This window comes from Staphylococcus caprae (assembly GCF_003966625.1).
Classification (GTDB): domain Bacteria; phylum Bacillota; class Bacilli; order Staphylococcales; family Staphylococcaceae; genus Staphylococcus; species Staphylococcus caprae.
Genome location: NZ_AP018587.1, coordinates 865,074 through 922,744 on the forward strand (window position 1 = coordinate 865,074; position 57,671 = coordinate 922,744).

Annotated in this window: 64 protein-coding genes and 1 riboswitch (2 of these 65 cut by a window edge); of the genes, 55 read left to right on the forward strand and 9 right to left on the reverse strand. The window is 34.1% G+C overall.

The window, feature by feature from the left end:
* The 3 genes from JMUB898_RS04035 to JMUB898_RS04045 all read left to right on the forward strand — a co-directional run.
* Positions 1 to 291 carry the 3' end of an EVE domain-containing protein gene (locus JMUB898_RS04035; RefSeq protein WP_002445618.1) on the forward strand. The gene continues 1,083 nt to the left of window position 1, outside the view, so the window shows 291 of its 1,374 coding nt (coding positions 1,084–1,374); its start codon lies off the left edge, out of view; it ends in the stop codon at positions 289 to 291.
* Positions 292 to 747: 456 nt separating this feature from the next.
* Complete coding sequence (locus JMUB898_RS04040) at positions 748 to 1,158, forward strand: thiol-disulfide oxidoreductase DCC family protein (protein ID WP_002445617.1); 411 nt, start codon at positions 748 to 750, stop codon at positions 1,156 to 1,158.
* A 247-nt stretch (positions 1,159 to 1,405) separates the two neighbouring features.
* Positions 1,406 to 1,852: a Dps family protein gene (locus JMUB898_RS04045; protein WP_002445616.1), complete on the forward strand. Its 447-nt coding sequence runs from the start codon at positions 1,406 to 1,408 to the stop codon at positions 1,850 to 1,852.
* A gap of 101 nt (positions 1,853 to 1,953) precedes the next feature.
* Here JMUB898_RS04045 and deoD read toward each other — a convergent pair whose 3' ends face one another.
* On the reverse strand, positions 1,954 to 2,664 hold the full coding sequence (deoD, locus tag JMUB898_RS04050; RefSeq protein ID WP_002445614.1) for a purine-nucleoside phosphorylase: 711 nt from the start codon (positions 2,662 to 2,664) through the stop codon (positions 1,954 to 1,956).
* A gap of 213 nt (positions 2,665 to 2,877) precedes the next feature.
* Here deoD and deoC point away from each other — a divergent pair, with 213 nt between their 5' ends.
* Genes deoC through JMUB898_RS04070 form a run of 4 tightly spaced genes read left to right on the forward strand, consistent with a single transcriptional unit; the run spans position 2,878 to position 6,418 of the window.
* Entirely contained in the window at positions 2,878 to 3,540 is a 663-nt protein-coding gene (deoC, locus tag JMUB898_RS04055; protein ID WP_037541869.1) for a deoxyribose-phosphate aldolase, read from the forward strand.
* A gap of 26 nt (positions 3,541 to 3,566) precedes the next feature.
* Complete coding sequence (locus tag JMUB898_RS04060; RefSeq protein WP_037541868.1) at positions 3,567 to 4,868, forward strand: pyrimidine-nucleoside phosphorylase; 1,302 nt, start codon at positions 3,567 to 3,569, stop codon at positions 4,866 to 4,868.
* A gap of 12 nt (positions 4,869 to 4,880) precedes the next feature.
* Positions 4,881 to 6,071, forward strand: a complete 1,191-nt coding sequence (gene deoB, locus JMUB898_RS04065; protein ID WP_002445609.1) for a phosphopentomutase — start codon at positions 4,881 to 4,883, stop codon at positions 6,069 to 6,071.
* Positions 6,068 to 6,418 (forward strand): DoxX family protein, encoded by a 351-nt coding sequence (locus tag JMUB898_RS04070; protein ID WP_002445608.1) that lies wholly within the window; start codon positions 6,068 to 6,070, stop codon positions 6,416 to 6,418. The genes deoB and JMUB898_RS04070 overlap by 4 nt, the downstream gene beginning before the upstream one ends.
* Before the next feature lie 220 nt (positions 6,419 to 6,638).
* Here the strand turns inward: JMUB898_RS04070 and JMUB898_RS04075 are convergent, their stop codons facing one another.
* The gene (locus JMUB898_RS04075) at positions 6,639 to 7,109 is read right to left on the reverse strand and encodes an S-ribosylhomocysteine lyase (RefSeq protein ID WP_037541867.1); all 471 of its coding nucleotides are present in this window, start codon (positions 7,107 to 7,109) and stop codon (positions 6,639 to 6,641) included.
* Between the two features lie 350 nt (positions 7,110 to 7,459).
* Between JMUB898_RS04075 and JMUB898_RS04080 the strand changes: the two genes are divergently transcribed.
* The 3 genes from JMUB898_RS04080 to JMUB898_RS04090 all read left to right on the forward strand — a co-directional run bounded on the left by JMUB898_RS04080 (position 7,460) and on the right by JMUB898_RS04090 (position 10,672).
* On the forward strand, positions 7,460 to 8,644 hold the full coding sequence (locus tag JMUB898_RS04080) for a M20 family metallopeptidase (protein ID WP_037541866.1): 1,185 nt from the start codon (positions 7,460 to 7,462) through the stop codon (positions 8,642 to 8,644).
* On the forward strand, positions 8,644 to 9,834 hold the full coding sequence (gene ldmS / locus JMUB898_RS04085; RefSeq protein ID WP_037541875.1) for an L-aspartate--L-methionine ligase LdmS: 1,191 nt from the start codon (positions 8,644 to 8,646) through the stop codon (positions 9,832 to 9,834). Before JMUB898_RS04080 ends, ldmS begins: the two co-directional genes overlap by 1 nt.
* 172 nt (positions 9,835 to 10,006) lie before the next feature.
* Entirely contained in the window at positions 10,007 to 10,672 is a 666-nt protein-coding gene (locus tag JMUB898_RS04090) for a DUF2750 domain-containing protein (protein ID WP_002445604.1), read from the forward strand.
* A 90-nt stretch (positions 10,673 to 10,762) separates the two neighbouring features.
* Here JMUB898_RS04090 and coaW read toward each other — a convergent pair whose 3' ends face one another.
* Positions 10,763 to 11,560: a type II pantothenate kinase gene (gene coaW, locus JMUB898_RS04095; RefSeq protein ID WP_037541865.1), complete on the reverse strand. Its 798-nt coding sequence runs from the start codon at positions 11,558 to 11,560 to the stop codon at positions 10,763 to 10,765.
* A 261-nt stretch (positions 11,561 to 11,821) separates the two neighbouring features.
* Here coaW and JMUB898_RS04100 point away from each other — a divergent pair, with 261 nt between their 5' ends.
* The 3 genes from JMUB898_RS04100 (at position 11,822) to JMUB898_RS04110 (ending at position 15,393) form a co-directional block, all read left to right on the forward strand.
* Entirely contained in the window at positions 11,822 to 12,682 is an 861-nt protein-coding gene (locus JMUB898_RS04100) for a GNAT family N-acetyltransferase (RefSeq protein WP_002445602.1), read from the forward strand.
* Between the two features lie 110 nt (positions 12,683 to 12,792).
* Positions 12,793 to 13,329, forward strand: a complete 537-nt coding sequence (rpoE, locus tag JMUB898_RS04105; RefSeq protein ID WP_037541864.1) for a DNA-directed RNA polymerase subunit delta — start codon at positions 12,793 to 12,795, stop codon at positions 13,327 to 13,329.
* A 456-nt stretch (positions 13,330 to 13,785) separates the two neighbouring features.
* On the forward strand, positions 13,786 to 15,393 hold the full coding sequence (locus tag JMUB898_RS04110) for a CTP synthase (protein WP_037541863.1): 1,608 nt from the start codon (positions 13,786 to 13,788) through the stop codon (positions 15,391 to 15,393).
* Positions 15,394 to 15,548: 155 nt separating this feature from the next.
* On the opposite strand, the gene JMUB898_RS04115 is transcribed toward JMUB898_RS04110, so the two are convergent.
* Positions 15,549 to 15,968, reverse strand: a complete 420-nt coding sequence (locus JMUB898_RS04115; protein WP_002445599.1) for a DUF1433 domain-containing protein — start codon at positions 15,966 to 15,968, stop codon at positions 15,549 to 15,551.
* Positions 15,969 to 16,150: 182 nt separating this feature from the next.
* Entirely contained in the window at positions 16,151 to 16,672 is a 522-nt protein-coding gene (locus JMUB898_RS04120) for a DUF2529 family protein (RefSeq protein ID WP_002445598.1), read from the reverse strand.
* Between the two features lie 220 nt (positions 16,673 to 16,892).
* On the opposite strand from JMUB898_RS04120, the gene fdaB reads away from it, so the two are divergent.
* From fdaB to fabZ, 27 genes are all read left to right on the forward strand, one after another.
* Positions 16,893 to 17,753, forward strand: a complete 861-nt coding sequence (gene fdaB / locus JMUB898_RS04125; protein WP_037541862.1) for a class IIb fructose-bisphosphate aldolase FdaB — start codon at positions 16,893 to 16,895, stop codon at positions 17,751 to 17,753.
* Positions 17,754 to 18,128: 375 nt separating this feature from the next.
* Positions 18,129 to 19,388 carry a UDP-N-acetylglucosamine 1-carboxyvinyltransferase gene (locus tag JMUB898_RS04130; protein WP_002445595.1) on the forward strand — a complete coding sequence of 420 codons (1,260 nt, stop codon included), beginning with the start codon at positions 18,129 to 18,131 and terminating at the stop codon, positions 19,386 to 19,388.
* 89 nt (positions 19,389 to 19,477) lie between these two features.
* Positions 19,478 to 19,810 (forward strand): winged helix-turn-helix transcriptional regulator, encoded by a 333-nt coding sequence (locus JMUB898_RS04135; RefSeq protein ID WP_002445593.1) that lies wholly within the window; start codon positions 19,478 to 19,480, stop codon positions 19,808 to 19,810.
* 204 nt (positions 19,811 to 20,014) lie between these two features.
* Positions 20,015 to 21,442: an aldehyde dehydrogenase family protein gene (locus JMUB898_RS04140; protein ID WP_002445591.1), complete on the forward strand. Its 1,428-nt coding sequence runs from the start codon at positions 20,015 to 20,017 to the stop codon at positions 21,440 to 21,442.
* 308 nt (positions 21,443 to 21,750) lie between these two features.
* The gene (gene rho, locus JMUB898_RS04145; RefSeq protein WP_002445589.1) at positions 21,751 to 23,067 is read left to right on the forward strand and encodes a transcription termination factor Rho; all 1,317 of its coding nucleotides are present in this window, start codon (positions 21,751 to 21,753) and stop codon (positions 23,065 to 23,067) included.
* Between the two features lie 117 nt (positions 23,068 to 23,184).
* Positions 23,185 to 23,442, forward strand: a complete 258-nt coding sequence (locus tag JMUB898_RS04150) for a type B 50S ribosomal protein L31 (protein ID WP_002435494.1) — start codon at positions 23,185 to 23,187, stop codon at positions 23,440 to 23,442.
* A 228-nt stretch (positions 23,443 to 23,670) separates the two neighbouring features.
* The gene (locus JMUB898_RS04155) at positions 23,671 to 24,270 is read left to right on the forward strand and encodes a thymidine kinase (RefSeq protein WP_002445587.1); all 600 of its coding nucleotides are present in this window, start codon (positions 23,671 to 23,673) and stop codon (positions 24,268 to 24,270) included.
* The gene (gene prfA / locus JMUB898_RS04160) at positions 24,270 to 25,346 is read left to right on the forward strand and encodes a peptide chain release factor 1 (protein WP_002445586.1); all 1,077 of its coding nucleotides are present in this window, start codon (positions 24,270 to 24,272) and stop codon (positions 25,344 to 25,346) included. The genes JMUB898_RS04155 and prfA overlap by 1 nt, the downstream gene beginning before the upstream one ends.
* Positions 25,333 to 26,169 carry a peptide chain release factor N(5)-glutamine methyltransferase gene (gene prmC / locus JMUB898_RS04165; protein WP_002445585.1) on the forward strand — a complete coding sequence of 279 codons (837 nt, stop codon included), beginning with the start codon at positions 25,333 to 25,335 and terminating at the stop codon, positions 26,167 to 26,169. Before prfA ends, prmC begins: the two co-directional genes overlap by 14 nt.
* A gap of 192 nt (positions 26,170 to 26,361) precedes the next feature.
* Positions 26,362 to 27,405: an L-threonylcarbamoyladenylate synthase gene (locus JMUB898_RS04170; protein ID WP_126501912.1), complete on the forward strand. Its 1,044-nt coding sequence runs from the start codon at positions 26,362 to 26,364 to the stop codon at positions 27,403 to 27,405.
* Complete coding sequence (locus tag JMUB898_RS04175; protein WP_002445583.1) at positions 27,402 to 27,821, forward strand: low molecular weight protein arginine phosphatase; 420 nt, start codon at positions 27,402 to 27,404, stop codon at positions 27,819 to 27,821. The genes JMUB898_RS04170 and JMUB898_RS04175 overlap by 4 nt, the downstream gene beginning before the upstream one ends.
* A 103-nt stretch (positions 27,822 to 27,924) precedes the next feature.
* Entirely contained in the window at positions 27,925 to 28,449 is a 525-nt protein-coding gene (locus tag JMUB898_RS04180) for a TIGR01440 family protein (RefSeq protein ID WP_126501913.1), read from the forward strand.
* Between the two features lie 24 nt (positions 28,450 to 28,473).
* Positions 28,474 to 29,712: a serine hydroxymethyltransferase gene (gene glyA / locus JMUB898_RS04185; protein ID WP_002445580.1), complete on the forward strand. Its 1,239-nt coding sequence runs from the start codon at positions 28,474 to 28,476 to the stop codon at positions 29,710 to 29,712.
* A gap of 28 nt (positions 29,713 to 29,740) precedes the next feature.
* The gene (gene upp, locus JMUB898_RS04190) at positions 29,741 to 30,370 is read left to right on the forward strand and encodes a uracil phosphoribosyltransferase (RefSeq protein WP_037541861.1); all 630 of its coding nucleotides are present in this window, start codon (positions 29,741 to 29,743) and stop codon (positions 30,368 to 30,370) included.
* Positions 30,371 to 30,406: 36 nt separating this feature from the next.
* Positions 30,407 to 31,525 (forward strand): non-hydrolyzing UDP-N-acetylglucosamine 2-epimerase, encoded by a 1,119-nt coding sequence (gene wecB, locus JMUB898_RS04195; protein ID WP_172594858.1) that lies wholly within the window; start codon positions 30,407 to 30,409, stop codon positions 31,523 to 31,525.
* Positions 31,526 to 31,692: 167 nt separating this feature from the next.
* Positions 31,693 to 32,043: an ATP synthase subunit I gene (locus JMUB898_RS04200; RefSeq protein WP_037541860.1), complete on the forward strand. Its 351-nt coding sequence runs from the start codon at positions 31,693 to 31,695 to the stop codon at positions 32,041 to 32,043.
* A gap of 26 nt (positions 32,044 to 32,069) precedes the next feature.
* Positions 32,070 to 32,798, forward strand: a complete 729-nt coding sequence (gene atpB / locus JMUB898_RS04205) for a F0F1 ATP synthase subunit A (protein WP_002445576.1) — start codon at positions 32,070 to 32,072, stop codon at positions 32,796 to 32,798.
* Between the two features lie 44 nt (positions 32,799 to 32,842).
* The gene (gene atpE, locus JMUB898_RS04210; RefSeq protein WP_001048816.1) at positions 32,843 to 33,055 is read left to right on the forward strand and encodes a F0F1 ATP synthase subunit C; all 213 of its coding nucleotides are present in this window, start codon (positions 32,843 to 32,845) and stop codon (positions 33,053 to 33,055) included.
* A gap of 96 nt (positions 33,056 to 33,151) precedes the next feature.
* Positions 33,152 to 33,667 carry a F0F1 ATP synthase subunit B gene (locus tag JMUB898_RS04215; protein ID WP_002445575.1) on the forward strand — a complete coding sequence of 172 codons (516 nt, stop codon included), beginning with the start codon at positions 33,152 to 33,154 and terminating at the stop codon, positions 33,665 to 33,667.
* Positions 33,667 to 34,206 (forward strand): F0F1 ATP synthase subunit delta, encoded by a 540-nt coding sequence (locus JMUB898_RS04220; RefSeq protein WP_044466359.1) that lies wholly within the window; start codon positions 33,667 to 33,669, stop codon positions 34,204 to 34,206. The genes JMUB898_RS04215 and JMUB898_RS04220 overlap by 1 nt, the downstream gene beginning before the upstream one ends.
* A gap of 22 nt (positions 34,207 to 34,228) precedes the next feature.
* The gene (atpA, locus tag JMUB898_RS04225) at positions 34,229 to 35,740 is read left to right on the forward strand and encodes a F0F1 ATP synthase subunit alpha (RefSeq protein ID WP_002445571.1); all 1,512 of its coding nucleotides are present in this window, start codon (positions 34,229 to 34,231) and stop codon (positions 35,738 to 35,740) included.
* Positions 35,741 to 35,851: 111 nt separating this feature from the next.
* Positions 35,852 to 36,718 (forward strand): ATP synthase F1 subunit gamma, encoded by an 867-nt coding sequence (gene atpG, locus JMUB898_RS04230; RefSeq protein WP_002445569.1) that lies wholly within the window; start codon positions 35,852 to 35,854, stop codon positions 36,716 to 36,718.
* 21 nt (positions 36,719 to 36,739) lie between these two features.
* Positions 36,740 to 38,152 carry a F0F1 ATP synthase subunit beta gene (atpD, locus tag JMUB898_RS04235; protein WP_002445568.1) on the forward strand — a complete coding sequence of 471 codons (1,413 nt, stop codon included), beginning with the start codon at positions 36,740 to 36,742 and terminating at the stop codon, positions 38,150 to 38,152.
* 19 nt (positions 38,153 to 38,171) lie between these two features.
* On the forward strand, positions 38,172 to 38,576 hold the full coding sequence (locus tag JMUB898_RS04240; RefSeq protein ID WP_002445567.1) for a F0F1 ATP synthase subunit epsilon: 405 nt from the start codon (positions 38,172 to 38,174) through the stop codon (positions 38,574 to 38,576).
* Positions 38,577 to 38,725: 149 nt separating this feature from the next.
* On the forward strand, positions 38,726 to 38,959 hold the full coding sequence (locus JMUB898_RS04245; protein ID WP_037541859.1) for a DUF1146 family protein: 234 nt from the start codon (positions 38,726 to 38,728) through the stop codon (positions 38,957 to 38,959).
* A 109-nt stretch (positions 38,960 to 39,068) separates the two neighbouring features.
* Positions 39,069 to 40,334, forward strand: coding sequence for a UDP-N-acetylglucosamine 1-carboxyvinyltransferase (murA, locus tag JMUB898_RS04250; protein ID WP_044466358.1), 1,266 nt, complete (start codon positions 39,069 to 39,071; stop codon positions 40,332 to 40,334).
* Between the two features lie 41 nt (positions 40,335 to 40,375).
* The gene (fabZ, locus tag JMUB898_RS04255) at positions 40,376 to 40,813 is read left to right on the forward strand and encodes a 3-hydroxyacyl-ACP dehydratase FabZ (RefSeq protein WP_002445561.1); all 438 of its coding nucleotides are present in this window, start codon (positions 40,376 to 40,378) and stop codon (positions 40,811 to 40,813) included.
* 56 nt (positions 40,814 to 40,869) lie between these two features.
* Here fabZ and JMUB898_RS04260 read toward each other — a convergent pair whose 3' ends face one another.
* A complete protein-coding gene (locus JMUB898_RS04260; protein ID WP_037541858.1) occupies positions 40,870 to 41,313 on the reverse strand; it encodes a YwpF-like family protein in 444 nt (147 codons plus the stop codon).
* A gap of 192 nt (positions 41,314 to 41,505) precedes the next feature.
* Here JMUB898_RS04260 and JMUB898_RS04265 point away from each other — a divergent pair, with 192 nt between their 5' ends.
* The 7 genes from JMUB898_RS04265 to yidC all read left to right on the forward strand — a co-directional run bounded on the left by JMUB898_RS04265 (position 41,506) and on the right by yidC (position 47,201).
* Positions 41,506 to 41,901, forward strand: coding sequence for a single-stranded DNA-binding protein (locus tag JMUB898_RS04265; protein WP_126501915.1), 396 nt, complete (start codon positions 41,506 to 41,508; stop codon positions 41,899 to 41,901).
* A gap of 391 nt (positions 41,902 to 42,292) precedes the next feature.
* Entirely contained in the window at positions 42,293 to 43,015 is a 723-nt protein-coding gene (locus JMUB898_RS04270) for a transglycosylase family protein (protein WP_002445556.1), read from the forward strand.
* Positions 43,016 to 43,138: 123 nt separating this feature from the next.
* Positions 43,139 to 43,237, forward strand: a riboswitch (TPP riboswitch).
* 76 nt (positions 43,238 to 43,313) lie between these two features.
* Entirely contained in the window at positions 43,314 to 44,003 is a 690-nt protein-coding gene (tenA, locus tag JMUB898_RS04275; RefSeq protein ID WP_002445555.1) for a thiaminase II, read from the forward strand.
* Positions 43,996 to 44,817, forward strand: a complete 822-nt coding sequence (gene thiD / locus JMUB898_RS04280; protein WP_126514784.1) for a bifunctional hydroxymethylpyrimidine kinase/phosphomethylpyrimidine kinase — start codon at positions 43,996 to 43,998, stop codon at positions 44,815 to 44,817. The genes tenA and thiD overlap by 8 nt, the downstream gene beginning before the upstream one ends.
* Positions 44,810 to 45,604, forward strand: coding sequence for a hydroxyethylthiazole kinase (gene thiM / locus JMUB898_RS04285; protein WP_002445553.1), 795 nt, complete (start codon positions 44,810 to 44,812; stop codon positions 45,602 to 45,604). The genes thiD and thiM overlap by 8 nt, the downstream gene beginning before the upstream one ends.
* On the forward strand, positions 45,605 to 46,243 hold the full coding sequence (gene thiE, locus JMUB898_RS04290) for a thiamine phosphate synthase (protein WP_002445552.1): 639 nt from the start codon (positions 45,605 to 45,607) through the stop codon (positions 46,241 to 46,243).
* 88 nt (positions 46,244 to 46,331) lie between these two features.
* Positions 46,332 to 47,201: a membrane protein insertase YidC gene (gene yidC / locus JMUB898_RS04295; protein ID WP_044466357.1), complete on the forward strand. Its 870-nt coding sequence runs from the start codon at positions 46,332 to 46,334 to the stop codon at positions 47,199 to 47,201.
* Positions 47,202 to 47,267: 66 nt separating this feature from the next.
* Here yidC and JMUB898_RS04300 read toward each other — a convergent pair whose 3' ends face one another.
* Both JMUB898_RS04300 and cls read right to left on the reverse strand, forming a co-directional pair.
* Complete coding sequence (locus JMUB898_RS04300; RefSeq protein WP_044466356.1) at positions 47,268 to 47,918, reverse strand: HD domain-containing protein; 651 nt, start codon at positions 47,916 to 47,918, stop codon at positions 47,268 to 47,270.
* Between the two features lie 59 nt (positions 47,919 to 47,977).
* A complete protein-coding gene (cls, locus tag JMUB898_RS04305) occupies positions 47,978 to 49,462 on the reverse strand; it encodes a cardiolipin synthase (RefSeq protein ID WP_126501916.1) in 1,485 nt (494 codons plus the stop codon).
* 171 nt (positions 49,463 to 49,633) lie between these two features.
* On the opposite strand from cls, the gene csoR reads away from it, so the two are divergent.
* From csoR to JMUB898_RS04320, 3 genes are all read left to right on the forward strand, one after another.
* Positions 49,634 to 49,927, forward strand: a complete 294-nt coding sequence (gene csoR / locus JMUB898_RS04310) for a copper-sensing transcriptional repressor CsoR (protein WP_037541856.1) — start codon at positions 49,634 to 49,636, stop codon at positions 49,925 to 49,927.
* A gap of 13 nt (positions 49,928 to 49,940) precedes the next feature.
* Entirely contained in the window at positions 49,941 to 50,147 is a 207-nt protein-coding gene (gene csoZ / locus JMUB898_RS04315; protein ID WP_002445544.1) for a putative copper chaperone CsoZ, read from the forward strand.
* Between the two features lie 135 nt (positions 50,148 to 50,282).
* Positions 50,283 to 50,420, forward strand: coding sequence for an Lmo0850 family protein (locus JMUB898_RS04320; protein WP_002445543.1), 138 nt, complete (start codon positions 50,283 to 50,285; stop codon positions 50,418 to 50,420).
* A gap of 56 nt (positions 50,421 to 50,476) precedes the next feature.
* On the opposite strand, the gene JMUB898_RS04325 is transcribed toward JMUB898_RS04320, so the two are convergent.
* Complete coding sequence (locus JMUB898_RS04325; protein WP_126501917.1) at positions 50,477 to 51,688, reverse strand: FtsW/RodA/SpoVE family cell cycle protein; 1,212 nt, start codon at positions 51,686 to 51,688, stop codon at positions 50,477 to 50,479.
* Positions 51,689 to 52,334: 646 nt separating this feature from the next.
* Between JMUB898_RS04325 and JMUB898_RS04330 the strand changes: the two genes are divergently transcribed.
* The 5 genes from JMUB898_RS04330 to JMUB898_RS04350 form a co-directional block, all read left to right on the forward strand.
* Positions 52,335 to 53,405 carry a D-alanine--D-alanine ligase gene (locus tag JMUB898_RS04330; protein ID WP_037541855.1) on the forward strand — a complete coding sequence of 357 codons (1,071 nt, stop codon included), beginning with the start codon at positions 52,335 to 52,337 and terminating at the stop codon, positions 53,403 to 53,405.
* A 15-nt stretch (positions 53,406 to 53,420) separates the two neighbouring features.
* Positions 53,421 to 54,776: a UDP-N-acetylmuramoyl-tripeptide--D-alanyl-D-alanine ligase gene (locus JMUB898_RS04335; RefSeq protein ID WP_002445538.1), complete on the forward strand. Its 1,356-nt coding sequence runs from the start codon at positions 53,421 to 53,423 to the stop codon at positions 54,774 to 54,776.
* A 312-nt stretch (positions 54,777 to 55,088) separates the two neighbouring features.
* Positions 55,089 to 56,618: a degradosome RNA helicase CshA gene (cshA, locus tag JMUB898_RS04340; RefSeq protein WP_044466355.1), complete on the forward strand. Its 1,530-nt coding sequence runs from the start codon at positions 55,089 to 55,091 to the stop codon at positions 56,616 to 56,618.
* Positions 56,619 to 56,739: 121 nt separating this feature from the next.
* Positions 56,740 to 57,219, forward strand: a complete 480-nt coding sequence (locus tag JMUB898_RS04345) for a PH domain-containing protein (RefSeq protein ID WP_044466354.1) — start codon at positions 56,740 to 56,742, stop codon at positions 57,217 to 57,219.
* Positions 57,212 to 57,671: the 5' portion of a PH domain-containing protein gene (locus tag JMUB898_RS04350; RefSeq protein WP_044466353.1), read on the forward strand. 1,040 nt of this gene lie beyond the right edge of the window; the window shows 460 of its 1,500 coding nt (coding positions 1–460); the start codon lies at positions 57,212 to 57,214; its stop codon lies beyond the right edge, outside the window. Before JMUB898_RS04345 ends, JMUB898_RS04350 begins: the two co-directional genes overlap by 8 nt.

Sequence of the window (57,671 nt, forward strand, 5' to 3'; positions counted from 1 at the left end):
CTTATGCCAAATAAAGATAAAAATTATCTTGTGATTGATAATTTCAATCGTATAGATCCTGATATTTTCCAGACATATATTAATGTACTTGAAGGTTATGAAGTCACTTTACCAAGATATAATAAGGATGGAAGTATGATTAAGTGGTCTAAGAATAAAGATTCGTTCTATCATTTTAATCCCAATTGGCACATTATAGGTGTGACTTACGATTCTATTGATGAAATTAAGGAAAAATATTCACAACAATTCCTTAAATACACACGTATCGTCCGCGTAAAAAATGATTAGGGAGCGGGACAGAAATATAATTTAGTAAAATTATTTTCGTTGTCCCTCACCCAACTTTCATTGTTTGTAGAATTTCTTAAAAAGAAATTCTCTGTGTTGGGGCCCCGCCGGCAAGGATGGCTAGGATTGAGAGAAGCTTAATATAAGCGCACTTTCAATTCAGACATCTACTGCTAATACGTTGAATTAAACTGTAATATTAAATTTTGTGCCACTCTCTCATGCAATAGACAAAGTCTATTGTAAACCTTTAAAGAAGTACTGGTTTCTTTGAAAGCTAGTACTTCATATTTAAACCTAGAACTTCAAAATATCTATATTTACTCCCTTTAAAATTGTCATTAACAGTGATGATAATTTTAAAGGGAGTTCTTCTATTGAGACATGGGTGTTTAATTTTATTTTAAAAAAGGAAATATATTTATATATAGATGACAATAAGGAGGGTATTTAATTATGCCTATTATTTATTATGACGGTAATTGTGTATATTGTTATAATTACGCAATTTGGTTAATTCAAAACGGTCTTTCTCATAGATATGAATTTGCAACAATAAAAGGCAAATATGGAGAACACTTTTTCAAACAATACCCTGAAGCTGAAAATAGAAATAGTGTGATATTGCAAGAGGGCAATCATTTAGAGTACAAATCAAATGCAATTGCAACGCTCATCACTTCATTGCCTAATAACCATAAATGGCTCGGTATAGGTTTAAGAGTAGTGCCTAAACCATTACGTGATCTAGGTTATAACTTATTTGCGAATAATAGAGATAAAATGTGGAAAACACATTGGCATAAGCCAACAGAATATGAAAAATCTTTCTTTTTAGATGATAATGCAAAAATTAAGTTAACTTAATTGATAATAATAAGGTCTAATTGATAATATAGTATTATAAGGGAAAAAGCTGAGCTGTGATGTACAAGCTTTAGGATAAAAGCATCCAGCAGGATGAATAGTTATTCATTCCGTAGACTTCTGTCACAATCTAGATATTTATTTATAATTACTACAAATAAATGTGTGATTTTGCTTTACAGATTATAATTATTATAATATAATAGTCGTTGTAATTAAGAAGGAAACATTTAAGGAGTGTATTTAGATGAGTAATCAACAAGATGTAGTAAAAGAATTAAATCAACAAGTAGCAAACTGGACAGTAGCATATACGAAATTACACAATTTCCATTGGTACGTTAAAGGACCTAATTTCTTCTCATTACACACTAAATTTGAAGAACTTTATGATGAAGCAAGTCAATATGTAGATGATTTAGCAGAAAGAATTTTAGCAATTGGTGGTAATCCAATTGGAACGCTAACAGAAAGCTTAGATAAATCAATTGTAAAAGAAGCTGGAAAAAATTATGCAGCTGAACAAATGGTAGAAGAACTTTCTAAAGATTTCACTAATATTTCTAAACAATTAGAAAATGCAATTGAAGTCGCAGGTAATGCAGGTGACGATGTATCAGAAGATATGTTTATTGGCATGCAAACTTCAGTAGATAAACACAACTGGATGTTACAATCATATTTAGGTAAATAATTGAATAGTTAAAGCAAACACTTTGTTAAGTGTAAGTGATATAAATAAAGAGGGAACAAGTCTTCAAGTAGGCTTGCTCCCTCTTCTTATTTTGTATCTGATTATTCTGCGATTTCTAGAGCGATTTCCATCATTTGTGTAAATGAATTTTGTCTTTCTTCAGCACTTGTTGCTTCATCACGTAAAATGTGGTCACTTACTGTGAAAACGCCAAGCGCCTTTTTACCAGAATGAATCGCGTTTAAGTATAAGCCTGCGGATTCCATTTCGATACCTAAGATACCCATTTTCTTCCATGCGTCATTAAATGTTGTATCAGCGTTGTAGAAAGTATCAGAAGATAATACGTTTCCTACATGAGAGATCGCACCAATTTCATCTGCTGCTTTTTTCGCCTTAGTGACTAAATCAAAGTCGGCAATAGGTGCAAAGTGTCCAGGAATATTAAATTGATCTACGTAATTTGAGTTTGTAGAAGCGGCTTGAGCAATGATGACATCATATAAGTTGACGTCCTCCTGAAGCGCACCACATGAGCCAACTCGAATAATTGTATCTACATCAAAGAAATTGTATAACTCATATGAATAAATTCCGATACTAGGAATACCCATTCCTGACCCCATTACAGAAACTTCTTTACCTTTATATGTACCTGTATAACCGAACATATTTCGAACTTCATTGAATTGTTCCACATTCTCTAAAAAATGATCTGCAATATATTTAGCACGCAAGGGATCTCCTGGCATTAATACTGTTTTAGCAATTTTCACACCATTTGGTTGAATATGTGGTGTACCGTTTGTCATTTGTAATCTTCTCCTTATTTTAAAACGATTAATATGGTTAAAAACCTCTCTATTACAATAATAAGATAACATTTGTTTATCTTTTTTGCGAATTTTTGTACTATATAATTGTAGGCAAATATTATGTGATTATTAACTAAGTATTAATGTTATATTTAATATTTATAACTGAGGAATATATTGCATTTTATTTTGGAAAATGGAGGAATGGAAATGAATAAAGCAAAATATATAGACCACACATTATTAAAGCCAGATTCAACACGTGAGCAAATTGATACGATCATTGAAGAGGCCAAAACATATCAATTTAAGTCTGTATGTATAAACCCGAGCCATGTGGCATATGCTGCTCAAAAATTAAAAGAAACGGATGTACTTGTATGTACAGTCATCGGTTTCCCGTTAGGTGCTACTACGACAAATGCGAAAATTTTTGAAACAGAAGAAGCAATCAAGAATGGCGCTTCAGAAATTGATATGGTGATTAATATCGGCGCATTAAAAGATAAACGCTACGATGATGTACAAAAAGATATAGAAGGCGTTGTAGGCGCAGCTAATGGTAAAACAGTCAAAGTCATTATTGAAACTGTGTTATTAACGGATGAAGAAAAGGTTAAAGCTTGTGAATTAGCTGAAAAAGCTGGTGCTGATTTTGTTAAGACGTCTACAGGATTTGCAGGTGGGGGCGCCACACCTGAAGATGTTAAATTAATGAAAGATACAGTAGGTGATCGTTTAGAAGTTAAAGCCTCTGGAGGCGTTAGAAATCTTGAAGACTTTAACAAAATGATTGAAGCTGGAGCGACTAGAATTGGGGCGAGTGCAGGAGTACAAATCATTAAGGGACTTGAATCAGACTCAGATTATTAAACAATTCATTTAAGGGAATGATTTTTATGAGAATGGTCGATATTATCGAAAAGAAACGTGACGGACATACTTTAAGTAAAGAAGAAATTGAATTCTTTATTAAGGGTTATACAAAAGGTGACATACCAGATTATCAAGCTTCAAGTTTAGCTATGGCTATCTTTTTCCAAGATATGAACGAAGAAGAACGAGCGGCAATGACAATGGCGATGGTCAATTCAGGTGATCGAATCGATTTATCGCAAATTCATGGTACTAAAGTAGATAAACATTCTACGGGTGGTGTAGGAGATACAACAACGCTTGTACTTGCGCCTTTAGTTGCATCAGTAGGTGTACCTGTGGCCAAAATGAGTGGTCGTGGATTAGGTCATACAGGCGGAACAATTGATAAGTTAGAGTCAGTTAAAGGTTTTAATGTTGAAATCAGTGAAGAAGATTTTATTAAATTGGTCAATGACAATCAAGTAGCTGTCATAGGGCAATCTGGCAACTTAACACCTGCTGACAAAAAACTTTATGCATTACGTGATGTAACAGGGACAGTTAATTCAATACCACTCATTGCTTCATCTATTATGAGTAAGAAAATAGCCGCTGGGGCAGACGCTATTGTTTTAGATGTGAAGACAGGTAGCGGTGCTTTTATGAAAACATTAGAAGATGCAGAAGCATTAGCACACGCAATGGTAAGTATAGGTAATAACGTAGGTAGAAATACTATGGCAATTATTTCAGATATGAGTCAACCATTGGGACGTGCAATTGGAAATGCATTAGAGTTGCAAGAGGCAATTGATACATTAAAAGGTCAAGGGCCTGATGATTTAACAGAACTCGTATTAACGTTAGGTTCTCAAATGGTTGTCTTAGCAGGTAAAGCAAGTACGCTAGATGAGGCGAGACAGCTTCTTGAAAGTGCAATCCACACAGGACAAGCATTAGAAAAGTTTAAAACATTTATTAGTAATCAAGGCGGCGATGCGTCTATCGTCGATCACCCTGAACAATTGCCACGTGCGCGCTATCAAATTCATTTTCAAGCACAGAAAGATGGCATGATTACTGAAATGATTGCGAATGAAATTGGCGTAGCTTCAATGATGCTTGGAGCAGGTCGTCAAACCAAAGAAGATGTCATCGACCTTGGCGTAGGTATTGTTCTAAATAAAAAGGTCGGCGACCGTGTTACTAAAGGTGATAGTATTCTTACTATTCATAGTAATAAAGAAAATGTTGATGAAATATTAGACAAATTACAAGAGAGTATTACAATTGAGGAAAAAGGTGAAGTTCCAACCTTAATTCATAAAATAATAACTGAGTAGGAGATGTAAAGAATGACTACAGCGTTTAATCGAATTCATCTTATCGTTATGGATTCAGTGGGTATTGGTGAGGGTCCAGATGCAGTTGCCTTCAATGATGAAGGTTCACATACGTTAAAGCATACACTAGAAGGATTTAACCAAGATCTTCCTAATCTTCAAAGATTAGGTTTAGGGAATATCGATACTTTACCAGTAATTTCAAAGGTTGATAAACCTGGCGCATTTTATACTAAATTGAGCGAAGCTTCAGTTGGTAAAGATACGATGACTGGACATTGGGAAATTATGGGTCTAAATATTATGCAACCATTTAAAGTTTATCCTGATGGCTTTCCAGATGAATTAGTTAAAGAAATTGAAGCAATGACGGGACGTAAAGTTGTAGCAAACCGTCCGGCTTCAGGCACACAAATTATTGATGAGTGGGGCAAGCATCAAATGGAGACAGGGGATTTAATCGTCTATACAAGTGCAGACCCTGTGTTACAAATAGCTGCCCATGAAGATATCATCCCATTAGAAGAATTGTATGATATTTGCGAAAAGGTCCGCGAGTTAACGAAAGACCCTAAATATTTAATTGGTCGTATTATCGCAAGACCATATGTGGGTGAACCAGGGAATTTCACTCGTACATCTAATCGCCATGATTATGCGTTAAAACCTTTTGGAAAAACAGTCATGAATTCATTGAAAGATAATCATTACGATGTCATTGCCATTGGTAAAATTAATGACATTTATGATGGCGAAGGTGTGACAGAGGCGATTCGTACTAAAAATAATATGGATGGCATGGATCAACTTATCGAAGTGGTTAAAAAAGACTTTACTGGTATCAGTTTCTTGAATTTAGTCGATTTCGATGCGCTATATGGTCATCGTCGTGATAAAGAAGGGTACGCACAAGCGATCAAAGATTTTGATAATCGTTTACCTGAATTAATTGATCATTTACAAGAGGATGATTTAGTGATTATTACAGCGGACCACGGAAATGATCCAATCGCTGATGGCACAGACCATACACGTGAATATATTCCAGTATTAATGTTTAGTCCAAAAATTAATGAATATCACGAACTATCACAAGACACGACATTCAGTTCAATTGGTGCTACGATTGCAGATAACTTCAACGTAGAACTACCAGAATACGGTAAAAGCTATTTAAAAGAAATGGGAGTTGAACACGAATGAAATTGTTAAGATTTCTATTAGGCTTAGGATTTGGAACAGCAGGCGTTCTTCACTTTACAAATGAACGTCAATTTAGAAATATTGTTCCAGATTACTTACCATTACAAAAGACAGCTGTACTTGTGACAGGTGTTTTCGAAATCTTCTTTGGTGTGATGTTAGTGCTTAAAAGACCAGCAAACTGGTTGAAAAAAGGTATTAATTTATTCTTATTAGCAGTATTTCCAGCAAATATTTACATGGCTCGAAAAGAATTACCATTAGGTGACAAAGAGGTCCCTAAATGGGCGCTTTATTTAAGATTGCCATTACAATTTGTATTGATGGGTATTGTTAAAAAATTATAATTAAGCCATTCGATAAACATACTAAGATGAGCTATGTGGAGATCTATGACGATAGATTTCTTCATAGCTATTTTTTATTTATTAAGGGAAGTTTGATTTAAGCGTACTATAAATCCAGTTATCTTCAGCCAATATGTTTGATATTTACAAATAAAAAGCCTCTAGATTAACCTTGTAATAAAAAGTTAGTCTAGAGGTTTATTTAAGTTGATTGAACTAATTATTTTCCTTCGCCGTAAATATCATTCCATTGTTCACGTTTGTCTAAAAAGGCTTGAGCGATTTCTTTTGCACCTTCTAATGAATGACTTGCAGCCCAACCGCATTGTACTTCATTACATGCTGGCACTTCAGTCGCATTTAAGACATCGTTTAAAGTTTTTTCAACAATATTTAAAACATCTTCATAATCATCATGATTAATAAATGATACATAGAAGCCTGTTTGACATCCCATAGGACTTAAATCTACTACTTTGTCTGTATGGTTTCTAATATTTTCAGCCATTAAATGTTCTAATGAATGTAAACCAGGCATTTCCATATGTTCTTTGTTAGGTTGTTTGAAACGAATATCATATTTATGAATGACATCCCCGTTTAAACCTTCCATCGTACCAGCCAAACGAATGAATGGGGCAACGACTTTTGTATGATCCAAATTAAAACTTTCAACGTTCATTTTAGGCATTTCATAATCCTCCTTATTGCGAATACGCAACATATTGTTCAATTCAATAGTTAGATTGTAACAATCCTTTTCATGATTTACAATTTTGAAAAATATCGAGACAAAGTTGGAAATTGAATTGTAAGAAAATTGTGTAAATATAATTAAAAGTAATGACAACGCTAATTTAATCCGATAGAATAAGTAATAATTAAATTGAAGTCACAATGGCAAAGCCATAAATCTTCACAATAAGGTTTATCTAAAATGTATATCGTTTAATTATATAAGAAATCTATCAATGCTTTTCATCTTAATCAATGTGAAGCAAAAATGATGAGATGGCAATGTTTCAAAGGGAGTTAGATACAATGAGTGCTAAACAAGAGATTTTAGATTTTATTGAAAATAAAAAATATGATTATGTCGAAATCAGTCATCGTATTCATGAACGCCCTGAATTAGGAAATGAAGAAATTTTTGCTTCAAGAACATTAATCGACATTTTAAGAGCTTATGAGTTTGAAATTGAAACAGATATCGCTGGTCATGCGACAGGTTTTATCGCTTCTTATGATTCCAATAAGCCGGGGCCTACAATCGGCTTTTTAGCAGAATATGATGCTTTACCGGGTCTCGGGCATGCATGTGGTCATAATATTATAGGTACTGCAAGTGTGTTAGGCGGTACAGCTTTAAAACAAGTCATCGATGATATAGGTGGCAAAGTTGTGGTGTTAGGTTGTCCAGCGGAAGAGGGTGGCGAGAACGGTTCGGCGAAAGCCTCTTATGTGAAAGCAGGTATCATTGATGATATAGATGTTGCGCTTATGGTGCATCCTGGTAATGAAACATATCGTACAATCAATACGCTTGCTGTAGATGTATTGGATGTTAAATTTTATGGACGCAGTGCCCATGCTTCTGAAAATGCAGACGAAGCACTGAATGCTTTAGATGCTATGATTTCCTATTTTAATGGTGTGGCTCAACTCAGACAGCATATTAAAAAGAGCCAACGCGTGCATGGTGTTATTTTAGATGGTGGTAAAGCTGCAAATATTATTCCTGACTTTACACATGCTCGTTTTTACACGAGAGCTACGACGCGTAAAGAATTAGATATTTTAACTGAAAAGGTTAATCAAATTGCACGAGGTGCAGCAATTCAAACGGGTTGCGATTATGAATTTGGCCCAATTCAAAATGGGGTGAATGAGTTTATTAAGTCACCAAAGCTCGATGATTTATTTGAAAAATTTGCAATTGAAATGGGCGAAGATGTCATCGATGACGATTTTGGTTATGGTTCGACAGATACGGGTAATGTAAGTCACATCGTGCCTACGATTCATCCGCACATTAAAATAGGTTCTGGAAATTTAGTGGGCCATACGCATCGCTTTAGAGAAGCGGCAGCAAGTGTACATGGGGATCAGGCATTGATAAGAGGGGCTAAAATCTTAGCTTTAATGGGCTTAGAATTAATTGAAAATGAGCAGTTGTTCAATGAAATAGTTGAAGAACATACTCATAAAAAGGGGCATGTTAAATGATGAATGAAAAAGTGAAAGGACCTATGTTAACACTGAGTGATCTATACAATGACGATGTAGTATATACATCCAGGCCTTCATATATTTCCAATCCGTGGTTAAAACCTGATGAACATCAATCAAACTTTTTAACGGGAAGAGAATTGCTTATCGCAAATCAGTTCCCAGTTATTGTGCATGAGGCAAGTGTAACTGAGAAATTAGAACAATTATTTAAATTGGTTGGGAAACAAATACCTGAACATATATATAAATTTAAGAATAAAGAAACGTATGAAGCATTAATTAAACAACTCGCACATGAAAAAGGGAAAAAGATTTATTTTCAATATATTCATGATGAAGATATCTTAGAGAAAGAGTTTTACGCATTAGACAAGGATATCTTTGTAGCTCTAAATAATAAATCTCGAATTCCTGAATGGACTAATTATAAATATGTACCTAAAAGAGATATTGTACCTATAGAAGAATTTGAAACGCGTATCCAATCATGGTCATATCCATTTGTAATTAAACCCGGTGATGATTTACCTACAGCCGGTGGGTATGGCGTGATGATTTGTTATAACGATGAAGATTTAGAAAAGGCGAAAACACGTATTAAAGAAGCTACTGAAGCCACAGAACAATTAATTATTGAACAGAAAATTGAAGCAGTAAATAACTATTGCGTTCAATATGCTTACTCGGATGAACTAGGATTACAATATTTAGGAACAGCACAACAACTGACTAATGATTATGGCTTTTATAACGGCAACGAAAATGTGACTGATGTTCCACAACATGTGATTGACGCTGGCAGAGAAATCATGGAAATAGGCGTGAGTAAAGGTTTCTTTGGTGTTGCTGGTTTTGATTTACTTGTAGATAAAAATGACGATGTTTTTGCGATTGATTTGAATTTTAGGCAAAATGGTTCGACAAGTATGCTATTACTCGCTAATGACTTAACTGATGGATATCACAAATTTTATAGTTATTTTTCAAAAGGAGATAACACACATTTCTTTAACACGATTCTTAAATACGTAGAAAAAGGTGTATTATATCCTTTATCTTATTATGATGGCGATTGGTATGGTAAAGATGAAGTGAATTCTCGATTCGGATGTATATGGCATGGCGCGAATAGGTCAGACATTATTGACTATGAAAAAGCATTTATCAAAGAACTAGGTTTATAGAAAATAGTATGATGCTTGATTTAAAATGATTATCTTTCGATTTATTATTTTCTTAATATTCAGATATTAAATTCTTGAAATGTTTATATTTTGCATAATTGACTAACAATTCTAAGTCATTTAAGATTTTGATTGTAAACGATACGAATAACTAATGAATTGAGGGTTAAGCATGTCATATAAACATGAAGCATTTTTCAAAGATATTTTAATCAACGAATATATTTATTTTGCTTCAAAAAATAAGAAATTAGTAAGATTAAATCAAAATAATCAATCCTATATTGCGATGTGGACGGACGAATCTGTAGCAGAGTCTTATTTATCTCAAAATTCTGTTGAGTTTGACAAGATTGTCCGTGCGGATATCGACCGTTTTGTCACATATGAAATGGATGATTTGTTTGATAACGGGGATGAAATTCTAGTAAATATTACTGAAGAAGAACAAGGTCATTTAGTGGATGTTGTCAAAATGACTGACGAGTTAATGTCAGAACTCGATGAAATTAGAATGAAAGAATTTGTAAAAGATGTAGCTAAATATGATGAAGTATATGGTTTAACTAATAAAGGCGAGAAAAACTTTATTATGATTAGTGATGATGACCATCATAAACCTCATATTATGCCGGTATGGAGCATTAAAAATCGTGCACGTAAAGTGCGAGACGAAGATTTTGAAGAATGCGAAATTATCGAAATTGAAGGTAAAGTATTTGGTGAATGGTTAGATAAGTTACGTGATGATGATAAAGCAGTAGCTGTAGATTTAAAACCTGGGGTTGTAGGTACTGTATTATCAGCACAGAAACTTTCTAATGAAATTACTTTTTAAAATATGATAAGTATAAAAAATAGGAGCAAGGTAGAAATCTAATTTTTAGTAAGATGATTTCTATACCTTGCTCTTTTTTATGAATATGAGTTAGAGGTAGATTGCACCTAATGCGCCTGAAAACGCGCCATGTTCAATATAATAAGGTTTAAATCCTCTTAAAACAGTGTAATCTTCAATGACTTCGCGTAATAAATGATTATTATTAAAAGATGAGCCGATGTAGACTACATTCTCAGTGTGATATTCACGAGCTAATGTAATAGCCATCGTTGTAATTACTTCACCGACGACACCAATAACAGAAGCAAGTTTATCCGCAGAAGAAAAATTCTCATCTAGATGATGTAGGACATTTCCAAAGTTAGCAGCAGTTAAATCGCCAGAAATCGGTGGTTCAGTATCTTTATAAATATGTTTGACCTTCAAATCAATCGAATCTCGACAGCCACCTTGTGCTAAATTAGTTAATTCAGTGTAATCAGTTAAGTTTGATAACAGATAACCTAGCCCTTGGATCATACCGCCTCCAGTTCCGACACCACCCACACGTTGTTGATCTTTACCATCAAAGTAATGCAGTGAAGTCCCTGTACCAACATTTGCAAATATATAATTTTCAAGATGATGTCCTTGTTCTTTCAAAAGAATACCTAGCCCTTTTGAGGAAGCGTCAAATTCCACAAAAGTTTGAGCTGGAATCGTAATATTTTCTGCAATAACACCAGCATTACCACCAGTTAAATGAAGTGAGTCGATTGTTTCATGATTTAACCAATCAATCACTTTCTCTATATTTGTAGTTAATTCTGTTCTGTATGAACGTTTATCATTTTGTTCTTGAACAATCTTTATTAAAGTGCCCCCGGCATCAATACCGACCTTCATATGATTATCACTCCACATCAAAAATACGTCACTCATAATAGTATATTAAAATTTTTGAAAAACAAGTGCAATTTAATTAAAAATCACTTTATGGTTGTTAATTTACTTTAATAGGGTATGGACATTGTAAGAATCTTTTTTGTAAAAGGGTAAAGTAAATCAATCCTTGTCAAATTAGTAAATTTCTACAATCTTAAATAGTAATCGATATTTAATTCATATATAATTAATAGTGTAACTAATGAATAGGGGATTAATCATATGTTTATCAAAAAAGAGTTTGAAGATATTATAGTTCAAGTCTTCGAGGAAAAGTATCGCGAAGCAGTACAAGAGTTTGAGTTAAGTGAAAGACAACAAATTTATTCTTCACTACCGAAAGATGTTTTAGATGACGCTTTAAATGATGACAATAGAGTAGCTAATATCGCTATGAATCAACATGGGGAAGTCGTGGGATTCTTTGTTTTGCATCAATTTTATCAACATGAAGGTTATGATACACCAGAAAATGTCGTATATGTTCGTTCATTGTCAGTGAATGAGAAATTTCAAGGTCATGGTTATGGCACAAAGATGATGATGTTTTTACCACAGTATGTGCAAGAATTGTTCCCAGATTTTAATCATTTGTATCTTGTCGTAGATGCGGAAAATAAAGGAGCATGGAATGTTTATGAGCGTGCTGGTTTCATGCATACGGCAACCAAAGAGGAAGGACCAATCGGTAAAGAGCGTCTTTACTACTTAGATTTAGATTCTAAACATGTGTCTTCACTTCGATTAGTTGAAAGTGAAACATCAGAAGAAGCAAATATTCATGTAATTAACTTACTTAAAGATAAAGAAAAAGTTGGATTTATCGCTGTAGAGCAAATCGAAAATAGAATGAGAATTTCTGCAATTGAAGTCAATAAAGAACACAGAAATGAAGGTATTGCTGAAAGTGCACTTCGCCAACTGCCAACGTATATTCGTAAAAACTTTGATAGTATTAAAGTTTTGGCAATCACTTTATATGGTGAACATAATGAATTGAAACCTTTATGTGTAAATAGTAATTTTGTAGTCATTGAAGAAGCTGAAGATTATGTACTATTTGAAAAATACATAAACTATTAGTTGTGATTGCGAAATCACATGTTGTCATTTATAATTTATTTTTGTTAATATTAGTTAATGAAAATTTGACGTTAATAAGAGAAAAATCCTTTGAAAGGAAGTATTTTTTAATGAAAATTCAAGATTACACGAAAGAAATGGTAGATGAGAAGTCATTTATCGATATGGCTTACACTTTATTAAATGATAAACAAACAACAATGAACTTATACGATATCATTGATGAATTTAAATCTTTAGGTGGATATGAATACGAAGACATTGAAACACGTGTTGTTCAATTCTACACTGACCTTAATACTGATGGACGTTTCTTAAACGTTGGAGAGAATCAATGGGGACTTCGTGACTGGTATTCAGTTGATGATATTGAAGAGAAAATCGCACCTACGATTCAAAAATTTGATATTCTTGATGACGATGATGAAGAAGATAAAAATCTTAAATTATTAGGTGAGGATGACATCGATGATGACGATGATATTCCTGCTGAAACTGACGATCAAGAAACATTAAATGATCCTGAAGATGAGGATGTAGAAGAAGAAATCAACGATTCTGACATCGTTATTGAAGAAGATGAAGACGATGACATGGCAGAAGAGGAAGAAGAAGAGTTCGAAGACGAAGAAGACTTCAACGACTAATTCACATTCTTTGATTTAATTATTAGTAAATGAGTTAGACATAAAGTGGAGTACGAACACATATGATTTATGCATGTGTCATAAGAAAGCTGGTACAAAAAGATTTATTCTTAATTTAAATACGGAGTATTGATAATCTAGCTTAATTTTAAAAGGTATCTCTACAGTCTAGATTAAAAAATGGGACTTTTATTTTTAGTTAAAAGATGATAGAATTTTATTCGGGCTCCTTTAATTAGGACACGTGTATTAAGTAGATACGCTCCCCCTTACAATTGTTGTGAGAGGGAGCGTTTTTTTGTTTTTTCAAATAACTCAATATTAAAAGTGAACAGAATTGTAGAGTAACTTTAAAACATTTATATGTTTTACATAAAAGGATGTCATGTTACTCACAGTTTTAAATATTATTTCAACTACGAGGTAGCAACCCTAAATTTTACAGGAGGTCAGACAATGACAAAATTTATTTTTGTAACAGGCGGAGTAGTCTCATCATTAGGAAAAGGAATCACAGCCGCTTCTCTCGGTAGATTGCTCAAAGATAGAGGGCTTAAAGTTACAATTCAAAAATTTGATCCATATTTAAATGTGGACCCAGGTACAATGAGTCCATATCAACATGGTGAAGTATTTGTTACAGATGATGGAGCAGAAACAGACTTAGACTTGGGTCACTATGAGCGATTTATTGATATTAATTTAAATAAATATTCAAACGTAACTGCTGGGAAAGTATATTCTCATGTATTAAAGAAAGAGCGTAGAGGCGACTATTTAGGTGGAACAGTACAAGTTATTCCACATATAACAAATGAAATTAAAGAAAGATTATTATTAGCAGGAGAAAGCACAAATGCAGATGTCGTTATTACTGAAATTGGTGGTACGACAGGTGACATAGAATCACTACCTTTCTTAGAAGCAATCCGTCAAATTAGAAGTGATTTAGGCCGTGAAAATGTCATGTACGTGCATTGTACATTATTACCTTATATTAAAGCAGCTGGAGAAATGAAGACTAAGCCTACACAACACAGTGTTAAGGAATTACGTGGTTTAGGTATTCAACCAGATTTAATTGTAGTAAGAACAGAATATGAAATGACTCAAGACTTGAAAGATAAAATTGCATTATTCTGCGATATCAATAAAGAAAGTGTTATTGAATGTCGTGACGCAGATTCTCTTTATGAGATTCCGTTACAACTTAGCAAACAAGACATGGACGATATTGTTATTCAACGTCTTCAGTTAAATGCGAAGTATGAAACACAACTAGATGAATGGGAACATCTTTTAAATACAGTGAATAATCTTGATGGTAAAATTACAATCGGTTTAGTAGGTAAATACGTAAGTTTACAAGATGCATACTTGTCAGTAGTTGAATCACTTAAACATGCGGGTTATCCACTTAAGAAAGATGTAGTGGTAAAATGGATTGATTCTAGTGAAGTTACTGATGATAATGTTGAAAGTTACTTATCAGATGTTGATGGTATCTTAGTACCTGGTGGTTTCGGTTTCCGTGCTAGTGAAGGTAAAATTTCTGCAATTAAATATGCTCGTGAGAACAATGTTCCATTCTTTGGTATCTGTTTAGGTATGCAATTAGCAACGGTAGAGTATGCACGTAACGTATTAGGTTTAGAAGGCGCACATTCAGCCGAACTAGACCCAAGCACACCTTATCCAATTATCGATTTATTACCTGAACAGAAAGATATCGAAGATTTAGGTGGTACACTTCGTCTTGGTTTATATCCATGTCATATTAAAGAAGGCACACTTGCCGAATCAATTTACTCTGAAAATGATATCGAAGAACGTCATCGTCATCGTTATGAATTTAACAATGAATTTAGAGAACAAATAGAAGAAAATGGTATGGTCTTCTCAGGTACAAGCCCAGATGGACGACTTGTAGAAATTGTTGAAATTCCTGAAAATGATTTCTTCATCGCATGTCAATTCCACCCAGAATTCTTATCAAGACCTAACCGTCCACAACCAATATTTAAATCATTTATTGAAGCTTCATTTAAATACCAACAACAATAAATATTTATAAAACATATAAAAACGGAGATCGCTATTCTGATGTCATAGCAATCTCCGTTTTCTTTGCTTTTAAAGGTCTATATCATATTCTTATTCTAAAATTACAGATTATGAATGATTATTTTCAATACAAAAATAATGTAGAGGGCGTAAGTTTAAAATTTAAATATAACTGGAGGTTTTGCCTCATAATCTGTTGATTTAAGTTTCGTTTTCCGGATGATTTCAGTAGGAAAATCTGGATTTTCTGAATCAGTTTTAAACATTTTATCAATGTTGTCAGAAATAGTAAGATCTTCTTCGAACTGAAAGTTTGTATCGCTAGTCATTGTAGCAGTGAAATTCAATCTTTTATTATGGTTGATGGTACCTTCAATGTTATAACTTCCCATTGGAGATTTATAAGTGTTTTTAATATCAATATTTTTGTAGCCTTTTAAATTATGTTTAAAAAATAATTCAATACGTGCTTTTTGAACTTTGATATAGTGCTCTCTCTTAATTTCATGAGATATGTAAATAAATAGTATGATTATTACTGAAATTAATAATATTAAAATGCTGATTTTTTTCATTTAATTCATTCCTAATAAAAAGGTTAATATATGAATAGTTCAAATGAAGGCACACATAATGCTGATTCCTCATATAAAGATGAGGACATTGATAAAGGCTCTCTATTAAAATACTAGGGGAGGAGACATACTACTATGTCTCTATAGCCCACCATCTTAGCTCTTATGTTTTAAATTGTACCTTATAATTCTAAATCTCGTGTCATTTCTATCATTTGCGTATAGATTTCATAATATACGTAATTGAATGCCATTGGATGAGGTTGAACAATTTTATCGTAATCTTCAGTATAAACAATAGGTCTAGGTGTAGATAAATTCACATAATGCATCAGATGCTCCGGAAAATCATCACGCTTAGGATTGTTACATACCAATACGAAATCAACATCTAAGTCAATTAAACGTTGAACATCTTTTTCTACTTCTTCAGTATAAAATGGCGCAAATAAGAATACCCGATCAGTCGAATCTATCTCTTCATATGAATTTAAGCGTTCAAGAGAACGACTTGTATCAAGCTTTTCCTCACTATCTAACACAAATGCTTCATAAAATTTTAAATCGCCATATCCTTTTATGTATACATAGCCTTCGCCTCCGATAGCTTGTATTAAACATTGTGCTGCCATTTGAATATCTAATGCTTGTTTTTCGAGTCTATTAAATATGCCTGTCAATTGTGTATTAAGAATTTTTGACATGATGTTCCTCCATTCTTTTCATTAAAATATTGTAAATAATACGAGTAGGTTATGCAATATGTGAGTAATTGTAATCTTGTATGCGTTTGCAATTGTTGAAAAGTTAAGGATTGTGAAAATTATTAATTTTAAATAAAGTATTCGCATGCATTCACTATGTATTTTTGATATAATGATGTTGAAAAAATACGTGCACAGATGCACTCAAGGAGGAACTTTCATGCCTTTAGTTTCAATGAAAGAAATGTTAATTGATGCGAAAGAAAATGGTTATGCAGTTGGTCAATACAACTTAAATAACCTTGAGTTTACACAAGCTATTTTAGAAGCGTCACAAGAAGAAAATGCACCAGTAATCTTAGGTGTTTCTGAAGGTGCTGCTCGTTACATGAGTGGTTTCTATACAGTAGTTAAAATGGTTGAGGGATTAATTCATGATTTAAATATTACTGTTCCAGTGGCGATTCATTTAGACCATGGTTCAAGTTTCGAAAAATGTAAAGAAGCAATTGACGCTGGATTCACTTCAGTTATGATTGATGCTTCTCATAGCCCATTCGAAGAAAATGTTGAAATCACATCTAAAGTAGTTGAATACGCACATGAAAGAGGCGTTTCTGTAGAAGCTGAATTAGGTACAGTTGGGGGACAAGAAGATGACGTTGTTGCTGACGGCGTAATCTATGCAGATCCTAAAGAATGTCAAGAATTAGTTGAAAAAACTGGTATCGATACTTTAGCACCTGCATTAGGTTCAGTTCATGGACCATACAAAGGTGAACCTAAATTAGGCTTCAAAGAAATGGAAGAAATTGGTGCTTCTACTGGATTACCATTAGTATTACACGGTGGTACAGGTATCCCAACTAAAGACATTCAAAAAGCAATTCCTTACGGTACTGCGAAAATTAATGTAAACACTGAAAACCAAATTGCTTCAGCTAAGGCTGTTCGTGATGTATTAAATAACGATAAAGATGTTTACGACCCACGTAAATATTTAGGACCAGCACGTGAAGCAATTAAAGAAACTGTAAAAGGTAAAATTAAAGAATTCGGTACATCTAACCGCGCTAAATAATTTTATATCATATCGCTCTAAGACCATTGAAACGATGCTTTCAATGGTCTTTTTTATGCTATACTAAAATCAGAAATTCAATTATAAATATACACTTCACACGTTTAAACAGATATTAATTAAAATGAAACAATATTTATTTCATACATATACACAATTTTAACGATTAAATTATTGTAGAAGAGGTAATAATTTAATATCGATGTAAACTTGAATTAAGTAGAACACGAATTAATGACGTTAAGTATAATAATTTTTCAAATAAATCATTTTCTGTAGCTAAGAATTGAAGTATTTTACAAACAAAGTAAAATTATTTTATAATGCTAATAATGTGAAATTTTAAAAAAGAAGGAAACAAAGGAGACAAATCGTATGGTTCAAGAGGTAATAAAAATAAGAGGTGGACAAACACTAAAAGGAGAAGTAGAAATTAGTGGTGCGAAAAATAGCGCTGTTGCTATTATCCCCGCAACTTTATTAGCTCAAGGACATGTAAAGTTGGATGGTCTTCCTCAAATCTCTGATGTCAAAACTTTAGTGAGTTTGTTAGAAGATTTGAATATTAAAACGAAATTAAATGGTAAAGAATTAGAAGTAGATACTACTGAAATAGAAAATGCGCCTTTACCTAACAATAAAGTTGAGTCGCTTCGTGCTTCATACTATATGATGGGCGCAATGCTTGGACGCTTCAAAAAGTGTGTAATTGGTTTACCAGGAGGATGTCCATTAGGACCACGTCCAATAGACCAACATATTAAAGGGTTTAAAGCATTAGGCGCAGAAATAGATGAATCGAGTGACACATCTATGAAGATAGAAGCTAAAGAATTAAAGGGAGCTAATATTTTCTTAGATATGGTCAGTGTAGGTGCTACGATTAATATTATGCTTGCAGCAGTTCATGCTAAAGGGCAAACTGTCATTGAAAATGCCGCTAAAGAACCTGAAGTTGTAGATGTTGCAAATTTCTTAATGAGTATGGGTGCTAATATTAAAGGTGCAGGGACTACTACAATAAAAATTACAGGCGTTGAAACATTGAATGGTACAGAATACCAAATCATCCCTGATAGAATTGAAGCGGGTTCATATATGTGTATGGCTGCTGCAATGGGTGAAGAAGTGACATTAAATAACATCGTACCTAAGCATGTAGAAGCTTTAACGGTAAAATTAAGAGAACTTGGTGTCGACATCCAAATTGAAGACGAGAAAGCAATTATTCGTAAACAAGCGCCATATAAGAATGTAGATATTAAAACTTTAGTTTATCCAGGTTTTGCTACGGATCTTCAACAACCAATTACACCTCTATTATTTATGACGAACGGTCCTTCTTTTGTAACGGATACGATTTATCCAGCAAGATTTAAACATGTGGAAGAACTCAAACATATGGGAGCTAATATTTATTCTGATGAAGGCACTGCAACTATTAAACCATCTCACTTAAAGGGTGCAGAAGTTTATGCAAGTGACCTTCGTGCAGGCGCATGCTTGATTACGGCTGGTTTAATTGCTGAAGGTGTAACTACTATTTTCAATGTAAAACATATTTATAGAGGGTATACTAATATCGTTGAACACTTGAAATCACTCGGTGCAGATATTTGGACTGAAGAAATTTAAGATTTTGTGATATACTATTTATACTAATAATTGGGAGACAAAAGATACATGCCTACAATTATGAGCATATTTAATATGAGGTGAGGCAAATGGAAATCTGTCCATATCTTGAAGAAACCTTCAAAATTGTCGGTCGCAGTTGGAATGGACTTATTATTAACTATTTATCTAGATGTGAAAGTCATTCTGCTCACTTTTCCGATATGAAAAGAGATTTAAAAACAATTACTCCTAGAGCTTTAAGTTTAAAATTAACTGACTTAGGAGAATGGAATCTTGTTGAAAAGAAAATTATTTCTTCAAGTCCTATAGAAATTGTGTATGAATTGACTGATAAAGGACATGCATTAGCAGAAGCATTGAAGCCTATGGAAGAATGGGCACAAAAATATGTTGAATTAGAAACGAATGCTTCAAAATAAATCTAAGTAAAATATTTAGTCAGAAATTGCTTACGGAGTTCAACTTTGTAGGCAATTTTTTTGTGCAATAAAGGGCATTTCGTTTATAGTTACTAAACGGAAAATAAATAACACTCAATTTATTTCCAATTATATTGATGTTTAAAGTAGGCTTTCAAAGGTTATTTAATATATATAACTATTTCGAAGGAGTGAATATTGAATATGAGAAATTTCACTAAACAATATATTAACGGCGAATGGGTTGATAGTGCGAGTGGCGAAACAATAGACGTAATCAATCCTGCAACTGAAGAAGTGATGGGTTCAGTAGCAAAAGGTAATGCAGATGACGTTAACAAAGCAGTAGAAGCTGCAGATAGCGTTTATGTACAATTCCGTCATAGCTCAGTTGAAGAGAGAAGAGATTTATTAGATAGAATTGTAAAAGAGTATGAAAATAGAAAAGAAGATATCATTGAAGCAATTACTGATGAACTTGGTTCACCATTATCCGTTTCTGAAAATGTACATTACCAAATGGGATTAGATCATTTTACAGCTGCAAGAGATGCGCTAGATAACTTTGAATTTGAAGAACAACGTGGTGATGACTTAGTAGTTAAAGAAGCAATCGGGGTAGCTGGATTAGTAACACCATGGAACTTCCCAACTAACCAAACATCATTGAAATTAGCTGCAGCATTTGCGGCAGGTAGTCCAGTCGTGTTAAAACCTTCTGAAGAAACACCATTTGCGGCAATTATCTTAGCTGAAATCTTCGACAAGGTTGGTGTGCCTAAAGGTGTATTCAACTTAGTAAATGGTGATGGTGAAGGTGTAGGTAATCCATTAAGTGAACATCCTAAAGTAAGAATGATGTCATTTACTGGTTCTGGCCCTACAGGTTCTAAAATTATGGAAAAAGCAGCAAAAGATTTCAAAAAAGTATCTCTTGAATTAGGTGGTAAATCACCTTACATCGTATTAGATGATGTTGATATTCAAGAAGCTGCTAAAGCGACGACTGGCAAGGTTGTCAACAATACTGGACAAGTTTGTACTGCAGGTACACGTGTACTAGTTCCTGAAAGCATTAAAGAAGATTTCTTAACTGCAGTGAAAGAACAATTTAGTCAAGTTAAAGTTGGTAATCCTAGAGAAGAAGGCACACAAGTTGGTCCAATTATTAGTAAAAAACAATTCGACCAAGTTCAAGATTATATTGATAAAGGTGTTAACGAAGGTGCTGAACTCTTCTACGGTGGTCCTGGCAAACCAGAAGGATTAGATCAAGGTTACTTCGCTCGTCCAACTATTTTCATCAATGTGGACAATCAAATGACTATTGCTCAAGAAGAAATCTTTGGTCCTGTAATGTCTGTAATCACTTATAATGATTTAGATGAAGCCATTGAAATTGCGAATGATACTAAATATGGTTTAGCCGGATACGTTATCGGTAAAGATCAAGACACATTACGCAAAGTAGCACGCTCAGTAGAAGCCGGTACAATTGAAATCAATGAAGCTGGCAGAAAACCAGACCTACCATTTGGTGGCTATAAACAATCAGGTTTAGGTCGCGAATGGGGCGATTACGGTATTGAAGAATTCTTAGAAGTTAAATCAATTGCTGGATATTTTAAATAATTGAATAAATAGATTAAATCTTGCAATTAAACGATGCACGGAACTATTTTAGTTCCGTGTTTTGTTTTTATTGTTATATTTTCTAAATTCATTTTGTAATTAAAATGAAAATTTGCTATAGTTATTCTAGTATTTAGAAGGTTAAGACACATATGAACGTGAAAAAGTAGTTAACTTTGCTTTGTTTTTATAAAAGTTAAAAAAGTTTTCGCAAGGTTATATTTTGAAACTTTTCATCAAAACCTACTAAAAACGTTTAATATGTCAGAGCCTCGCAACATAAAAAATAACGAAATGGGTGCAAGTCTATGCCTGAAAGAGAACGAACGTCTCCTCAGTATGAATCTTTCCACGAACTTTACAAGAACAATACTACTAAAGAGCTCACTCAAAAAGCCAAATCTTTAAAATTAACGAATTATAGTAAATTAAATAAAAAAGAATTAGTTTTAGCCATCATGGAAGCTCAAATGGAGAAAGATGGTAATTACTATATGGAAGGCATCTTGGATGATATACAACAAGATGGATATGGTTTCCTTAGAACAGTCAACTATTCTAAAGGTGAGAAAGATATTTATATTTCTGCCAGCCAAATTCGACGTTTTGAGATTAAACGTGGCGATAAAGTAACTGGTAAAGTCCGTAAGCCTAAAGATAATGAGAAATATTATGGATTACTCCAAGTTGACTTTGTTAATGATCAGAATGCAGAAGAAGTAAAAAAACGTCCTCACTTCCAAGCGTTAACACCTCTATATCCTGAAGAAAGAATCTTATTAGAAACAGCTCCAACTAATTATTCTACTCGTATTATGGATTTAGTGACGCCGATTGGTTTAGGTCAACGTGGGTTAATCGTAGCTCCGCCTAAAGCTGGTAAAACAAGTTTATTAAAAGAAATTGCAAATGCGATTGCAGCGAATAAACCAGAAGCAAAACTCTTTATTTTACTTGTAGGTGAGCGTCCAGAAGAAGTGACAGATATTGAAAGATCTGTTGAATCTGCGGAAGTTGTACATTCTACATTCGATGAGCCGCCAGAACATCACGTTAAGGTAGCTGAATTATTACTAGAACGTGCCAAGCGTTTGGTTGAAATTGGTGAAGATGTCATCATCTTAATGGATTCAATTACACGTTTAGCTCGTGCATACAACCTTGTTATTCCACCAAGTGGTCGAACGTTATCTGGTGGTTTAGATCCAGCGTCTCTTCATAAACCGAAAGCCTTTTTCGGTGCGGCGAGAAATATCGAAGCAGGGGGTAGCTTAACTATTTTAGCTACAGCACTTGTTGAAACAGGATCAAGAATGGATGATATGATTTACGAAGAATTCAAAGGTACAGGAAACATGGAACTTCATCTTGATCGTAAATTATCAGAACGTAGAATATTCCCAGCCATTGATATTGGTAGAAGTTCTACGCGTAAAGAAGAATTACTTATTTCGAAAGCCGAACTCGATTCATTATGGCAATTACGTAATTTATTTACAGACTCTACTGATTTTACAGAACGCTTCATCCGAAAATTAAAACGCTCGAAAAATAATAAAGAATTTTTCACTCAATTACAAAAATCAGCCGAAGAAAGCACGAAAACAGGTAAACCAATTATCTAACGAATATTGATAAAGGGTTGCGTTTTAAATTGATTCCTATTATAATTACACAGTATTGGGTAAAAAACTCACAAATAACTCTGTTCCAGATGGTTCAGGGCAAAGGAGCTGAAAGAAATGAAACAAGGAATTCATCCTGAATACCACAAAGTTATCTTTTTAGATACAACTACAAACTTTAAATTCTTAAGTGGTTCTACTAAAACATCTTCAGAAACTATGGAATGGGAAGATGGAAATGAATACCCAGTTATTCGTTTAGACGTATCTTCTGATTCACATCCATTCTATACTGGCCGTCAAAAATTCGCTGCTGCGGATGGTCGTGTGGAACGCTTCAACAAAAAGTTTGGTTTCAAATCAAACAACAACTAATTTTGAATTTCAACTGTCTACGTATCCATTATTATGGGATTGTAGACAGTTTTTTTATTTTGGATATTTTCGTTACAATAAATGAGGGTTGAGAGTTAAGTTCCTAAATTGTTTGTAATAAGTGAGTATCATTGCTTAATTTAGAATAATACTTTGAAAATGCATTTAACTACATAAAAAATATGATATAATTAAGCGATTATGTTTTGAAAAAAGGTGGAACTCTCAATGTATGAAACGTACCATTCCGGATGGATTGAAACTATTACTGGAAGTATGTTTAGTGGTAAATCCGAGGAGTTAATACGTCGATTAAGACGTGGGATTTATGCGAAACAGAAAGTAGTCGTGTTCAAACCGGCAATTGATGATCGTTACCATAAAGAAAAGGTCGTCTCCCATGATGGTAATGAGATTGAAGCGATAAATATTTCTACGGCTAGAGAAATTTTAAATCAAGATTTACACAATGTAGATATTATCGGTATAGATGAAGTGCAATTCTTTGATGATGAGATTGTCAATATAGCAGAACAACTTGCTGAAAATGGTCATAGAGTTGTTGTAGCAGGTCTTGATATGGATTTTAGGGGAGAACCATTTGAACCTATGCCAAAGTTATTAGCGGTAAGTGAACAGGTAACTAAACTGCAAGCGGTATGTGCCGTTTGTGGCTCACCATCAAGCCGTACGCAACGATTAATCAATGGTGAACCAGCTAAAATTGATGATCCTATTATATTAGTTGGTGCGAATGAAAGTTACGAACCACGTTGTAGAGCGCATCATATTGTGGCTCCAAGTGAAAATGAGAAGGAGGAAATGTAGTGTTTGATCAATTAGATATAGTTGAAGAGCGATATGAACAATTAAATGAAATGTTAAGTGACCCTGATGTTGTCAATGATTCAGATAAATTAAGAAAGTATTCTAAAGAACAAGCAGATTTACAGAAAACGGTAGATGTTTATCGTAGTTATAAATCGAAAAAAGAAGAATTAGAAGATATCGAAGAAATGTTAAGAGAAACTTCTGATAAAGAAGAAGTTGAGATGCTTAAAGAAGAAAGTACTGCATTAAAAAATGAATTACCAGATATGGAAGAAGAACTGAAAATTTTATTAATACCTAAAGATCCAAATGATGAAAAAGACGTTATCGTTGAGATTCGTGCTGCTGCTGGAGGAGATGAGGCAGCTATTTTTGCCGGAGATTTAATGAGAATGTACTCTAAATATGCCGAAGCAAATGGCTTTAAGACTGAAATAGTCGAAGCATCAGAAAGTGATCATGGTGGTTATAAAGAAATCAGTTTTTCAGTATCTGGTAGTGGCGCATATAGTAAACTGAAATTTGAAAATGGGGCACATCGTGTGCAACGTGTACCAGAAACAGAATCAGGCGGTCGTATTCATACATCTACTGCTACAGTAGCAGTTCTACCTGAAGTAGAGGATGTTGAAATTGAAATACGCAATGAAGACTTGAAAATTGATACGTATCGTTCAAGTGGTGCGGGTGGTCAGCACGTCAATACAACTGACTCAGCTGTCCGTATTACTCACTTGCCAACGGGTGTAGTTGCGACATCTTCTGAGAAATCTCAAATTCAAAACCGTGAAAAAGCAATGAAAGTGTTGAAAGCACGTTTATATGATATGAAATTACAAGAAGAGCAACAAAAATATGCATCTCAAAGAAAGTCGGCAGTAGGGACAGGGGACCGTTCTGAACGTATTAGAACTTATAATTACCCACAAAGTCGTGTGACTGACCACCGTATTGGTTTAACACTGCAAAAGCTCGGCCAAATCATGGAAGGACATTTAGATGAGATTATCGACGCGCTCACACTTTCTGAACAAACCGAGAAATTGAAAGAATTAAATAATGGTGAATTATAGAGAAAAGCTTGAAGAAGCTATCCAACTCACTTTAGATAAAGGATATGAACAAAGTAGAGCAAAATGGTTATTCTTAGATGTTTTTCAATGGTCTAGGACAGATTATCTTATTCATAGTCAGGAATTAATGTCACAGGCTGATATTTCGAAATTTGATTTAGCGCTACATAGAATGTTGAAGGGAGAACCGATTCAATATATTGTAGGTTTCCAATCATTTTATGGATATAAGTTTAAAGTTGATGCCAACTGTCTTATCCCACGTCCGGAAACTGAAGAAGTGATGCTTCATTTTCTTAAATTATGTCGTAATAAAGATGGTGTAGTAGATATAGGAACAGGTAGTGGAGCAATTGCAGTCACTCTGAAATTGCTTCGCCCCGATTTAGATGTTTACGCTACAGATTTATATGAAGATACTTTAAATGTGGCTAGAAACAATGCGGATACCCATCAACAGGATATTCACTTTCTTCAAGGAAATGCGTTAAAGCCATTAATTGAGAAGGGGATTAAAGTGGATGGCTTAATTTCGAATCCTCCTTATATTGATGAAGCGGAATCTAAAGACATGGATGATACGGTACTTCAATTTGAACCTCACCATGCACTTTTTGCTGAAAATAAAGGCTATGCTATTTATGAGGACATCTTAAAAGATTTACCACAAGTAATGAATGAAAATGGACATGTTGTTTTTGAAATTGGTTATAATCAAGGTGAAAAATTGAAGTCAATCGTGACAACAATGTATCCAAACAAAGAAGTAGAAGTGATACGAGACATTAATGGGCATCAGCGTATCGTATCTATTAAATGGTAATTCAACTTTCAATTGTTAAGTGTATATTTAATCGTGGTTTCAATAAATAAAAAATGTTTAACCATATGTTGTGTTACTAATATAATGATTATAAATATAAGATGGGTGGGACTTTAAATTCAACAAACGGCAAACTGAATTAAGTTCCACTCTTTTTCCGTACATGATATAAATTAGAAAGAGGTGAAGAAAATGGAAACTCACATTTGGGATGTTCGGGCCTTTAAAGATAACTTACATCAATATCCATATATAAATGATATTAAAGATACCGTGATTAAAGGTGGCTTAGTAGCGATTCCAACGGAGACGGTATATGGGTTAGGTGCAAATGCAAAAGATGAAGTAGCAGTGAAAAAGATTTATGAAGCTAAGGGTCGACCTTCTGACAATCCTTTAATTGTTCATGTGCATCATAGAAAACAACTGGATAAATTTGTTGAACATATTGATGAACGTGTTTCAAAACTAATGGAAGCATATTGGCCTGGGCCTATTTCCTTTATTTTACCGCTTAAATCAGGTTATTTATGTGAAACAGTAACGGGGGGATTGAATTCCATTGCTGTTCGTATGCCTAGTCATAAAATAGGAAGAGCGTTACTTCAAGTTATAGATGAACCCATTGCTGCACCAAGTGCTAACTTAAGTGGTCGCCCATCACCTACGACATTTGACCATGTGTTTCATGACTTAAATCATAAAATTGACGGTATTGTAAACGGTGATCAAAGTGAAGAAGGACTCGAAAGTACAGTTCTTGACTGCACGCAGTTTCCATTTCGCATTGCACGTCCAGGCTCAGTAACGAAAGAGATGATTGAGAAAGTCTTACCAGAAAGTGTGCAAGATATTCATTTTACTGAAAATGAAAAGCCTATTGCGCCAGGTATGAAATATAAACATTATTCGCCAGATACTCCTCTTACAATTATTGAAAATTTAAATCATAAAATTGATAATAATGAGAAATGGAAAGATACTGCTTTTATTTTTCCTGAAAGTATGAAATCTTTACTACCGGAAAGTGCACAGTTCATTTCTTTATGTAAGAATGCTCAAGATATTAAAACTGCTAACCACAATTTATATAGCATCTTGCATTCAATAGATCGATCTAGTGACATTCAACGTGCTTTTATTTTCGGATTTGAAAAAAAGGATCAATCTGAGGCAATTATGAATAGAATGCTCAAAGCAGCAGGTAATGAAATAATTAAAGGTGATACGCTATGAAAATCATATTTGTATGTACAGGAAATACATGTCGTAGTCCATTGGCAGAAAGTATTGCTAAAAAGTTATTGCCAAATGATGATATTCAATCACGTGGATTATTTGCGATGGATGGACAAGCTATTTCAGAAGCATCGTTACAACTTATTCATGATCATCATTTGCCTGAACCTACGAATGCCCAACAGTTAGGCATAGATGATTTAGAAGCGGATTTAATTTTAACGATGTCTAAATCTCATAAAGAATTGATTATGGCACAATATGGTCAGCATTCAAATGTTTATACACTCAATGAATACGTCAATGTTAATGGTGAAATTGCAGATCCTTATGGAGCTCCTGCCGAAGTTTATGAACAAACGTATCACAAGATTTACGATTTAGTTAAGAAAATGAAAACCACTCGGGATTAAATTATATATAATTAGTATATGTTAGGCTTTAAATAAGTTATAATTAGGGAGTATAGCAAGTTTGCTATGTTCCTTTTTATTTTATACAAAGGGGTGGGTTCAAATGCGTGATTTACAAAAACTGCTTGACGAACTAAAATATATGTCGTTCTTTAAGAAAGGCGAATTGTGTATCATTGGATGTTCAACTTCAGAAGTGATTGGTGAAAAAATTGGTTCAGTGGGATCAATGGATATTGCTAAAGAAATTTTTGAAGCATTGAAACAAATTGAAAAGGATACAGGCGTGTCGTTTGTCTTTCAAGGATGTGAACATATCAATAGGGCGATTACAATGGAAAGCACAAATTTCAACCCACTGACTATGGAAGAAGTTACTGTTGTTCCAGATGTACATGCAGGTGGAAGTTTATCCACTTATGCTTATCAACATATGAAAGATCCAATCGTAGTAGAACATATTACTGTTCCAAAAGGTATAGATATTGGTCAAACATTAATTGGTATGCATATTAAACATGTTTGTGTTCCAGTTAGAACAAGTGTTAAACAAGTTGGAGAAGCTATCGTTACCATAGCAACATCAAGACCTAAGAAAATTGGTGGCGAACGTGCTAAATATCATTAATATTAAGGAAGAAGGGGATTTTTTATGTCTTATATCGAAAAACAGGATAAAGTTATTTTTGAAGCAATTCAAAAGGAGTACAACCGTCAAAACGGAAATATTGAATTAATTGCATCTGAGAATTTTGTATCTGAAGCTGTTATGGAAGCACAAGGCTCAGTTTTAACAAATAAATATGCAGAAGGATATCCTGGTCGCCGTTACTATGGTGGTTGTGAGTATGTAGATGTAACTGAAACTGTTGCAATCGACCGTGCTAAAGCATTATTTGGTGCTGAACATGTAAATGTGCAACCTCATTCAGGTTCTCAAGCCAATATGGCTGTATACCTAGTAGCCATTGAAATGGGAGATACTGTTTTAGGAATGAACTTAAGTCATGGAGGTCATTTAACACATGGCTCACCAGTGAATTTCAGTGGTAAATTCTATAATTTCGTTGAATATGGTGTAGATAAAGAAACTGAACGTATTAATTATGACGAAGTACGTCGATTAGCTTTAGAACATAAACCAAAATTAATTGTCGCTGGAGCTTCTGCATATTCAAGAACGATTGACTTCAAAAAGTTTAAAGAGATTGCGGACGAAGTTGGCGCTAAATTAATGGTAGATATGGCACATATTGCTGGATTAGTAGCAGCTGGTTTACATCCTAACCCTGTGGAATATGCTGATTTTGTTACGACTACGACACATAAAACTTTACGTGGACCTCGTGGGGGTATGATTTTATGTAAAGAAGAGTATAAGAAAGACATAGATAAGACAATCTTCCCTGGCATTCAAGGTGGACCTTTAGAACACGTAATTGCTGCTAAAGCAGTGGCATTTGGAGAAGCATTGCATAGCGACTTTAAAGTTTATCAACAACAAGTCATTAAAAATGCTCAAGCTTTGGCTCAAACTTTAATAGATGAAGGGTTTAGAGTTGTCTCAGGTGGCACAGATAACCATTTAGTAGCTGTTGATGTCAAAGGTTCTATTAATATTACTGGTAAAGTAGCAGAAGAAACACTTGATAAAGTCGGTATTACTTGTAATAAGAATACGATTCCATTTGATCAAGAAAAGCCATTTGTTACAAGTGGTATTAGACTTGGAACACCTGCAGCAACAACACGTGGTTTCGATGAATCAGCATTTGAGGAAGTAGCAAGAATCATTAGCTTAGCTTTAAAACATACAGATGATGAAGCTAAACTCAATGAAGCTAAAGAAAGAGTACACGCCCTTACTTCAAAATATCCACTATATGAATAATAGATAAACACATTGGAGGAATATGAAAATGAGTAAAGTACATGTTTTTGATCATCCGTTAATTCAACACAAATTAAGCTATATTAGAGACGCTCATACTGGTACGAAAGAATTCAGAGAGCTTGTAGATGAAGTAGGCATGTTGATGGCTTATGAAGTAACTAGAGATTTAGAGTTACAAGATGTTGAAATTCAAACACCTGTAACCAAAATGACAGCTAAGCGCTTAGCAGGTAAAAAATTGGCTGTTGTACCTATTTTGAGAGCAGGTTTAGGAATGACTGATGGCGTATTAAGCTTAGTTCCTGCTGCAAGAGTAGGGCATATTGGCTTGTACAGAGACCCAGAAACACTTAAAGCTGTAGAGTACTTTGCCAAATTACCTCAAGATATCGATGAGAGACAAATTATTGTTGTTGATCCAATGTTAGCAACAGGCGCTTCAGCTATAGAAGCCATTTCATCATTAAAACAACGTGGTGCGAAAAGTATTCGTTTTATGTGCTTAATCGCTGCACCAGAAGGTGTTGAAAAGATGCAAGAAGCACATCCTGATGTTGACATTTATATCGCAGCACTTGATGAAAAGCTAAATGATAAAGCATACATTACACCTGGTTTAGGTGATGCTGGTGATAGATTGTTTGGTACTAAATAATAGATTCGGAGATAGATATTTTTGAAGAAAAAAATTATGACCATTTTCGGAACAAGACCTGAAGCTATTAAGATGGTACCACTTGTAAAAGCATTAGAAAAAGATCCTGAGTTGGAGCCTATAGTTGTTGTTACAGCACAACATAGAGAAATGCTTGATTCAGTTTTGAAGACGTTTAATATCGTTCCTCATTATGATTTAAATATCATGAAAACAGGGCAAACATTGTCTGGTATTACATCGAAATCGATGGTTCAACTTGAGGACATAATTAAATCTGAAGTGCCAGATATGGTTCTTGTACACGGTGATACAGTCACTACATTCTCAGGAGCACTTGCTGCATTTTATAATCAAACACCAATCGCTCATGTTGAAGCTGGTTTAAGAAGTTACGATAAGTATTCTCCATTTCCTGAGGAGATGAACAGACAAATGGTTGGGGTAATGGCAGACTTGCATTTTGCCCCAACTCTTAATGCAGCAACGAATTTAATTAATGAAGGTAAGGCTTCTGACAAAGTAGTTGTCACAGGTAATACAGCTATTGATGCAATGGATTATACAATTGATGATCAGTATACATCTCAAATTATTGATAAACATAGAAATAAAAAGTTTATTCTACTTACTGCACACAGAAGAGAAAATATTGGTCAACCAATGAAAAATGTGTTTAAAGCAGTGAAAAGGTTAATTGAAGATTACGATGATTTAGCTTTAGTATATCCAGTACACATGAATCCTAAAGTAAGAGAATTAGCTGAAACATACTTAGGCAATCATGAACGTATAGAACTCATTGAACCGTTAGATGTTGTTGATTTTCATAATTTTGCGAAACATGCATATCTTATTATGACAGATTCAGGTGGTATTCAAGAAGAAGCGCCATCATTGCATAAACCAGTCCTTGTGCTTAGAGAGACGACTGAACGACCTGAGGGGGTAGAGGCAGGCACCTTGAAAGTTGTGGGTACCGATGAGCAACAAGTTTATAACGCAACGAAACAATTATTAGATAGTGATATTGTTTATAACAAAATGAGCCATGCAATGAATCCATATGGAGACGGCAAAGCTAGTTTAAGAATTGTGGAGCATATCAAATTCTACTTTGGCTTATTAGATAAAAAACCTAATCATTTTAAATAACGAAAAAATTGCATTGATATATTTTGTGAATATTTTGTGACGAAAATGTCTTAAAATTTAACAAGACTTTGAATGGAATTGACACCGTACAATAGCCTGTATTATCATTTAGATTGTATGAGTGGAACGGTTTACATGATTGGTATAAGACACTCGGAGGCATATAAATGAGTCGTTTCTACATCATTTTCAAACAATATATCCAATATTATCTCTATCTCTTGATAATACTTGGGATATTGTATCTAATTGTACCCCACCCTTTTATTTTAGGTTTATTGATAGGTGCATGTGGTTCTTTGGTTAATACATACATCTTTGAAAGCTATTTGGCAAAGGCTAAAGAGAAAGATGCTATACATATATCAACGGGCAATATTTGGAGATATTTAGTAGCAATCATTGCGTGTTTGTTATGGTTTTTCTTTAAGGATCACATCAATATCATAGGTGTATTAATTGGTTTAATGATTTCTTATATTGTAATCATATTGCGCCCTCTACTTAAAAGGGAGTAAAAATTTAATATGAAAGAGGTGAGTTTATGGATCACAAATCCCCACTCGTCAGTTGGAACGTGTTTGGATTCGATATCGTCTTTGACATGGCCAGTGTTATGATGGTAGTTATTACAGCGATTTTGGTTTTCATCATAGCTATAATATGTACACGTAATCTTAAAAAACGACCAACTGGAAAGCAAAACTTCATTGAATGGGTATTTGATTTTGTAAGAGGTATCATTGAAAGTAACATGGCTTGGAAAAAAGGTGGCCACTTCCACTTCTTAGCAGTGACATTAATTCTGTTCATCTTTGTAGCCAATATGCTTGGTTTACCATTCGCTATTGTTACTAACGATCATTATCTGTGGTGGAAATCACCGACAGCTGATGCAACGGTAACTCTTACTTTATCTACAACTATGATTTTACTAACGCATTTTTATGGTATTAAAATGCGTGGACCTAAAGCATATGCAGCTGGATACTTTAAACCTTTCTGGCCACTTGCAATCATTAATGTATTTGAAGAATTTACATCTACATTAACGTTAGGTTTACGACTTTATGGGAATATCTTTGCTGGTGAATTACTACTAAGTTTACTAGCAGGACTATTTTTCGAACATCTATCATGGGGCTGGATTATTAGTATTCCAGGTTTAATCGTTTGGCAAGCTTTCTCAATCTTTGTTGGCACAATCCAAGCGTATATCTTCATTATGCTTTCAATGGTTTATATGTCACATAAAGTGGCAGATGGACACTAAATTAATTTAATAATTATATACAATTCTTAGGAGGAAAATTTATTATGAATTTAATCGCAGCGGCAATCGCAATTGGTTTATCAGCATTAGGTGCAGGTATCGGTAACGGTCTTATCGTATCTAGAACAGTTGAAGGTGTAGCACGTCAACCAGAAGCACGTGGTCAATTAATGGGTATCATGTTCATTGGTGTTGGTTTAGTTGAGGCTTTACCTATCATCGGTGTTGTAATTGCGTTCATGACATTTGCTGGATAAGACATATTAAGGCGAAGTCTGTTACAAGACTATCGCCGTTCGTTTTGTTTTTTTATAGCTTAGTGATTATATCGACGAAAGGAGTGTCATGAGCCCGTGACTGCAACAGCTAATACATTCGTTCTAGGTGCAGGTGTACAATGGGGAACAATGCTTGTAACTATAGCCACATTCGTAGTACTACTTGCACTATTAAAGAAATTTGCTTGGGGTCCATTAAAAGAAGTAATGGACAAACGTGAGCGTGATATCAATAAAGATATCGACGATGCTGAACAAGCTAAAGTTAACGCTCAAAAACTTGAAGAAGAAAATAGAAAGACACTTAAAGAGACTCAAGATGAAGTTCAAAAAATCTTAGACGATGCTAAGATTCAAGCTCGTAAGCAACATGAAGAAATTATTCATGAAGCAAACGTAAGAGCTAACGGCATGATTGAAACTGCTCAAAGTGAAATTAACAGTCAAAAAGAACGTGCGCTTGCTGATATCAACAATCAAGTATCTGAACTATCAGTATTAATCGCATCTAAAGTTCTTAGAAAAGAAATTTCAGAGCAAGATCAAAAAGCATTAGTTGAAAAGTATTTAAAAGAGGCAGGGGATAAATAATGGTAAAGGTAGCAAAAAAATATGCCAAAGCATTATTTGATGTCTCTAACGATACAAATCAATTAGATGTAGTATATGAAGATTTAGAAACGATTAGTCATTCATCTTTTGACTACATTAAAAGTTTAAAAGCGATTGATAGTAACCCTTCATTAACAGCAAATGAACGTAAAACGTTCGTTAATGAGGTTTATAGCGGTGCAAATGAATATGTTGTTAACACGCTAAAAGTTTTAGCAGATAACCGTCATTTATCATATATTGAAGATGTATTTAGAGCTTTTCAAAGCTTATATAATGCACACTACAATCAAGACTTTGCAATTGTAGAGTCAACTTATGAATTAAGTGAAGATGAATTATCAAGAATCGAACAATTAATTAAGAATCAAACACATTTATCTAGAGTAATTGTAAGCACTAAAATCAATCCAGATTTAATCGGTGGATTTAGAGTGAAGGTCGGTACAACTGTGATGGACGGTAGTGTTAAAAATGACCTTGTTCAATTACAAAGAAAATTTGAAAGAGCTAACTAATATTTAAAGAGGAGTGACATAGATGGCCATAAAAGCTGAAGAAATCAGTGCATTACTTCGCTCACAGATTGAAAATTATGAGTCTGAAATGTCCGTAACTGATGTCGGTACTGTACTTCAAATTGGTGATGGTATTGCATTAATTCACGGATTAAACGACGTTATGGCTGGTGAGCTAGTAGAATTCCACAACGGCGTGCTAGGTTTAGCGCAAAACCTTGAAGAGTCTAATGTTGGTGTGGTTATTTTAGGACCATACAACGAAATTAGTGAAGGTGACGAAGTTAAACGTACAGGTCGTATTATGGAAGTACCAGTAGGAGACGAATTAATCGGAAGAGTCGTTAATCCACTTGGTCAACCTATTGATGGGCAAGGTCCTATTAATTCAACTAAAACACGTCCAGTTGAGAAAAAAGCAACTGGTGTTATGGATCGTAAATCAGTTGATCAACCATTACAAACTGGTATTAAAGCAATCGATGCATTAGTACCAATTGGTCGCGGTCAACGTGAGTTAATTATCGGTGACCGTCAAACTGGTAAAACAACTGTTGCTATCGACTCAATTCTTAACCAAAAAGACCAAGATACGATTTGTATCTATGTTGCAATTGGTCAAAAAGATTCAACAGTTCGTGCAAATGTAGAAAAATTAAGACAAGCCGGAGCTTTAGATTACACAATCGTTGTATCAGCTTCAGCAGCTGATCCAGCTCCATTACTATATATTGCACCTTATGCTGGTGTAACTATGGGTGAAGAGTTCATGTTTAATGGTAAACATGTTCTTATCGTATATGATGATTTAACTAAACAAGCAGCAGCTTACCGTGAATTATCATTACTATTACGTAGACCTCCAGGTCGTGAAGCGTACCCAGGTGATGTATTCTACTTACATAGTAGATTATTAGAAAGAGCAGCTAAACTTAATGATGAGTTAGGTGGCGGTTCAATTACAGCATTACCAATTATCGAAACGCAAGCTGGTGACATTTCAGCGTATGTACCAACTAACGTTATTTCAATTACTGATGGACAAATCTTCTTACAATCAGACCTGTTCTTCTCTGGTGTAAGACCAGCTATTAACGCTGGACAATCAGTATCTCGTGTTGGTGGTTCAGCTCAAATCAAAGCTATGAAAAAAGTAGCCGGAACGTTACGTTTAGACTTAGCTTCTTACCGTGAGTTAGAATCATTCGCACAATTTGGTTCTGATTTAGATGAATTTACTGCACAAAAATTAGAACGTGGTAAACGTACTGTAGAAGTCTTAAAACAAGACCAAAACCATCCTCTACCTGTTGAATATCAAGTGTTAATTATTTATGCATTAACAAAAGGTTATTTAGACGATATTCCTGTGGAAGATATCACTCGATTTGAAGATGAATTAAACCACTGGGCAGATGCGAATGCAACTGAATTATTAAGTGAAATCAGAGAAACTGGTGCTTTACCAGATGCTGATAAATTTGATTCTGCTATTACAGAATTCAAAAAAAGTTTTAATAAATCAGAACAATAATTCTACCTAAATAGAATGTAACTGCGAAATTGAGAGTACATTTAAAACGTCACTTCATTTTGAAAGTTTAAAGTGAAGCGTTAATACTCTAAATAATAAGGTGGTGAGATAATGGGCTCTCTAAAAGAGATAGATAATCGAATAAAATCGACAAAAAAGATGAAACAAATTACTAAGGCCATGAACATGGTATCTAGTTCTAAATTACGTAGAGCTGAGAAAAATACTAAACAGTTCAGACCTTACATGGAGAAAATGCAAGATGCTATTACAGCAGTAGCAGGTGCAAATAGTTCTTCAAATCATCCTATGCTTAAACCAAGAGATGTTAAACGTAGTGGTTATTTAATTATTACGAGTGATAAAGGTTTAGCAGGAGCATATAGTACGAACGTATTAAAAAGCTTAGTGAATGATATTAAATCTAAACACAAAGATAATAGTGAATACAGTATTATTGTTTTAGGTCAACAAGGTGTAGATTTCTTTAACAATAGAGGTTATGAAATCGAAAGTTCTTTAGTAGATTTACCAGATCAACCTTCATTTAAATCAGTTCAAGCGATTGCGAAACATGCGATTGATTTATATAGTGAAGAAAATATTGACGAATTAACTATTTACTATAGTCACTATGTGAGTGTTTTAGAAAATAAACCAACAACAAAACAAGTTTTACCATTATCTCAAGAAGATTCTAGCCAAGGTCATGGTCAAATGTCATCTTATGAATTTGAACCAGATAAAGAATCTATTTTAAGCGTTATTCTACCGCAATACGTTGAAAGCTTAATCTACGGTACTATCCTAGATGCTAAAACTAGTGAGCATGCTTCTCGTATGACTGCAATGAAAAATGCTTCTGATAATGCGACTGAACTTATTGATGATCTATCATTAGAATACAATAGAGCGAGACAAGCAGCGATCACTCAACAAATTACTGAAATTGTTGGTGGTTCAGCAGCTCTTGAATAATATTAAAAGGAGGAAATCAACATGGGAATTGGCCGTGTAACTCAAGTTATGGGTCCAGTAATCGATGTTCGTTTTGAACATAATGAAGTTCCTGATATTAACAATGCCCTACACATCGAAGTTCCTAAAGAAGATGGCACGCTTCATTTAACTCTTGAAGTTGCTCTTCAATTAGGTGATGATGTTGTACGTACAATCGCTATGGACTCAACTGACGGCGTTCAAAGAGGTATGGAAGTTAAAAATACAGGTAAAGATATCAGTGTACCTGTTGGTGATGCAACTTTAGGAAGAGTATTTAACGTATTAGGAGAAACAATCGATTTAGACGAAAAAATTGATGATTCAGTACGTCGCGATCCTATTCATAGACAAGCACCTGGCTTCGATGAATTATCTACTAAAGTAGAAATCTTAGAAACTGGTATTAAAGTAGTAGACTTATTAGCACCTTACATCAAAGGTGGTAAAATTGGATTATTCGGTGGTGCCGGAGTTGGTAAAACAGTTTTAATCCAAGAATTAATCAATAACATCGCTCAAGAACACGGTGGTATTTCTGTATTCGCCGGTGTAGGTGAACGTACACGTGAAGGTAACGACCTTTATTATGAAATGAGCGACAGTGGTGTAATTAAGAAAACAGCGATGGTATTCGGTCAAATGAACGAGCCACCAGGTGCACGTATGCGTGTAGCATTATCAGGTTTAACAATGGCAGAATACTTCCGTGATGAAGAAGGTCAAGACGTGTTATTATTCATTGATAACATCTTCAGATTTACTCAAGCTGGTTCTGAGGTGTCTGCATTATTAGGACGTATGCCTTCAGCCGTTGGTTACCAACCAACACTTGCTACTGAAATGGGTCAATTACAAGAACGTATTAGTTCAACTAATAAAGGTTCTGTAACGTCTATCCAAGCAGTATTCGTACCTGCCGATGACTACACTGACCCTGCGCCAGCTACAACTTTCGCTCACTTAGATGCAACAACTAACTTAGAGCGTAAATTAACTGAGATGGGTATCTATCCAGCGGTAGATCCATTGGCTTCAACTTCAAGAGCTTTAGAACCATCAATCGTTGGTCAAGAACATTACGATGTAGCGCGTGAAGTTCAATCTACATTACAAAAATACAGAGAATTACAAGATATCATTGCTATTCTTGGTATGGATGAATTATCTGATGAAGATAAACAAACTGTAGAACGTGCACGTAGAATTCAATTCTTCTTATCACAAAACTTCCACGTAGCTGAACAATTCACTGGTCAAAAAGGTTCTTATGTACCTGTAAAAACGACAGTATCTGATTTCAGAGATATTTTAGATGGTAAATATGACCATATTCCAGAAGATGCTTTCCGTTTATTAGGTAGTATGGAAGACGTAATTGAAAAAGCCAAAGATATGGGTGTTGAAGTCTAATAATTAGGAGGTATGGATAATGAATACATTAAGCCTAAATATTGTCACTCCTAATGGTTCTGTCTACGATCGTGAAGATGTAGAACTAGCTGTATTACAAACGACAGCTGGTGAAATGGGTATCATGAGTGGACACATTCCAACAGTTGCCGCATTAAAAACTGGCTATGTTAAAGTTAACTTTCACAATGGTAATGAATATGTAGCAGTTAGTGATGGTTTTGTTGAAGTTAGACAACATAAATTATCAATTATCGTCCAAACAGCAGAAGCTGCTAACGAAATCGATGTTGAGAGAGCTAAATTAGCTAAGTCGAGAGCAGAATCACATTTAGAAAATGATGATGATAATAGTGACATTAATAGAGCCAAAAGAGCGTTAGAACGTGCTAACAACCGTTTACGTGTGGCTGAGTTTAAATAATAATCAAAAAGGTTCGATGGCGTGAGCAACGCTTTCGAACCTTTTTTAAATTCTAATACCATTCATCTTTATTTACTAATTTATTAAAGTATCTTTATCACGTTATTTCGTGTACAATGTTATACAGTAATCTTGCGAAGGAGTTTAATATGGATTATCTGAGTCAATTTGCAATTGTACATCTTTTCTTACACGTCATATGTATTTGCATAGCTTATTGGGCTTTAAACTCTATTAGATTAGACCAATTTTTCAAAAAAGGTTATGCATTACAAGTGCAAGTCTGTATGATATTCGTAGCGATTTTATTAGGAACTTCAGTAAGTAATTTTATTGTTGATTTATTACAATATTCAACTCAAGTTAAATATTTATTAAAGTAATTCTAAAACTGTTATTTATATTGAATAATGGATATAATTATAGAATGAATATTAAATAAATAATCAGGGAAATGAAGAAGTAATAGGAGTTATAAGTGGAGGATTAAAGATGGATAAAATAGTAATCAAAGGTGGAAATCGATTAACAGGTGAAGTAAAAGTTGAAGGAGCAAAAAATGCGGTATTACCAGTTTTAACAGCTTCTTTACTAGCTTCAGAGGGTGAAAGTAAACTTGTTAATGTTCCAGCTTTAAGCGATGTAGAAACGATTAATAATGTTCTATCAACACTTAACGCAGATGTTTCTTATCATAAAGAAGAAAATGCTGTGACTGTTGATGCAACTAAAAAGCTAAATGAGGAAGCGCCATATGAATACGTGAGTAAAATGAGAGCGAGTATTCTAGTAATGGGACCATTGTTAGCAAGACTTGGTCATGCAATTGTAGCACTACCAGGAGGATGCGCAATTGGAAGTAGACCGATTGAACAACATATTAAAGGGTTCGAAGCACTAGGTGCTGAGATTCACTTAGAAAATGGTAATATCTATGCAAACGCCAAAAACGGATTAAAAGGTACACAAATTCATTTAGATTTCCCAAGTGTAGGTGCTACTCAGAATATTATTATGGCAGCGTCATTAGCATCTGGAAAGTCCATTATAGAGAATGCAGCTAAAGAACCTGAAATTGTCGATTTAGCTAACTACATTAATGAAATGGGCGGTAAAATTACAGGCGCAGGAACAGATACCATTACGATTCATGGTGTTGAAAAGTTACATGGTGTCGAACATTCAATCATTCCTGACAGAATTGAAGCAGGTACACTTTTAATTGCAGGTGCCATTACAAGAGGAGACATCTTTGTACGTGGTGCGATTAAAGAACATATGGCGAGCCTAGTTTATAAATTAGAAGAAATGGGCGTCAATTTAGATTATAAAGAAGATGGCATTCGTGTTTCTGCAGAAGGTGATTTAAATCCTGTTGACGTTAAAACACTACCTCATCCAGGGTTCCCTACAGATATGCAATCACAAATGATGGCTTTATTACTAACTGCAAATGGCCATAAAGTTATTACTGAAACAGTCTTCGAAAATAGATTCATGCATGTAGCTGAATTTAGAAGAATGAATGCAAATATTAATGTTGAAGGAAGAAGTGCCAAAATTGAAGGTAAAAGTCAATTACAAGGGGCACAAGTTAAAGCAACTGATTTAAGAGCTGCAGCAGCGTTAATCTTAGCTGGCTTAGTAGCAGATGGTACGACACAAGTGACTGAACTTAAACATCTAGACAGAGGCTATGTCAATTTACATGGTAAATTAAAAGATCTTGGTGCAGATATCCAACGTGTCAATGATTAAAATGAATACAACAAAGTTTCAAGTTTCGGAGGTTTAACATAATGGAAACAATTTTTGACTATAATCAAATTAAACAAATTATCCCACATAGACAGCCATTCTTATTGATTGATAGAGTAGTTGAATACGAAGAAGGTAAGAGATGTGTAGGGTTAAAACAAGTTTCTGGTAACGAACCATTTTTCCAAGGGCATTTTCCTGATTATGCAGTAATGCCAGGAGTACTAATTACTGAAGCATTAGCTCAAACTGGTGCTGTAGCAATGTTAAATAATGAAGAGAATAAAGGTAAGATCGCACTATTCGCTGGAATAGACAAATGTCGCTTTAAGAAGCAAGTCACACCTGGTGACACATTAATGTTAGAAGTAGAAATTACTAAGATTAAAGGTCCTATTGGTAAAGGTACTGCCAAAGCTACAGTGGATGGTCAATTAGCATGTAGTTGTGAACTTACATTTGCTATTCAAGATGCATAATTAATTCAATATATAACGAAACGGGTTCCTATTATTTTGCGATAGGAACCCGTAATTTAATTTCTTTCAAATTTTTCATCTTTTAATTTTGGTTTAGATTGCATCATTCGGTTAAAGGTTTTTTTAAGTTCTTCTCCTGTTAATCCTTCGTCAACTAACTCTTCTAATAGGCTTTCTGCGTACACCTGTCTTAAAGTATAAATATGACATTCAAATACAACTGACATTGTTTTCTTAAATTTCGCAACGTTTTTGACAGTGGCATCAAAGAGTGCAGGATCATTAGCCGGTCTTGTTATAACTACTCTAATATCTAATAACTTTTGGTCTTTCATATAAGTTTGAAATGTTTCATAGTGTTCATTTGAAATAACGATTTCAAGTAGCCAGCCTGTGCCACTTCCTTCTTTATTTATAATAACGCCATCCTCGATTTCATATTCTGAAACGCCACCATTTTCATTTACAATCTGAAATCGTACTGCCTTAAATGTCTTCATTATTTCACATCCCATTTGTTTTTTAAAAATATACAATAAATTAAATTACAAGCAGTGTTGTACTTATTTAATCATTATTTTCTTTAAATATATCAAAAATATACTACAAATAGCTAACGTTTTAGGGATATTTGTCACTTTGACCAAATGATCCCTTCTCAATTAAGATGTATTACAAGAAGGAGGTGACACATGTTAAATAAAATAGTAATTGTTGGTAGGTTAACTAAAGATGCCCAAATATATGAAAAGGAGGATAGTAGAGTTGCAACGTTTTGTGTAGCAACAGAAAGAAATTACAAAGACGAAAATAATGAAGTTTCGAGCGACTATTTACTGTGTAAGGCATTTGGTAAAACAGCTACGAATATTGAAAAATATACCAGTCAAGCTACTTTAGTAGGGATAACTGGACAAATGCGTTCAAGAAAATATGAAAAAGAAGGGCAAACACATTTTGTAACCGAACTATATGTAGAAACGATTAAATTCATGTCTCCCAAAACAAAAAGTAACGAAATTATCTCTCAAAATCAATTTGACGAAGACACTTATCACTCAGACGAATTTGAAACTATCAATATATAATAATTAACTCCCCCTAAACTCCATCTTATTTTAATAAAACTTAAATTATCCTTTTCTTTCAATTATACTCAAGCGACCTACTTTAATCGGCCAATATTAAAGAATAGGTCGCTTTTATAAATCCTTATTTTTAGCCACAACATACATACAATTATCTGACAGATTTCATTTATATTACAGATACATTTTGCAATCGAAACAAATTCAAAACTGTCATGACAGTTTTGAATAGAATTTTAATTCTATTTATAATTAATTTTTAGTGTAATTCGAGTGTAAAAAAGTAACGGTTTTTTTTATTTCACTGTAACCTACACCGTATTTTCAGATGTTAGAGTGGTATTTGTAAATTAGTTAAGAAAACAAATCACTTTTAGGAGGATTTTTAATAATGAAAAAAACATTAATTGCATCATCATTAGCAGTAGGATTAGGCGTAGTAGCAGGTAACGCTGGTCATGACGCTCATGCAAGCGAAGCTACTAACGTAGATAAAGCAGAATTAGCACAAAAAGCACAATCAAATGATCAATCATTAAACGAAAGCCCTATCCAAGAAGGTGCTTATAACGTAACATTCGATTATAACGGCTTCACTTACCACTTCGAATCAGACGGTAATAACTGGAGCTGGAACTATGCACAAACTGGTCAAGCAACTCCACAACAAGATGTAAGCGAACAAGCTTCAGCTTCAAATAACCAAACTTCAGCTGAACAAGTAAGTGCACAACAACAATCTAACCAAGCTCAACCTGAGCAAACAGCTGCTCCACAAACAGAGCAAACTCAACAACCACAAGCTAAAGCAACTACTTCTTACAGTGCACCATCTAACAACACTTCAAGTAGTAAAGCATCAAGTGGTTCATCAGTAAATGTAAATTCTCATTTACAACAAATTGCTCAACGTGAATCAGGTGGCGACATTCATGCAATCAACCCATCTTCAGGCGCAGCTGGTAAATATCAATTCTTACAATCAACTTGGGATTCAGTAGCTCCAAGTCAATATAAAGGTCAATCACCAGCTAACGCTCCAGAAAGCGTACAAGATGCTGCAGCAGTTAAATTATACAACACTGCAGGCGCTAACCAATGGGTAACTGCATAATTTAAGTTTATGAGTCCAATTAACCATCTTCTCTCAATGAGAAGGTGGTTTTTTCATGTTTTACAGCCCATTTGATTGATTTACAGGTATTCGTTTGATAATGTGATAGATGAAATACATCAATATAACTACTAGGGGAGCCGTTTGGCTGAGATGAAGTGATTCAGACCCTTATAACCTGATTTGGTTAGTACCAACGTAGGAAAGTAGTCATAATCAAATAAGCATCTTTTTGCCTTGATCATGCTACTTTTCATTGTTGGAAAGTAGTTTTTTTATTATCCAAGGAGGCATACGAATGACATTTTCAAAAGAATTAAGGGAAGCAGCACAACCAATTATTGAAGATATTTATAATGATGGTTTTATTCAAGATTTACTCGCAGGAACACTATCTAAACAGGCAGTCCGTCAATACTTAAGAGCAGATGCGTCTTATTTGAAGGAATTTAGTAATCTTTACGCTTTACTTGTACCTAAAGTGCCTACAATGGAGGATGTTAAATTTTTAGTAGAGCAAATAGAATTTATGCTAGAAGGTGAAGTTGAAGCACATGAAGTATTAGCAGACTATATCAATGAACCTTACAATGAAATTGTTAAAGAAAAGGTTTGGCCACCTAGTGGAGACCATTATATAAAACACATGTACTACAATGCTTACGCACATGAAAATGCAGCATATACAATAGCAGCGATGGCGCCTTGTCCATACGTATATGCAGTGGTAGCAAAACGTGCAATCAAAGATCCAGCCCTCAATAGAGACTCAATTACAGCAAAATGGTTCGATTTCTACAGTACTGAAATGGATCCACTTGTAGAAGTATTCGACCAATTAATGGATCGTTTAACAGAAGAATGCACAAAAGCACAAAAAGAAGAAATTAAAGAAAATTTCTTACAAAGTACCATTCATGAACGTAACTTCTTTAATATGGCTTATATTGATGAAAAATGGAATTTCGGAGGAGAAAAACATGAATAAACCTAAAATTGCATTAACCATCGCAGGAACAGATCCTACAGGTGGCGCGGGTGTTATGGCTGATTTAAAATCATTTCATTCATGTGGTGTGTACGGAATGGCAGCGATTACAAGTATCGTCGCTCAAAACACACTAGGCGTCCAACATATTCACAATCTCGAAACAAGCTGGGTGAAAGAACAATTAGAAAGCGTATTTGATGATGAGTTACCTCATGCAATTAAAACAGGAATGATTGCGACCAAGGAAACAATGGAACTTATTCAAACTTATTTGGAAAGATATTCTGACATTCCATATGTTATAGACCCTGTGATGTTAGCTAAAAGTGGAGATTCGTTGATGGATGATGACACAAAATCACATTTACAATCTACGCTTTTACCTTTAGCAGATGTGGTAACACCTAATATCCCTGAAGCTGAAGAAATCACTGGTTTAAAGATTGATAATGAAGAAAGCATACGTAAAGCTGGCGACATTTTTATTAATGAAATTGGTAGTAAAGGTGTCGTGATTAAAGGTGGACACTCTGCAGACTTAAATAATGCGAAAGACTTCTTATTTACTAAAGACGATGTGTATACGTTTGAAAATAAACGTTTCGATACGAAACACACGCACGGAACAGGGTGCACATTTTCAGCAGTAATAACAGCAGAACTTGCTAAAGGTCGCTCAATTTACGAAGCAGTGAAAAAAGCTAAAGCATTTATTTCCATGAGTATTGAGCACACACCAGAAATTGGTAAAGGAAGAGGTCCTGTTAATCACTTTGCATTTTTAAAGAAAGTAGGTTTGGATGATGAATAATTTAGAGCGTTTACGTTCCGAAAATCCACTTATCGTATGTTATACGAATGATGTGGTTAAAAACTTCACGGCGAACGGATTACTTAGTTTAGGCGCAAGTCCTGCGATGAGTGAAGCACCTGAAGAGGCAGAGGAATTCTATCAAGTTGCAAGTGCACTCGTAATTAATATTGGAACGCTTACTCATGAAAATGAAGAAGATATTATGAGTATTGGTAAAATTGCTAATGATCAAGGCACACCTATTGTCTTTGACCCAGTTGCAGTAGGTGCATCTACATATCGTAAGCAATTTTGTAAGCGATTCTTGGAACAAATAGATGTCACGGTGATTAAAGGTAACGCGTCTGAAATTTTAACACTGATAGATTCGCAAACGACTATGAAAGGCACAGACAGCGATAATTCGCTTGATCCAATTGATATTGCTAAGAAGGCATCTGAGAGTTTGAATGCGGCAGTTGTCATTACTGGTAAAGAAGACGTCATCGTTCAAGATCAACAGATAGTGAAGCTTTCTAATGGCTCACCTCTATTAGCTAATATTACTGGGGCGGGCTGTCTATTAGGTGGTGTTGTCGCTAGTTTCTTATTTAGAAATACGCAACCATCTATAGAGGCTTTAATTGAAGCGGTAAGTATTTATAATATCGCAGCAGAACTTGCTGAAAATGAAAAGCATGTACGTGGACCAGGTTCATTCTTACCTGAGCTATTGGATCAATTATACAATTTAGATTATGCAACATTTGAAAAATATGTAAATAAAGAAGAGGTTCAGTCATAAATGTTTAATCCAAAACAATTACAAGTATATTTTATTTGTGGTACACAAGATATACCTGAAGGTAGAACAATTGAACAAGTGTTAGAAGAGGCATTACAAGCTGGCATCACTTTGTATCAGTTTCGAGAAAAAGGCCCTACTGCTCTAAAAGGCGAGGATAAAAAGCAACTAGCCTTAAAATTAAAATCACTTTGCCAAACATACCAAGTCCCATTTATTGTTAACGACGATGTGGCGTTAGCTAAGGAGATTGATGCCGATGGTATTCATGTGGGACAAGACGATGAAGCGGTAAAAGCATTTGCCGCAGAATTTGAAAATAAAATCATTGGATTAAGTATTGGTAACCTAGATGAGTACCAACATTCAGATCTATCTCAAGTTAATTATATTGGTGTGGGGCCTATGTATGCGACGCCTTCTAAAGATGACGCTAGCGAACCTGTAGGGCCATCAATGATTAAAAAACTGAGAGAATATCTGGATGACTTTCCTATTGTAGCTATCGGAGGCATTAATGAATCAAATGTTGCTTCGATAGCTGAAGCTGATGCAGATGGTATTTCAGTGATTTCTGCTATTTCTAGAAGTGATAATATTGACAAGACTGTTAAGCATTTTCTGAGTTACTTTAAATAATCTAGTTAAATTTCCACTTTTTGTTTTCTACTACAGTACGAGTATGATAAAATGAATCCTATGTGAATATTACAATAGAGGTGGAAAAATGAAGAAAAAAGCGTTACTACCTTTGTTTTTAGGGATAATGGTTTTTCTAGCTGGGTGTGACTACTCCAAACCTGAAAAGCAGGACGGATTCTTCTTTAATACATTCGTTCAACCAATGAAACATCTCTTACAATGGTTAGGAAATGATGTATTTAATAATGACTATGGACTAGCAATTATTATCTTAGTTCTAGTAATTCGTTTAATCTTGTTACCATTCATGTTATCAAACTATAAAAATAGTCACATGATGCGTGAAAAAATGAAAGTCGCTAAACCTGAAGTTGATGGCATTCAAGAAAAGGTTAAACGTGCACGTACACAAGAAGAAAAAATGGCCGCAAACCAAGAATTAATGGAAGTTTATAAAAAATATGATATGAACCCTATGAAGAGCATGCTAGGTTGTTTACCTATGTTGATTCAAATGCCAATCATTATGGGATTATACTTCGTATTGAAAGATAAACTTGTGAGTGGTCTTTCTGCACATCCTCATTTCTTATGGTTTAATTTAACTAAACCAGATATTTGGATTACAATTATTGCCGGTGTTCTTTACTTTATTCAAGCATATGTTTCAAGTAAAACAATGCCTCAAGAACAACGTCAAATGGGATACATGATGATGATTGTTTCTCCAATCATGATTATTTGGATTTCATTACAAGCATCATCAGCACTTGGCTTATATTGGTCAGTCAGTGCCTTATTCTTAGTAATACAAACGCACTTTGCAAACGTGTATTACTCTAAACTTGCTAAAAAAGAAGTTCAACCTTTCATTGAACAATATGAAAAAGAACATAACCCTTCTAAAAAGAAAGGTAAAAATACGCAAGTAGTCTCTAAAAATAATAAAAAATAAAGTATAAAAACCAGCAAATCGCGATAGGATTTGCTGGTTTTTTAGTTTTGAAAATGATAGTCCAAATCACTCTTTGAAATTCCATTCATTTAAAAATTGTTTTAAGAATTGAATCATAAATGTATGACGTTCTTCTGCAAGTTGCATTCCAGTAGATGTATGCATTAAATCTTTAAGTTTTAATAATTTTTCGTAAAAATGTTTAATAGCTGAAGCATCATATTTATCAATTTCATTCATTTGAATTGATTCGAAAGGCATATTCATTTCAGTCCACATAGGCTCTCCAAAATGTCCTGCAAATTGAAATGTTCGTGCAATACCAATGGCACCTAATGCGTCGAGACGATCTGCATCTCTTACAATTTTTCCATCGATAGACATCTCTATGTTATTATTCTTTCCGCCTCTATAACTCATATGTTGAATGATATGGAGGATATGTTTAATTTCTTCGTCAGTAAGCTCTATAGATTTCAAGAATGATACTAATTTCGAGTAGGCTAGCTTTTCATCAGTAATTTTGTTATCTACCGTATCATGAAGAAGTGTAGCAAGCTCGATGATAAGTGTGTTCGTATTTCCCTCATTGTGTGCAATATGTAACGCTAGCGCATATACACGTTCCACATGCGCAACATCATGACCCGTGTAATCATCTTTATGTGCGTTTTTCATATAATCACGTGCGTATTTAATTTTTAATTCATTTTCCATAAAATGGCTCCTTAATAGAATGAGAGGTTCAGGACATTCCCGAACCTCACTGTTGAAAGTTATAAAATTGGTGAAAGTAATTGAGAAATACCTTCTTTAAATTTGACCCAAGTACTACGTTGTTCGTAATTCTCTTTTGTAAGTCTATAAGAGACTTTCATGTCGTTAATAAATGCTTGTTTAAGAGAACGTGCCACGCCTTCATCATATATAAAGGCATTGACTTCGAAATTGAGTGTAAAGCTTCGATTATCCATGTTAGCGGTACCCACACTCGCAAGTTCGTCGTCAATGACTAACGTCTTAGAATGTAGGAAGCCGTTGTCATAATGATACACTTTAACACCAGCTTCTAGTAATGACGCAACATTTTTCAATGTGGCCCAATACACAAACGGGTGATCAGGTATACTAGGTATCATAATATTGACTTCTACGCCGCCTAAAGCAGCAATTTTAATGGAATCCAGAAAGGCTTGGTCTGGAATAAAATATGGCGATTGAATATAAATAGATTCTTTGGCTGAGGAAATCATTTTTAGATAACCGTATTTGATTTGTTCCCAGTCTTCATCAGGTCCGCTAGAGGCAATTTGAATACCGATTGTACCTCCAGAATCTACATCAGGGAAATAACGCTCTTCATAAGTTAAATTGTCACGCGTGGATTGAGAGTTCCAATCTAGAATAAAGCGTAATTGTAATGCGTTGACAGCATCGCCTTCAATACGTAAATGCGTATCTCTCCAGTAACCAAATTTCTTCGATTTACCTAAGTATTCATCACCAACATTGAAGCCACCGACGTAGCCAATTTTACCGTCTATAACCACAATCTTTCTATGATTTCTATTGTTCATTCTTAAATTAATAAGCGGTAATTTAGAAGGGAAGAAGGATTCGGCATGTCCGCCTTTAACACGAAAACGTTTCAAATCTTTTTTACGTAAGTCTCTTGAACCCATATCGTCAAAGAGCATTTTGACCTCAATACCTTCTTCAGCTTTCTTCTCTAGTTCGGAAAGTATCTGCTTTCCAAGACCATCACTATGAAAGATATAATACTGAATATGTATATAGTCTTGAGCATGACGTATATCTTGAATTAAATCATCAAATTTTTGTTGACCATCCGTATAAACCGTCAAATCATTATCCGTAGTTAAAAAGGCTGCGTTGTTATATAACAACATTTGAACCATTTCTTTGAATTTAACAATTTGATGGTTGCCTTTAGAGAAATCTTGTTTTTTAAGCGCCTCTAGTTGTTCATCCACAATCATTTCCAAACCGATTTTATCTTCTTTATTCAATTTGAAAATTTGGTCTCGTTGAATTTGACGACCTAATAATAAATATAAAATAAAGCCGATTAATGGGAGAAATACGAGTACAAGTAACCAAGCCCATATGGAATTTGCTGTTCGTCTCTCCATGAAAATGATAATAAATGCGAAAATTAAATTCAGCAAGAAAGCGCCAATCAATATAACATTCATAATAATGTTTGAATGGTGAAGCGCCATAGTAAAGATTTCTAACATGGGGTGCCTCCTTTGCAATTGCCATACATTATTTATTTTTTAACTATTCAATTATAGCATGAAGAATGTTGAATATCATAGTCGGTTTTTATTTTGAAAAGGAATTAAACAATTGACTTCATCAATATCGAATAATACCATGATGAAGAGTAGAGAAACGAGGTGACGCTTGTGACTGAAAATGAAAAAGCACATCATTCAGATCAAACAAAAGCAAATTTAAAATCACGTTTAAACCGAATAGAAGGGCAAGTTAGAGCAATTAATCGCATGATTGAAGACGACGTTTATTGTGATGATGTTTTAACTCAAATAAGAGCAACACGTTCAGCACTCAATAGTGTAGCAACCAAGTTACTCGATCATCATATGAAAAGTTGTATCATGAACAAAGTGAACAATGGTGCACAAGAAGAAGCAATGGAAGAATTATTAGTTACCTTTCAAAAATTAATTAAAGATTAACGAGGGATATACAGTGAAAAATGAAATCATCTATGTTTCAGGTGTCGAAACGACTGAACAAGAAAATATGCTAATGGAACGTTTACAAAACATGATTGGCGTTTATAATGTGGCAATTGATAGTAAAGTAGGAGAAATAAAAGTCGAGTTTGATACGCCTGCGAATTTAAATAGTATCGAAAAAGAGGTATATGATTCAGGTTATCGAATATTATATTAAAATGTTGTCCAACTTATTTCTGAATGATATTTTTCTTTATTTAGAAATATTTTTAAAAATTTTACAAATGATGTAGTAAAGTAGTCAGAATTAGGGTATGATAACCTTGAAGTCAATCCAAACGAGGTGATTATAGTGAAGAATCCAGATAAGATTCAAAACGTAGTCAAATTATTATCATCATTAGGTGTAAATATTAAAAAAACTAAATCTCGTTTAGATATTATTAATACCTTACCTACATCTAATAAAGTAAGTCATGAGTTAAAATAATTTGTTGATATAAAAAGCACTCACAATTCGTGAGTGCTTTTTATGTGCTCAAATGTTTATGCTGCTTTAGTTGTAACTGGTATTTCAGGCTCCTGATAGCGTTGAGGTTCATGGTAATAAATAGAGAGTACAACACCAATACCAGTCATTAAACTCCATAATGAACTACCACCGTAACTAATAAATGGTAAAGGAATACCAGTAATCGGAAGTAATTGAACAGTCATACCAATATTTTGTAATACATGGAAGACAATGAGTGACACATAGCCAATAATAAATACTTTATTATATTGACTATTAATTTTACTAGCCAGTCTAATTAAATGGAAAACTAAAAATAAGAAAATAAGAATAAGTACCACAGAACCAATGAATCCCATTTCCTCACCAACTACTGAGAATATAAAGTCAGTATGATTTTCAGGAATGTAAACTTCACCGTGATTGTAGCCTTTTCCTAATAGTTGCCCAGAACCAATTGCCTTGAGAGATTCAGTTAAATGGTAACCATCACCACTACTATATGAGTATGGATCTAACCATGAATTGATACGACCCATTTGATACATCTTAATGCCTAATATACTCTCGATTAATGTTGGTTTGAAAATGATAGCCAAAATAATACTAGCGCCACCGACAAATGCAGCAATAAATAATGGTGCAAGAATTCTCCAAGTAATACCACTGACTAACAACACACCTGCAATAATTGCACAAATCACAAGGGTAGTACCTAAGTCATTTTGTAATAAAATTAAAGCGGTAGGAAAGATAGACACACCAATAATTTTTAAGAATAACATCAAATCTGATTGGAAAGATTTGTTGAAAGTGAATTGATTATGTTTAGAAATCGTTTTGGCTAATGCTAGAATTAAAATAATTTTCATAAATTCTGAAGGTTGGATACTAATTGGACCAAAACTATACCAACTTTTTGCACCGTTAATTACTGGTGTAATGGCCGTTTCAGGTAAGATAAGTAACCCAATCAATAGGATACAGAAAATAAAATATAATAGATATGTATTGTTTTTAATCTTTTTTGGAGAAATAATCATGATTAAGAAAGCCATGATGGCTCCAAAAATGTAGTAAATAACTTGTCTAATACTGAAGTTTGCACTGTATTGTCCGCCACCCATCGCAGAACTAATCAGTGTAACGCTAATCATTGCTAACACTGTGATAATCAGTACTAATACCCAGTCGACTTTACGAAACCAATGTTTGCTTGGTTGTTGACGAGATGAATAATTCATTGCTTACTCCTTTATAATCATGTGTGTATTAATATTTTCTAAAAATGATCAATGTTGTATGTCATTCATTCGTTAGTCAAATCAGAATGTAGATTTATCGTCTAAATAAATATTCTATATTGATTTTACATGACTTTTTTTAAATTTGCTAGAATATCAAGACGTCAAGAACCAATGGTCATTTTTAAGAAGTATTGCAACTACTTGAAAAGAAATTCAGACTGTAGATGGCCTTTTTAAAGAAACGACTGATATTACAATACTTCGTATTGCTTTAGCTCCCTTGCCGCGGGCATGGCTTGAGCCTGTAGTCTCAAGACGCATGCTATTCCTGCAGGCGTGTCGCTATCAATACTCAGTTATGCAAGTGTGAATATTCGATAGAAAAGACTTTCTAACACTCTGCTTCGTTTATTTTATTTTTTGTCGATAGGATTTACTACTTGAAAAGTATTTATGATGTAAAGAAGTCATTAAAAATTAAATTTATGGGTGGATTATCAAATGCAATTAATTTTAGAAATATGATAATATTAAGTTTCAGAGATCGTTATGTACATTGAGTGATACATAAGAAATAAAAAACAACAATTATTAAACAGATAAATGGTATTCAAGCCAGGTAATTGTAATGGAGGAAAACGAAATGACAAAAGAGAATATTTGTATCGTTTTTGGAGGAAAAAGTGCTGAGCATGATGTGTCTATTTTAACTGCACAAAATGTATTAAATGCAATCAATAAAGATCAATATCAAATCGATATTATTTATATTACTAATGAAGGTGAATGGAAGAAAAAAGAAAATATCACTGAAGAAATTAAGAACACGGATGAACTCGTATTAAATGACGTAGAAGCTGGAGAAATCTCACAACTATTAAGTAAAGGCAGCACAGGTCGTTCATATGATGCAGTATTCCCATTATTACATGGTCCTAACGGTGAAGATGGTACGATTCAAGGATTATTTGAAGTATTAGACATTCCATATGTTGGAAATGGTGTATTAGCCGCTTCAAGTTCTATGGATAAATTAGTAATGAAACAGTTATTTGAACATAGAGGATTACCACAATTGCCATATATTAGTTTCCTAAGAAGTGAATATGAAAAATATGAAAATAACATCATTAAACTTGTAAATGACAAATTAACTTATCCAGTTTTTGTTAAACCAGCAAATCTAGGTTCTAGTGTCGGTATCAGCAAATGTAATAATGAAAAAGAACTAAAATCAGGTATTGAAGAAGCATTTCAATTCGACCGTAAACTTGTCATTGAACAAGGAATTGAAGCAAGAGAAATTGAAGTTGCTGTACTAGGTAACGATTATCCAGAAACAACATGGCCTGGGGAAGTCGTTAAAGATGTTGCATTCTATGACTATAAATCGAAATATAAAGATGGTAAGGTTCGATTACAAATTCCAGCAGAGTTAGATCAAGACGTTCAAATGACGCTACGCAATATGGCGCTTGAAGCATTTAAAGCTACTGATTGTTCAGGACTCGTACGTGCAGACTTCTTCGTTACAGAGGACAATCAAATCTATATTAATGAAACGAATGCAATGCCAGGATTCACATCATTTAGTATGTATCCAAGTCTTTGGGAAAATATGGGATTATCCTACCCAGACCTTATCGCAAAACTTATCGATTTAGCTAAAGAACGTCATGCAGATAAAAAGAAAAATAAATACAAAATTGATTAATAAAGGAATATTAATATGATTAATGTTACATTACAACAAATACAAAATTGGATATCTTGCGAAATTGATGAACAATATTTAAGTCGCTCAATTAAAGGTGTCACGATTGATTCTCGCGCTATTGAAAAGGATATGCTATTTATTCCATTTAAAGGTGAGAATGTAGATGGCCATCGTTTTATTGACCAAGCGCTAAAGGACGGTGCGGTTGCTTCATTTTCAGAAAAGGGAACTGAGTTAAGCGAAGATGTTGAAGGCCCAATCATATGGGTCGAAGATACACTTCAAGCGTTGCAAGACTTAGCTAAAGCATATCTTAAACATGTCAATCCTAAAGTGATAGCAGTCACAGGTTCAAACGGTAAAACGACGACGAAAGATATGATTGAAAGTGTGTTAACTACAGAATTTAAAGTTAAGAAGACACAAGGTAATTATAATAATGAAATTGGCATGCCTTTAACAATATTAGATTTGGATGAAGATACAGAAATTTCTATTCTAGAGATGGGTATGTCCGGTTTCCACGAAATTGAATTGTTATCAACGATTGCTGAACCAGATATTGCAGTCATTACGAATATTGGTGAATCACATATGCAAGATTTAGGTTCCAGAGAAGGCATTGCTAAAGCTAAATCTGAAATAACAATCGGTTTAAAAGATAATGGAACATTTATTTATGATGGCGACGAGCCATTATTAACGCCACATGTCAAACAGATTCAGCAAGCGAAGCTCATTAGCGTCGGTTTAGGAGATGCAAATTCGCTTGTATGTCATGTTGATGATGTTGAAACTGAAGGCATTGGATTTACAATTAATAATGACGAAAGTTATGTTTTACCTATTTTAGGTATACACAATATGAAGAACGCTGCAATTGCCATTGCAGTAGGGCATGAACTTGGATTACCTTACGCAACAATTAAAGAAAATATTCGTCATGTTCAATTGACAGGGATGCGTATGGAACGCCACCAAACTGATGATAATGTCACAGTGATTAATGATGCTTACAATGCCAGTCCTACAAGTATGAAGGCAGCTATTGACACACTAAGTAGTATGGAAGGTCGCAAAATACTTATTTTAGCTGACGTCTTAGAATTAGGTACAAATAGTCAACAGATGCACGAAGAGGTAGGCACTTATTTAGATGGTAAGTCTATTGATATTTTGTTCACTTATGGTACGGAAGCAGAATATATTTTCAATACAGGTCAAAGCTATGTTGAAACAGCTAAACACTTTGATGATAAATCTGAATTGATTAAAGAATTAAAAGCTATTGTGAAAGAAAATGATAAAATTTTAGTTAAAGGTTCACGAGGAATGAAACTCGAAGAAGTTGTTGAGGCACTTATTTAATTATTGAGAGTAAACTAAGCATGCACATGATTAATATAAAATCGGCTAAGTAATGTATAGAAGATTTTATCATGTGTATGCTTTTTTTCGTGAAAAAATTCATCCAGTAAAATGAAACGCTTACATCATATCATGTGCTATATTTTCCGGGTAGAATAATTTTAAAAAATTAAAGTAAAAGGTTAAAAGTAAGTTACTGCTTTATTGCTATAATATTTTTAAGGTGGTACTATATAGAAGTTGATAAAACATAAGTGAACATATATGCAAAAAAGTATATTAAGAAATAAACACTTAAAAAGGAGAATTATTTTGCAAAATTTTAAAGAATTAGGGATTTCGGATAAAACGGTTCAAACACTGGAATCTATGGGATTCAAAGAACCTACACCTATCCAAAAAGACAGCATCCCTTATGCGTTAAAAGGAGACGACATCCTTGGCCAAGCCCAAACAGGTACGGGTAAAACAGGGGCATTTGGTATTCCTTTAATTGAGAAAGTAGTCGGCCAAGAAGGCGTACAATCTCTTATCTTAGCGCCTACAAGAGAACTTGCAATGCAAGTGGCTGAACAATTAAGAGAGTTCAGTAAAGGACAACGCGTACAAGTCGTTACAGTATTTGGTGGTATGCCAATCGATCGCCAAATTAAAGCGTTAAAAAGAGGGCCACAAATTGTTGTAGGTACACCAGGCCGTGTCATTGACCATCTTAACCGTCGTACTTTAAAAACGCATGATATTCATACGTTAATTTTAGACGAAGCAGATGAAATGATGAATATGGGATTCATCGATGATATGAGATTTATTATGGATAAAATTCCTGCTGATCAACGTCAAACAATGCTATTTTCAGCAACAATGCCTAAAGCAATTCAAGAATTAGTTCAACAATTTATGAAGACGCCTAAAATCATCAAAACGATGAATAATGAAATGTCAGATCCACAAATTGAAGAGTTTTATACCATTGTTAAAGAATTAGAGAAATTTGATACATTTACTAATTTCCTAGATGTTCACCAACCAGAATTAGCAATTGTATTCGGTCGTACAAAACGTCGTGTAGATGAATTAACAAGTGCGTTATTATCTAAAGGATATAAAGCAGAAGGACTTCACGGAGATATCACACAAGCTAAACGTTTAGAAGTCTTGAAGAAATTCAAAAATGACCAAATCGATATTTTAGTAGCAACTGACGTAGCAGCGAGAGGTCTAGATATTTCTGGAGTAAGTCACGTTTATAACTTTGATATTCCACAAGATACTGAAAGCTATACACACCGTATTGGTCGTACAGGCCGTGCAGGTAAAGAAGGTATTGCAGTTACATTTGTCAATCCTATTGAAATGGATTATATTCGCCAAATCGAAGACGTGAACGGTCGCCGTATGAATGCGTTAAGACCACCACATCGTAAAGAAGTGCTTAAAGCACGTGAAGACGATATTAAAGAAAAAGTTCAAAATTGGATGTCTAAAGATAATGAAGCGCGCCTTCAACGTATTGCAAGTGAATTACTAGAAGAATATGATAGCGTTGAATTAGTAGCTTCTTTACTACAAGAACTTGTCGAAGCAAATGATGAAGTAGAAGTTCAATTAACATTCGAAAAACCACTTGCCCGTAAAGGTCGTAATAATAAAGGCGGCTCAAGAAGAGGTAATAACAAACGTGGTAATGGCAAATTTGATAATAAAAATAGACGTTCAAAAGGGCCAAAAGGCAACTCAAATAAAAAGAAAAACACTAAAAAATTTGATCGCCGAGACAAACAAAGTAAAGGTTCTAACCAATCAATGAGAGGTCGCACATTTGCAGATCATCAAAAATAAATGATTTCATTCTAACCAGTTAAGGTCACAATCTTAGCTGGTTTTTGTATTATTATTGCTTTATTTAGACCTTTCATGCTCTATGCTATAATATGAGTAAATCAGACAAAGGAGCTATAATATGAATCTGGATAGTACATTTCATCGAAGCCCTAAAAATGCTTTAAAGTACTATTATATAACTAGTTTTATAACTTTAATTATCATATTAGTTATATTAAGCATTCTTTATTATTGTTGGTCTACTTTTCATTGGTGGGATTTTATTTTATACATACTCATAATGATAGCTGCGATTGCTATCGTTCATTTTATATTTTCACCTTTCATTAGATATAAGTATCATTTTTATAAATTTGAAGGAAATTCAATTATTTTAAAAGAAGCATTTTTCTTTAAAAGAGAAGAACTTAGTAAAATCGAAAGATTACAATTTATTACTATTGGAACAAATCCTTTAGCTAAAAAATTCAAAATCAATTCAATTGAATTAGTAACTGCTGGACATGAAATTACATTACCAATGATTTCAGAACAAGAAGCGCAAATGATTCAACAACAGGCATTAGATCGATTGAGAGGTGTCAATGACGATGTATAATCCTCAAAGATTGCATCCAATCTCGTACGTAACCGGATTAATAGATGTAATTAAACAGAACTTTATTGTGATTATCCTCTTTTTATTTAACATAAGAAATTTTAAATTTGATGACTTTGGTTCTTATATTTGGCCTGGCGTAATGACTTTAATATTTTTAGTATCATTCATACACAATATTATTAAAGTTTATAATACGCGTTACTGGATTGAAAATAATCACTTCATACTAACGACAGGTGTATTTAATAAAGAACGAAAAGAGCTCAACATAAGTAGAATTCAATCTGCTGATACCACTCAAAGTTTAGTCAACCAAGTTGTGGGTGGAGTTGAACTGATCATTAAAACGCCTAGTGATGGTATCGAATTAAGTACCATTTCTAAAAAACAAAGTGAATTGGTAGAGAAAGAAATTAAGACATTACAACATCAAATGAATGATACTCAAC

Bases quoted from the DNA above. Each gene is read 5' to 3' on its own strand.
- JMUB898_RS04040 (WP_002445617.1), top strand. From the start codon at position 748: ATGCCTATTATTTATTATGACGGTAATTGTGTATATTGTTATAATTAC.
- JMUB898_RS04045 (WP_002445616.1), top strand. From the start codon at position 1,406: ATGAGTAATCAACAAGATGTAGTAAAAGAATTAAATCAACAAGTAGCA.
- deoD (WP_002445614.1), bottom strand. From the start codon at position 2,664: ATGACAAACGGTACACCACATATTCAACCAAATGGTGTGAAAATTGCT.
- deoC (WP_037541869.1), top strand. From the start codon at position 2,878: ATGAATAAAGCAAAATATATAGACCACACATTATTAAAGCCAGATTCA.
- JMUB898_RS04060 (WP_037541868.1), top strand. From the start codon at position 3,567: ATGAGAATGGTCGATATTATCGAAAAGAAACGTGACGGACATACTTTA.
- deoB (WP_002445609.1), top strand. From the start codon at position 4,881: ATGACTACAGCGTTTAATCGAATTCATCTTATCGTTATGGATTCAGTG.
- JMUB898_RS04070 (WP_002445608.1), top strand. From the start codon at position 6,068: ATGAAATTGTTAAGATTTCTATTAGGCTTAGGATTTGGAACAGCAGGC.
- JMUB898_RS04075 (WP_037541867.1), bottom strand. From the start codon at position 7,109: ATGCCTAAAATGAACGTTGAAAGTTTTAATTTGGATCATACAAAAGTC.
- JMUB898_RS04080 (WP_037541866.1), top strand. From the start codon at position 7,460: ATGAGTGCTAAACAAGAGATTTTAGATTTTATTGAAAATAAAAAATAT.
- ldmS (WP_037541875.1), top strand. From the start codon at position 8,644: ATGAATGAAAAAGTGAAAGGACCTATGTTAACACTGAGTGATCTATAC.
- JMUB898_RS04090 (WP_002445604.1), top strand. From the start codon at position 10,007: ATGTCATATAAACATGAAGCATTTTTCAAAGATATTTTAATCAACGAA.
- coaW (WP_037541865.1), bottom strand. From the start codon at position 11,560: ATGAAGGTCGGTATTGATGCCGGGGGCACTTTAATAAAGATTGTTCAA.
- JMUB898_RS04100 (WP_002445602.1), top strand. From the start codon at position 11,822: ATGTTTATCAAAAAAGAGTTTGAAGATATTATAGTTCAAGTCTTCGAG.
- rpoE (WP_037541864.1), top strand. From the start codon at position 12,793: ATGAAAATTCAAGATTACACGAAAGAAATGGTAGATGAGAAGTCATTT.
- JMUB898_RS04110 (WP_037541863.1), top strand. From the start codon at position 13,786: ATGACAAAATTTATTTTTGTAACAGGCGGAGTAGTCTCATCATTAGGA.
- JMUB898_RS04115 (WP_002445599.1), bottom strand. From the start codon at position 15,968: ATGAAAAAAATCAGCATTTTAATATTATTAATTTCAGTAATAATCATA.
- JMUB898_RS04120 (WP_002445598.1), bottom strand. From the start codon at position 16,672: ATGTCAAAAATTCTTAATACACAATTGACAGGCATATTTAATAGACTC.
- fdaB (WP_037541862.1), top strand. From the start codon at position 16,893: ATGCCTTTAGTTTCAATGAAAGAAATGTTAATTGATGCGAAAGAAAAT.
- JMUB898_RS04130 (WP_002445595.1), top strand. From the start codon at position 18,129: ATGGTTCAAGAGGTAATAAAAATAAGAGGTGGACAAACACTAAAAGGA.
- JMUB898_RS04135 (WP_002445593.1), top strand. From the start codon at position 19,478: ATGGAAATCTGTCCATATCTTGAAGAAACCTTCAAAATTGTCGGTCGC.
- JMUB898_RS04140 (WP_002445591.1), top strand. From the start codon at position 20,015: ATGAGAAATTTCACTAAACAATATATTAACGGCGAATGGGTTGATAGT.
- rho (WP_002445589.1), top strand. From the start codon at position 21,751: ATGCCTGAAAGAGAACGAACGTCTCCTCAGTATGAATCTTTCCACGAA.
- JMUB898_RS04150 (WP_002435494.1), top strand. From the start codon at position 23,185: ATGAAACAAGGAATTCATCCTGAATACCACAAAGTTATCTTTTTAGAT.
- JMUB898_RS04155 (WP_002445587.1), top strand. From the start codon at position 23,671: ATGTATGAAACGTACCATTCCGGATGGATTGAAACTATTACTGGAAGT.
- prmC (WP_002445585.1), top strand. From the start codon at position 25,333: ATGGTGAATTATAGAGAAAAGCTTGAAGAAGCTATCCAACTCACTTTA.
- JMUB898_RS04170 (WP_126501912.1), top strand. From the start codon at position 26,362: ATGGAAACTCACATTTGGGATGTTCGGGCCTTTAAAGATAACTTACAT.
- JMUB898_RS04175 (WP_002445583.1), top strand. From the start codon at position 27,402: ATGAAAATCATATTTGTATGTACAGGAAATACATGTCGTAGTCCATTG.
- JMUB898_RS04180 (WP_126501913.1), top strand. From the start codon at position 27,925: ATGCGTGATTTACAAAAACTGCTTGACGAACTAAAATATATGTCGTTC.
- glyA (WP_002445580.1), top strand. From the start codon at position 28,474: ATGTCTTATATCGAAAAACAGGATAAAGTTATTTTTGAAGCAATTCAA.
- upp (WP_037541861.1), top strand. From the start codon at position 29,741: ATGAGTAAAGTACATGTTTTTGATCATCCGTTAATTCAACACAAATTA.
- wecB (WP_172594858.1), top strand. From the start codon at position 30,407: ATGACCATTTTCGGAACAAGACCTGAAGCTATTAAGATGGTACCACTT.
- JMUB898_RS04200 (WP_037541860.1), top strand. From the start codon at position 31,693: ATGAGTCGTTTCTACATCATTTTCAAACAATATATCCAATATTATCTC.
- atpB (WP_002445576.1), top strand. From the start codon at position 32,070: ATGGATCACAAATCCCCACTCGTCAGTTGGAACGTGTTTGGATTCGAT.
- atpE (WP_001048816.1), top strand. From the start codon at position 32,843: ATGAATTTAATCGCAGCGGCAATCGCAATTGGTTTATCAGCATTAGGT.
- JMUB898_RS04220 (WP_044466359.1), top strand. From the start codon at position 33,667: ATGGTAAAGGTAGCAAAAAAATATGCCAAAGCATTATTTGATGTCTCT.
- atpA (WP_002445571.1), top strand. From the start codon at position 34,229: ATGGCCATAAAAGCTGAAGAAATCAGTGCATTACTTCGCTCACAGATT.
- atpG (WP_002445569.1), top strand. From the start codon at position 35,852: ATGGGCTCTCTAAAAGAGATAGATAATCGAATAAAATCGACAAAAAAG.
- atpD (WP_002445568.1), top strand. From the start codon at position 36,740: ATGGGAATTGGCCGTGTAACTCAAGTTATGGGTCCAGTAATCGATGTT.
- JMUB898_RS04240 (WP_002445567.1), top strand. From the start codon at position 38,172: ATGAATACATTAAGCCTAAATATTGTCACTCCTAATGGTTCTGTCTAC.
- JMUB898_RS04245 (WP_037541859.1), top strand. From the start codon at position 38,726: ATGGATTATCTGAGTCAATTTGCAATTGTACATCTTTTCTTACACGTC.
- murA (WP_044466358.1), top strand. From the start codon at position 39,069: ATGGATAAAATAGTAATCAAAGGTGGAAATCGATTAACAGGTGAAGTA.
- fabZ (WP_002445561.1), top strand. From the start codon at position 40,376: ATGGAAACAATTTTTGACTATAATCAAATTAAACAAATTATCCCACAT.
- JMUB898_RS04260 (WP_037541858.1), bottom strand. From the start codon at position 41,313: ATGAAGACATTTAAGGCAGTACGATTTCAGATTGTAAATGAAAATGGT.
- JMUB898_RS04265 (WP_126501915.1), top strand. From the start codon at position 41,506: ATGTTAAATAAAATAGTAATTGTTGGTAGGTTAACTAAAGATGCCCAA.
- JMUB898_RS04270 (WP_002445556.1), top strand. From the start codon at position 42,293: ATGAAAAAAACATTAATTGCATCATCATTAGCAGTAGGATTAGGCGTA.
- tenA (WP_002445555.1), top strand. From the start codon at position 43,314: ATGACATTTTCAAAAGAATTAAGGGAAGCAGCACAACCAATTATTGAA.
- thiD (WP_126514784.1), top strand. From the start codon at position 43,996: ATGAATAAACCTAAAATTGCATTAACCATCGCAGGAACAGATCCTACA.
- thiM (WP_002445553.1), top strand. From the start codon at position 44,810: ATGAATAATTTAGAGCGTTTACGTTCCGAAAATCCACTTATCGTATGT.
- thiE (WP_002445552.1), top strand. From the start codon at position 45,605: ATGTTTAATCCAAAACAATTACAAGTATATTTTATTTGTGGTACACAA.
- yidC (WP_044466357.1), top strand. From the start codon at position 46,332: ATGAAGAAAAAAGCGTTACTACCTTTGTTTTTAGGGATAATGGTTTTT.
- JMUB898_RS04300 (WP_044466356.1), bottom strand. From the start codon at position 47,918: ATGGAAAATGAATTAAAAATTAAATACGCACGTGATTATATGAAAAAC.
- cls (WP_126501916.1), bottom strand. From the start codon at position 49,462: ATGTTAGAAATCTTTACTATGGCGCTTCACCATTCAAACATTATTATG.
- JMUB898_RS04325 (WP_126501917.1), bottom strand. From the start codon at position 51,688: ATGAATTATTCATCTCGTCAACAACCAAGCAAACATTGGTTTCGTAAA.
- JMUB898_RS04330 (WP_037541855.1), top strand. From the start codon at position 52,335: ATGACAAAAGAGAATATTTGTATCGTTTTTGGAGGAAAAAGTGCTGAG.
- JMUB898_RS04335 (WP_002445538.1), top strand. From the start codon at position 53,421: ATGATTAATGTTACATTACAACAAATACAAAATTGGATATCTTGCGAA.
- JMUB898_RS04345 (WP_044466354.1), top strand. From the start codon at position 56,740: ATGAATCTGGATAGTACATTTCATCGAAGCCCTAAAAATGCTTTAAAG.